The following is a 57,671-nucleotide window of genomic DNA, read 5'->3' on the forward strand; positions in this document are numbered from 1 at the left end:
ACCACGGACATCACGCGGATGGTGCCTATCGGTACACCGAGTGAGGAGCAGAAACGCGATTGCACGCGGGTGCTCAAGGGGGTGATTGCTCTGTCCCGTGCGCAGTTCCCCAAGGGCATTCTTTCACCGTTGCTGGATGCCATTGCCCGCGCGCCGATATGGGCAGAAGGCGTGGACTACGGTCACGGCACAGGCCACGGCGTGGGTTATTTCCTCAACGTACATGAAGGTCCGCAGGTCATTGCCTATCAGGCTGCTGCGGCGCCACAAACGGCGATGCAGCCAGGGATGATTACTTCAATTGAACCGGGTACTTATCGCCCTGGCCGTTGGGGCGTGCGCATTGAGAACCTGGTGTTGAACCGTGAAGCGGGCAAGACCGAGTTTGGCGAATTCCTCAAGTTCGAAACCCTGACCCTGTGCCCAATTGATACCCGCTGCCTGGAGCCGTCGTTGCTCACGGCGGATGAGCGCGAATGGTTCAACGCGTATCACGCCCAGGTGCGTGAGCGTTTGAGCCCGCTGCTCAATGGTGCAGCGCTTGAATGGTTGCAGGTGCGCACTGCGGCGATTTGATCGGTTGCAGCCAAGGCATTGCCGGCTGCAATCAACACCTAGCTGAGGGCTTCACGCACAAAGTCCAGGCGGTCCTGGCCGAAGAACAGCTGGTTTCCTACAAAGAAACTGGGAGCGCCGAACACGCCGCGCTTAATGGCTTGTTCGGTTTTTTCCTTGAGAGCGTCCTTGACGGCTGCATCATTGGACAGGGCCAGTACCTGCTCGGGATCGAACCCCTGTTCGGTGAGCACATTGGCCACGACCTCTGGGTCGCCCAGGTGACGGCCTTCCATCCAGAGTGCGCGGAACAGGCAGTCGATGAAGTCGAGGAAGCGCTCAGGCTGGTGGATTTGAATGCCGGTGACGGCGCGCATCAGCACCAAGGTATTGATGGGAAAGTGCGGGTTGAACCTGAGCGGCACGTTGTAGCGTTTGGCGTAACGCGCCAGGTCATCGAGCATATAGCGCCCCTTGGCGGGCACCATGATCGGCGAGGCATTGCCCGTGGCCTTGAATACACCGCCCAACAGCATCGGTTGATACACCACCTGTGCGCCGGTTTTAGCGCACAGCGCCGGCAACTGGGTATAGGCCAGGTAAGTGGCGGGGCTGCCGAGATCAAAGAAGAACTCCAGGGTTTTACTCATGGTCTGTACTCACTGCTTATTGTTATAGAGGGAGTCACCAGGTTTCATTCCAGGGGCGCAGGTCCAGTTCGAACGTCCAGGCGTCCCGTGGCTGGCGATGCAGGAACCAGTAGTTGTCGGCAATATGGTCAGGGTTGAGGAGGGCGTCCTGATCCTTGAGTGCGTATTTTTGCGGGAAGTTCTCGCGAATGAAGTCGGTATCGATGGCACCGTCCACCACCACATGGGCGACATGGATGTTCATCGGGCCTAACTCCCGCGCCATGCTTTGTGCCAGGGCGCGTATCCCATGCTTGGCGCCGGCGAAGGCGGCAAACCCCGCGCTTCCGCGCAAGCCGGCGGTGGCTCCGGTGAACAGGATAGTGCCGCGGTTACGCGTGACCATCCGCTTGGCGACTTCCCGTGCGTTCAGGAAGCCGGAGAAGCACGCCATCTCCCAGATCTTGAAGTACTTGCGTGCGGTTTCTTCCAGAATGCTGCAAGGCACATTGGCGCCGATGTTGAAGACGAACGCTTCAATAGGTCCCAGCTCGGTTTCGATTTGCTCGACCAGAGCGATCACGTCCTCTTCTTTACGTGCATCACAGGCAAAACCATGGGCTTCACCGCCCGCCAACTGAATGCTGTCTATCAGGGGCTGCAGTTTGTCGGCGCTGCGACGGGTGACGCAGGCGATGTAGCCTTCGCGGGCAAAGCGTTTGGCTATGGCGCCACCGGTCGCGTCACCGGCACCCACTACTAGTACGATTTTCTTGTTGTGCGGCATGGGAACTCCATTGGTTCGATGGTCGAGCAGGAGTTTAGCCTTCGGGCCGCAACTGGCCTGAATTTAAGATGAGCAGTCAGGAAAGACTGCTCGGGCAGCTATTTGCAGATGACGATCATACTGCGGCTGGTATAGCCGGCAGGGTTGAGGCCGAAGGGATAGTCCCCAGGCTCCTCGGAGTTGTCGCCGGATTTGGCTATCACCCGGTAGCCCTTGGCACCGCATGAGTTGGCTGCACTGGTGTAGCACTGGTCCCAAGAGGAGGACAGGCCTGAACAGTTGATATGCAGCCCTTTTTTTCCCCGTTTCACTTCTGTTTTTGTGGTTGCAGCACAGCCAGCGATGCCCACAACCAGCAACAGTATCAAAATTCGTTTCATTCCCATCCTTAATAGCCGCCCTGCAAAAGAACAGAGCCGCTTTACTCGCTCTCGAGCGAAGCGTTCATGCTGTCCGTGTCGAAATTCTCCATGAATGACATTCGGTTACGGCCTAAACATGGCCTAAATGAGCGGCAAATACCAGAGCTGGCTTTAAAGATGATCAGTCGGCAGGCACCAGTGGTTTGGATTCGTTGCGCATCGTCAACGTCGCGCCTACGCTAGCCAGGATAATGCAGGTGATGGCCAGCCATTGGGCCAGGGATAAATGCTCATGCAGAAAGAACAGGCCGGAGAGGGCGCCGAACGCCGGTTCGATACTCATCAACGTGCCGAATGTGCGAGCGGGAAGGCGAGTCAGTGCGACCATCTCCAAGGTGTAGGGCAGGGCGGTGGACAGAATTGCGACGCCAATGGCGACAGGGATCAGGGCGGGCGTCAGCAGCGCGGCGCCCGCATGCACGATGCCGATCGGTGCGACGAACAGGGCCGCAATCATCACGCCGAGTGCAGCGGTCTGAACACCATTGTCGTTCCCAGCCTTTTGGCCGAACAAAATATAGAGGGCCCAGCATCCGCCTGCGCCCAGTGCGTAAGCCGCGCCGACCCAGTCGATACCGCTACTGGCCTCGCCCATCGGAATTAACAGCAGCAGGCCGATGATCGCCAGGGCAATCCACAGGAAGTCGACAGCTCTGCGCGAGGCATAGATAGCGACGGCAAGCGGGCCTGTGAATTCGAGTGCTACTGCAATCCCCAGCGGTACGGTACGAAGGGACATATAGAAGAGGAAGTTCATGCCGCCCAGCGCCATCCCGTAAATGATCACCGTGCGCAAGGACTTGGCCGTCAGCGTGGCGCGCCATGGGCGTAATAGCACCAGCATGATCACACTGGCGAAAATCAAACGCAGAGCAGTGGTGCCTTGTGCGCCAACAATAGGAAACATGCTTTTGGCCAATGACGCACCGGATTGGATGGACGCCATGGCGATCAATAGCAGGCCGATCGGAAACAATGCGGATGCCAGGCTGCGAGGAGGGGTGGTCATTGCGGGAGTTCTTCCGAAGTCATGATCGATAAATACGTGGCGCTATGATGCTTAACAGTCAATGAATGAGCAATATATTGCTCAAATGCTGACTCGTAGCTATCTATATAGTGGAAGCATCGGTTTTTCGAGGTTTTTGATAGAAAAACCGAATAATTGGGTTGACGGCAGATTCTGGAAGCCTATAATTCGCCCCACTTCCGGCGCAGTCGAAACGGAAAACTCCTTGGTAAACAATGAGTTACGCAGTTCTCGACAGCAAGTTGCTTCAGTTCATCGAAGCCAAAAGGAAGTTGAAAAAGAGGTGTTGACAGCAGCGTGTAACGCTGTAGAATTCGCCTCCCGCTTACGAGAGATCGCAAGCGCAAGTGGTTGAAGTTGTTGAAGAAATCTTCGAAAACTTCTGAAAATAACCACTTGACAGCAAATGAGGCTGCTGTAGAATGCGCGCCTCGGTTGAGACGAAAGATCTTAACCAACCGCTCTTTAACAACTGAATCAAGCAATTCGTGTGGGTGCTTGTGGAGTCAGACTGATAGTCAACAAGATTATCAGCATCACAAGTTACTCCGCGAGAAATCAAAGATGTAACCAACGATTGCTGAGCCAAGTTTAGGGTTTCTTAAAAACCCAAAGATGTTTGAACTGAAGAGTTTGATCATGGCTCAGATTGAACGCTGGCGGCAGGCCTAACACATGCAAGTCGAGCGGTAGAGAGAAGCTTGCTTCTCTTGAGAGCGGCGGACGGGTGAGTAATGCCTAGGAATCTGCCTGGTAGTGGGGGATAACGTTCGGAAACGGACGCTAATACCGCATACGTCCTACGGGAGAAAGCAGGGGACCTTCGGGCCTTGCGCTATCAGATGAGCCTAGGTCGGATTAGCTAGTTGGTGAGGTAATGGCTCACCAAGGCGACGATCCGTAACTGGTCTGAGAGGATGATCAGTCACACTGGAACTGAGACACGGTCCAGACTCCTACGGGAGGCAGCAGTGGGGAATATTGGACAATGGGCGAAAGCCTGATCCAGCCATGCCGCGTGTGTGAAGAAGGTCTTCGGATTGTAAAGCACTTTAAGTTGGGAGGAAGGGTTGTAGATTAATACTCTGCAATTTTGACGTTACCGACAGAATAAGCACCGGCTAACTCTGTGCCAGCAGCCGCGGTAATACAGAGGGTGCAAGCGTTAATCGGAATTACTGGGCGTAAAGCGCGCGTAGGTGGTTTGTTAAGTTGGATGTGAAATCCCCGGGCTCAACCTGGGAACTGCATTCAAAACTGACTGACTAGAGTATGGTAGAGGGTGGTGGAATTTCCTGTGTAGCGGTGAAATGCGTAGATATAGGAAGGAACACCAGTGGCGAAGGCGACCACCTGGACTAATACTGACACTGAGGTGCGAAAGCGTGGGGAGCAAACAGGATTAGATACCCTGGTAGTCCACGCCGTAAACGATGTCAACTAGCCGTTGGAAGCCTTGAGCTTTTAGTGGCGCAGCTAACGCATTAAGTTGACCGCCTGGGGAGTACGGCCGCAAGGTTAAAACTCAAATGAATTGACGGGGGCCCGCACAAGCGGTGGAGCATGTGGTTTAATTCGAAGCAACGCGAAGAACCTTACCAGGCCTTGACATCCAATGAACTTTCTAGAGATAGATTGGTGCCTTCGGGAACATTGAGACAGGTGCTGCATGGCTGTCGTCAGCTCGTGTCGTGAGATGTTGGGTTAAGTCCCGTAACGAGCGCAACCCTTGTCCTTAGTTACCAGCACGTTATGGTGGGCACTCTAAGGAGACTGCCGGTGACAAACCGGAGGAAGGTGGGGATGACGTCAAGTCATCATGGCCCTTACGGCCTGGGCTACACACGTGCTACAATGGTCGGTACAGAGGGTTGCCAAGCCGCGAGGTGGAGCTAATCCCATAAAACCGATCGTAGTCCGGATCGCAGTCTGCAACTCGACTGCGTGAAGTCGGAATCGCTAGTAATCGCGAATCAGAATGTCGCGGTGAATACGTTCCCGGGCCTTGTACACACCGCCCGTCACACCATGGGAGTGGGTTGCACCAGAAGTAGCTAGTCTAACCTTCGGGAGGACGGTTACCACGGTGTGATTCATGACTGGGGTGAAGTCGTAACAAGGTAGCCGTAGGGGAACCTGCGGCTGGATCACCTCCTTAATCGACGACATCAGCTGCTCCATAAGTTCCCACACGAATTGCTTGATTCATTGAAGAAGACGAAAGAAGCAGCCCGAAATTGGGTCTGTAGCTCAGTTGGTTAGAGCGCACCCCTGATAAGGGTGAGGTCGGCAGTTCGAATCTGCCCAGACCCACCAATTTTGTGTGGGAAACGCCTGTAGAAATACGGGGCCATAGCTCAGCTGGGAGAGCGCCTGCCTTGCACGCAGGAGGTCAACGGTTCGATCCCGTTTGGCTCCACCACTACTGCTTCTGTTTGTATAAAGCTTAGAAATGAGCATTCCATCGTTGTGATGGTGAATGTTGATTTCTAGTCTTTGGCTAGTTCGTTCTTTAAAAATTTGGGTATGTGATAGAAAGATAGACTGAACGTTACTTTCACTGGTAACGGATCAGGCTAAGGTAAAATTTGTGAGTTCTCTTAATTGAGAAATTCGAATTTTCGGCGAATGTCGTCTTCACAGTATAACCAGATTGCTTGGGGTTATATGGTCAAGTGAAGAAGCGCATACGGTGGATGCCTTGGCAGTCAGAGGCGATGAAAGACGTGGTAGCCTGCGAAAAGCTTCGGGGAGTCGGCAAACAGACTTTGATCCGGAGATGTCTGAATGGGGGAACCCAGCCATCATAAGATGGTTATCTTGTACTGAATACATAGGTGCAAGAGGCGAACCAGGGGAACTGAAACATCTAAGTACCCTGAGGAAAAGAAATCAACCGAGATTCCCTTAGTAGTGGCGAGCGAACGGGGACTAGCCCTTAAGTGGCTTTGAGATTAGCGGAACGCTCTGGAAAGTGCGGCCATAGTGGGTGATAGCCCTGTACGCGAAAATCTCTTAGTCATGAAATCGAGTAGGACGGAGCACGAGAAACTTTGTCTGAATATGGGGGGACCATCCTCCAAGGCTAAATACTACTGACTGACCGATAGTGAACTAGTACCGTGAGGGAAAGGCGAAAAGAACCCCGGAGAGGGGAGTGAAATAGATCCTGAAACCGTATGCGTACAAGCAGTGGGAGCCCACTTTGTTGGGTGACTGCGTACCTTTTGTATAATGGGTCAGCGACTTATTTTCAGTGGCGAGCTTAACCGAATAGGGGAGGCGTAGCGAAAGCGAGTCTTAATAGGGCGTCTAGTCGCTGGGAATAGACCCGAAACCGGGCGATCTATCCATGGGCAGGTTGAAGGTTGGGTAACACTAACTGGAGGACCGAACCGACTACCGTTGAAAAGTTAGCGGATGACCTGTGGATCGGAGTGAAAGGCTAATCAAGCTCGGAGATAGCTGGTTCTCCTCGAAAGCTATTTAGGTAGCGCCTCATGTATCACTGTAGGGGGTAGAGCACTGTTTCGGCTAGGGGGTCATCCCGACTTACCAAACCGATGCAAACTCCGAATACCTACAAGTGCCGAGCATGGGAGACACACGGCGGGTGCTAACGTCCGTCGTGAAAAGGGAAACAACCCAGACCGTCAGCTAAGGTCCCAAAGTTATGGTTAAGTGGGAAACGATGTGGGAAGGCTTAGACAGCTAGGAGGTTGGCTTAGAAGCAGCCACCCTTTAAAGAAAGCGTAATAGCTCACTAGTCGAGTCGGCCTGCGCGGAAGATGTAACGGGGCTCAAACCATACACCGAAGCTACGGGTATCACGTAAGTGATGCGGTAGAGGAGCGTTCTGTAAGCCTGTGAAGGTGAGTTGAGAAGCTTGCTGGAGGTATCAGAAGTGCGAATGCTGACATGAGTAACGATAATGGGTGTGAAAAACACCCACGCCGAAAGACCAAGGTTTCCTGCGCAACGTTAATCGACGCAGGGTTAGTCGGTCCCTAAGGCGAGGCTGAAAAGCGTAGTCGATGGAAAACAGGTTAATATTCCTGTACTTCTGGTTATTGCGATGGAGGGACGGAGAAGGCTAGGCCAGCTTGGCGTTGGTTGTCCAAGTTTAAGGTGGTAGGCTGGAATCTTAGGTAAATCCGGGATTCTAAGGCCGAGAGCTGATGACGAGTTAACTTTTAGTTAACGAAGTGGTTGATGCCATGCTTCCAAGAAAAGCTTCTAAGCTTCAGGTAACCAGGAACCGTACCCCAAACCGACACAGGTGGTTGGGTAGAGAATACCAAGGCGCTTGAGAGAACTCGGGTGAAGGAACTAGGCAAAATGGCACCGTAACTTCGGGAGAAGGTGCGCCGGTGAGGGTGAAGGACTTGCTCCGTAAGCTCATGCCGGTCGAAGATACCAGGCCGCTGCGACTGTTTATTAAAAACACAGCACTCTGCAAACACGAAAGTGGACGTATAGGGTGTGACGCCTGCCCGGTGCCGGAAGGTTAATTGATGGGGTTAGCTAACGCGAAGCTCTTGATCGAAGCCCCGGTAAACGGCGGCCGTAACTATAACGGTCCTAAGGTAGCGAAATTCCTTGTCGGGTAAGTTCCGACCTGCACGAATGGCGTAACGATGGCGGCGCTGTCTCCACCCGAGACTCAGTGAAATTGAAATCGCTGTGAAGATGCAGTGTATCCGCGGCTAGACGGAAAGACCCCGTGAACCTTTACTATAGCTTTGCACTGGACTTTGAATTTGCTTGTGTAGGATAGGTGGGAGGCTTTGAAGCGTGGACGCCAGTCTGCGTGGAGCCATCCTTGAAATACCACCCTGGCAACTTTGAGGTTCTAACTCAGGTCCGTTATCCGGATCGAGGACAGTGTATGGTGGGTAGTTTGACTGGGGCGGTCTCCTCCTAAAGAGTAACGGAGGAGTACGAAGGTGCGCTCAGACCGGTCGGAAATCGGTCGTAGAGTATAAAGGCAAAAGCGCGCTTGACTGCGAGACAGACACGTCGAGCAGGTACGAAAGTAGGTCTTAGTGATCCGGTGGTTCTGTATGGAAGGGCCATCGCTCAACGGATAAAAGGTACTCCGGGGATAACAGGCTGATACCGCCCAAGAGTTCATATCGACGGCGGTGTTTGGCACCTCGATGTCGGCTCATCACATCCTGGGGCTGAAGCCGGTCCCAAGGGTATGGCTGTTCGCCATTTAAAGTGGTACGCGAGCTGGGTTTAGAACGTCGTGAGACAGTTCGGTCCCTATCTGCCGTGGACGTTTGAGATTTGAGAGGGGCTGCTCCTAGTACGAGAGGACCGGAGTGGACGAACCTCTGGTGTTCCGGTTGTCACGCCAGTGGCATTGCCGGGTAGCTATGTTCGGAATAGATAACCGCTGAAAGCATCTAAGCGGGAAACTAGCCTCAAGATGAGATCTCACTGGAACCTTGAGTTCCCTGAAGGGCCGTCGAAGACTACGACGTTGATAGGTTGGGTGTGTAAGCGCTGTGAGGCGTTGAGCTAACCAATACTAATTGCCCGTGAGGCTTGACCATATAACACCCAAGCAATTTGCGAACTCGAGAGAGACCAGATTGCGGTGTGTGAAGACGCAATGAACCGAAAGTTCGACGCTCACAAAACACCGAAAACTATCACATACCCAATTTGCTGAAGCGAGGCCAACTGGTCACGACTCAGTACCCGAATTTCTTGACGACCATAGAGCATTGGAACCACCTGATCCCATCCCGAACTCAGCAGTGAAACGATGCATCGCCGATGGTAGTGTGGGGTTTCCCCATGTGAGAGTAGGTCATCGTCAAGATTAAATTCCGAAACCCCAATTGCGAAAGCAGTTGGGGTTTTGTTTTGGGCGCTCGAAAGTTCCAGCGCTTCTGGCAACATTAAATAAGCTGCCGTTGAGGGAATTCGATACAAAGTGTTTCTGCATTTTTGCTATGGTGCAGCACATTTTCACAAGGATTGATCCTTATCCGCAGGATGCGGCGTCGACCTTTTCCAACGAGATGCTGTAGAAATGCCTGAACCGATACCTATCAAAGATCACGAAAAAGAAAACCGCCTGGTCAACAAGCGCTTGCTCGCCTGTGCGGTGCTGGTGATTGGGATCACCTGTGCGCTGGTAGGGCGCATGTATTTCCTGCAGGTGGTGCAGTACGACTACCACTCCACAATTTCGGAGAACAACCGGGTCCACGTACTGCCTATCACACCGACTCGCGGCTTGATCTATGACCGTAATGGCGTGGTGCTGGCCGACAACCGCCCTAGTTATAACCTGACCATCACCCGTGAGCGCACCGCCGACCTCAAGGGTGAGCTGGACGAAATCGTCAATCTGTTGCACCTGCCTGCCGAAGACCGTGCGGTGTTTGATAAGGCGCTCAAGCAGGCCCGTCACCCGTTTGTTCCCGTCACGTTGTTCTACGAATTGACCGAAGAGCAGATCGCCGTTTTGGCCGTTAACGAGTTCCGTCTACCTGGTGTGGACGTCGAGCCACAATTCGTTCGCCACTACCCCCTGGGCGCGCACTTTGCCCACTCCATCGGCTACGTCGGCCGCATCAACGAAAAAGAATCCAAGACCCTTGATTCGGTGGAGTACCGCGGTACCCAATCCATCGGCAAAACCGGAATCGAGCGCTTTTACGAGTCAGAACTGCATGGCCATGTCGGTTATGAAGAGGTCGAGACCAACGCACAGGGCCGTGTGCTGCGCGTGCTCAAGCACACCGATCCGATCCCTGGCAAAAACATCGTCCTGAGCCTCGACGTCAAGCTACAGGAAGCCGCCGAAGAGGCCTTGGGCGACCGTCGCGGTTCAGTGGTCGCCCTGGACCCGCAAACCGGTGAAGTACTGGCTATGGTCAGTAAACCGAGTTTCGATCCGAACCTGTTCGTCACCGGCATCAGCTTCAAGGAGTACGCCGCGCTGCACGACTCCATTGACCGGCCGCTGTTCAACCGCGTGCTACGCGGGCTCTACGCGCCAGGTTCAACCATCAAGCCGGAAGTGGCCATTGCCGGTCTCGACAGCGGTGTCGTTACCCCACAAACCCGAGTGTTCGACCCGGGTTACTATCAGTTGCCAGACTTTGACCACAAATACCGCAACTGGAACCACAGCGGTGACGGCTGGGTGGACATGGACGCGGCCATCATGCGTTCCAACGACACTTACTTCTACGACCTGGCCCATAAGCTCGGGATCGACCGCCTGCACGACTATCTGGCCGAGTTCGGCCTGGGCCAGAAAGTGTCCCTGGATATGTTCGAAGAGTCTGCCGGCCTGATGCCATCCCAAGCCTGGAAGCGTGCGACCCGTCGCCAGCCGTGGTTCCCAGGCGAAACCGTGATCCTCGGCATTGGCCAAGGCTATATGCAGGTGACGCCACTGCAATTGGCCCAGGCCACAGCATTGATTGCCAACAAAGGTGTATGGAACCGCCCGCACCTGGCCAAGACCATCAATGGCGTGGCGCCTGTAGATGAGCACCCAATGCCCAACGTGGTGCTCAAGGACCCTCGTGACTGGGAGCAGGTCAACCACGGCATGCAATTGGTGATGCACGATCCACGCGGTATCGCCCGAGCGGCAGCACAAGGCGCCCAATACCGTATCGCCGGCAAGAGTGGTACCGCCCAGGTGGTGGCGATCAAACAGGGTGAGCGCTACAACCGCAACAAGACCTTGGAGCGGCATCGCGATAACGCCTTGTTCGTCGGCTTCGCGCCGGCCGAACATCCGAAAATCGTGATTTCAGTCATGATCGAAAACGGTGAGGCCGGCGGCCGTGTAGCCGGGCCTGTGGTGCGCCAGATCATGGATGCCTGGCTGCTCGACCAGGAAGGCCACCTCAAGCCGCAATATGCGGCGCCGGCCAAGGCACCGGGTGATCCACGGGTTTGACTCAAACCCTCCACTCGTCCCAGCGCGCTACGCCGTCATAGGCCAGCCAGGGCACTTCATGGGCCGTCCAGATATGCGAGGTGGGCCTGGCGCCCGGATCATCATCTAGCGTCGCCACCCGCACGATCACGTGGGGCTGATGCCCACGTTCAGCAATTAGATGCGCGCCGCAACGCGAGCAGAAATGCCTGAATTTGCCCGGCGAAGATTCAAAGGACGACAGCAGCTCCTCACCCTGCGTCCAGCGAAAATGCTCACGCATCACCCCGGCCGTGGCAACAAACGCGGCCGCGTGTGCCTTGCGGCAGCTTTCGCAGTGGCAGTGGCTGATGGGCATGTCCAGGCTGTCGACTTGGTAGCGCACACCTTTGCACAAGCAACTTCCATTCAGTGGGTCAGTCATAACCTATGGCCAGGCAAGGAGGGGGTCATCATCATCGCGCACAACGCAAGGTTGCGCATTGGTTGATGTCGCCTAGTGTTCAGTGAAGGAGGTGACTCATGCACGTATTAGATCGCATCGAACGCAAGGTGCTGCTCAGCGCATCACGTAAACAGGTCTGGGAGGCACTCACGCAGGCCGAGCAATTTGGTAACTGGTTCGGTATCGCGCTTAAAGGTAAAACCTTTGTGGCCGGAGAAACCATCGAAGCGCCAATTACCTACCCAGGTTACGAACATGTCGTGTGGAAGGCCAGGATCGAACGCATCCTGCCCCAAACGCTGTTTTCTTTCTGGTGGCATCCTTTTGCAGTGGAAGAGGGCGTCGACTACGACAAGGAAACACCTACGCTGGTGGAGTTCACGATTGAGGATCGCGCTCCAGGCATCCTCTTGCGGGTCGTCGAGTCCGGTTTTGACCAGATCCCCGAAGCGCGGCGCCAGAAAGCCTTCAAGATGAACTCCCGTGGCTGGGACGAACAAATGAGCAATATCGAAAGCTATCTGAATCAAGCCTGACCCGAACGGGCATCATGGTTGATGCCCGGCTTCACGCCAGCGTGCATTCGATTGCTTTAGAAACTCATCTGCCACTGGCCGACCACCGCATGATTGCGGCTATTGCTACCCAGCTCGCCGTTATAACCGACACTCAGGTTCTGCTGCGCAGACAAACCCACCGCCAACCCCACTTCAACCATCAAGCCGTCGCGGTCCAGTGCGCTGCCTTCAATATTGAACGCGTCGCCGCCAATCAAAAAAGCCTGCCGAGTCTTACTGTCGACATTGCCATAGAGGTGCCGCCAGCCGAAGCTGGCCCGCGGGGTCAGGCTGATGCCATTGTCCAGTTGGCTCAGATGAGCCAGGCGCACCCCGAAGGTACTGCTGACATTGTCCTGGGTTTGTGCATCCACCTTGAGTGAAGCATCGCCGCCTTTCTCGCGGTAGTTGTCGCGGTGATAGCGCTGATAGCCGAGGTTGGCGAAGGGTTCGATATTCAATCGGCCGTTACCCAGCATGTAACCCATCTCGGCAAAGGCTTGCTGGCTATTGGCATCGTAATCACCCTTGGGGCGCTCGCTGAAACCTGCGAATTCCACTGTGCGCTTGTTGTTACCCCTGTGCTGGCTGTACGCAGCCCCCAGGCGCAACGCAACTGGGCCATCCTGGCGTACGGCATATGCCCCCGCGTGCCAGCTGCGCAATGAATTATCGACGTTGTGGCTGTCCATATCGGTCTTCGAATAGCCGCCCAGTACACCCAGGCGCCAGAGAGGCGACAAGGACCAGTCAATACCCAGCAGACTGCCTTGTGTGCGTTGCTGTGAAGACGCATTGCCGTGTTGACCATCAAGCTTGCCGTAGCTGCCGATACCTTGCAGCCACACGCGGCCTCGCGCGTTTGGATCATTCAAGTTGCGGGCACTGCTGGGGATGCCACTTATGGCCAGCTCAGGTGTTTGTACTGGATCAAGCCCGACGAGCAAGCTTGAACTGCTGCTCATCTGGCGCATGGCCGACAGCATGGACGTGGCCACCTGGCTGCTGGCCGCCAGTGTGGCACTGGCGAGGTTGGCGTTGCTGCTGCCTGCCAGGGCCTCGAGCGCGGCGCTGGCCGTAGTCTCCGAGGTGGCCAGCAGCGCGTCGTAGAGCGGGTTGGGGTTTCGCATCATGGAGGGCGGGGGGAAACTGCCATCCCAGTTGCTCCAGTGGCGCCACGTGATGGACTCGATGCTGTTGACTGCGTGGGCGGCGTTACGGGTACGGGCGTAATCGATGAACTCGACATCGTTGCGTGTGTAGCTCAGGTTCACCCGGTTATTGTCGTAGCTGAGTGTTGGCGTCAGGAAGGCGTAGTAGCTGCGCAGGTTGGAGTCATCAAAGGTCCCCGTGATGCTGCCTGCTTGCAGGACCGTGTACGTGCTGTGCCAGGGATAGTCCATCGAGTAACCCGGCTGCGGCCACAAATAGGCACCGTTGAGGCTGGCATTGCCGACCACATGGGTTGTCGCAGCACTGCCGTCGGGATAAGTAGCGAACTCGAATGCAGAGCCTGGCTTCATGATCAGGTTGCCGTTGACCTGAGGAGCGCCGACAACGGTATCCGTGATCAATCTCCCGCTGACGGTAAGATTGTTGACTGAGCCTCGGCCCCGGTAAGTCGCGCCTTGGTCGACGATCACGTCACCAGCGATGTTGCCCTGGTTGTTTAAGTGACCATTGGCAGAGAGGCGTGCGCCTTCGCTGAAATCGCCGCGACCATTGAGTACCCAGTAGCCGCGACTCACTTGTAGTACGTCAAAATTGCGCGTCGCCTCGACCGTCCCGTCGGGTTCACGCGTATCTGAAGGATAATATTGGTAGCCCTCCAGAATCATGGTGTTATGCCCTGCGCCGCCGTCAACTAACCCCTCAAAACGGGCGCCGGGGTACAGCGTCAAGGTGTCGTTGCCGCCCCCCATGTCCAGGGCTACACCATTACTCCCGCTGATCAGGGCACCGTTGAATACCCGGTCGTCGAAATTACCGATAAAGCGTGCGCCATAGCCATCAAGCCCACGCAGGTCGACGAAATTTCTCAGCTCCGTTGCGCCGGTTGCCGGCCCATCATGGCCATCACTGACTAAGAGGCCATTGTTGGTACCTGTGATTGAGCCGGTACGTGGAATGCCTGTGGAAGGATCAAACCTGCCGCCGTTGAACAGGTAGCCACCGCCAATCGATACCCCATCGCTGGTGTTGGCTCGGCCATTATTGTCCGCTCCACTGGCGCCCAATGCCCGGATAACGCCAGAGTTTTCGATGTGGGCAATGCCCCCTACGCGTAGGCCATCGCCATCGATATTCTCCAGGCGTCCCTCTCGTCCGCCAGTGATCGTGCCGTCGTTGTAAACCATGGCATCGCCCGTTATCGAAACCCCAGCGCCGTCACGTCCGGTAAGCGTGCCATTATTGCTCAGCAAATTGAGTTGTTCGCCTGAGATTGCATGCCGGGCGCCCGAGATTACCCCGGTGTTGTCGATGCGCACATCGGTCGCAGCGCCCAGGCTGATCGCGTCTAATTTATCGGCACTGATCGAGCCGTCATTTTGAATGAAGACATTGCGTTGCCAATCAGGCAGGTTTTGGCGAACGCTGACGGCGGTCGTAGGGGTGGTGATGCTGCCGGTCTTGGTCACCCACAAACTGGGATTGTAAAAATAGCCACTGCCCACGGTGAGCGGGGTACTGGTTGGGGTATCGATGAATGCTTGAGCAAGGCTGGCAGGAGAAAGCGAGGCGCCGGAAACAATCAACGAAATAGTCAGGGCCAGACGGCGGGGGACGAACGACATGCGCGAAATCCTTTTCTTGAATCGCGCTATCTTCCTATATAGCCATTTGATATTGCCAGCGCATTCTTATCCTAAAAAGCGATGACATCCTTTTTATGATATTGCGCGCTAGGTGTGCGTTTACCCGACGCCTTGGCCCGGATGCCGAGTAGAATCACGCCCTGAACGCGATTCTTGAGGTGCGGTACGGTGGATTTACAGCAGGGGTTTGTCCTGACCCGGCATTGGCGCGATACCCCGGCGGGTACCGAGGTCAGCTTCTGGCTGGCCACCGACCAAGGGCCACGGTGCATTCGCCTACCCGTGCAGACCTCGGTGGTGTTCATCCCGCAAGCCCACCGCAAGCCGCTCGATTGGCTGCTCAAGGGTGAACGTGATCTCGAGTTGCGCCCCTTGCAGCTATGCGACTTTCATCACCGCCCGGTTCTGGGCCTCTATGCGCGCCAGCACCGCCAGTTGATGGATATCGAGAAGCGCCTGCGCGCTGCCGGAGTCGATGTCTACGAAGGTGACGTGCGCCCGCCGGAGCGCTACATGATGGAGCGTTTTATCACCGCTCCCGTCTGGTTCGGGGGCACCGCTGATGCAAGCGGCACCGTGCTCGACGCGCAGATGAAGCCTGCCCCCGACTATCGCCCGCCCTTGAAGCTGGTGTCCCTGGATATCGAGACCACCGCCCAGGGCGATCTCTATTCCATCGCCCTCGAAGGCTGCGGCGAGCGCCAGGTGTACATGCTCGGCCCGCCGAACAAAACCGACGCCGTGGATTTCAAGCTCGACTATTGCGACACCCGTGCTCAACTGCTCGAGCGCCTCAACCAATGGCTGGCCACTTTCGACCCCGACGCGATCATCGGCTGGAATGTGGTGCAGTTCGACCTGCGCGTACTCCACGAACACGCCCAGCGCCTGAACGTGCCGCTGTTGCTGGGGCGTGGCGGTGAAACCATGGCCTGGCGCGAACATGGCAGCCGCAATCACTACTTCGCGGCGGCGGCGGGGCGGTTGATCATCGACGGTATCGAAGCGTTGCGTTCGGCCACTTGGAGTTTTGAATCCTTCAGCCTTGAAAACGTCGCGCAAACCCTGCTTGGCGAAGGCAAGGACATCTCCACGCCGTACCAGCGCATGGACGAAATCAACCGCATGTTCGCCGAGGACAAACCCGCCCTGGCGCGCTACAACCTCAAGGACTGCGAACTGGTCACGCGGATTTTCGAGAAGACCGAGCTGCTCAAGTTCTTGCTCGAACGCGCCAGCGTCACCGGGTTGCCGGCCGACCGTAACGGCGGCTCGGTGGCCGCCTTCACCCACCTGTACATGCCGTTGATGCACCGCCAGGGTTTCGTCGCGCCGAACCTGGGTGACAAACCGCCCCAAGCCAGCCCCGGCGGGTTTGTCATGGACTCGCGCCCGGGCCTCTATGAATCGGTGCTGGTGCTGGACTACAAAAGCCTTTACCCATCGATCATCCGCAGTTTCCTCATCGACCCGGTCGGCTTGATCGAAGGCCTCAAGCATCCTGACGACAGCGACTCGGTGGAAGGCTTTCGCGGCGCACGCTTCTCCCGCACCCGGCATTGCCTGCCGTCCATCGTCACCCGGGTGTCCGAAGGCCGCGAAGAGGCCAAGCGCGAGCGCAATGCGCCGTTGTCCCAGGCACTGAAGATCATCATGAACGCCTTTTACGGTGTGCTCGGCTCCAGCGGCTGCCGGTTCTTCGACACCCGGCTGGCATCCTCGATCACCCTGCGGGGGCACCAGATCATGCGCCAGACCCGCGCGCTGGTTGAGGCCCAAGGGTACGAGGTGATTTACGGTGACACCGACTCCACCTTCGTCTGGCTGGGCAGCGCGCACTCTGCGCAGGACGCCAATCGCATCGGCCTGGCGCTGGTGCAGCACGTCAACGACTGGTGGCGCGTGCACCTGAGCAACGAGTACGGCCTGCAAAGCGCCCTGGAGCTGCAATACGAAACCCACTTCAGCCGCTTCCTGATGCCGACCATTCGTGGCGCCGAGGAGGGCAGCAAAAAGCGCTATGCGGGCCTGGTCGTGCGCGAAGATGGCGGCGAAGAAATGGTCTACAAAGGCCTGGAAACCGTGCGCAGCGACTGGTCGCCCCTGGCCCGGCAATTCCAGCAGGAACTCTACCAACGCATCTTCCATCGCCAACCCCATCAGGACTACATACGCGACTACGTGCGGCGTACCTTGAGCGGCGAATTCGATGAGTTGCTGATCTACCGCAAACGCCTGCGCCGGCCCTTGCACGACTACGAACGCAACGTCCCGCCCCACGTACGCGCCGCGCGCCTGGCGGACGAGTACAACGATCGCCTGGGCCGCCCGCGCCAGTACCAGCGCGGTGGCTGGATCAGCTACGTGATCAGCGTCAACGGCCCGGAACCGCTGGAAGTGCGGCAGGCGCCCATCGACTACGACCACTACGTCACGCGCCAATTGCAGCCCGTGGCTGACGCAATCCTGCCGTTCGTGAATGACGATTTCGGTACCCTGGTAGGCGGGCAGATGGGGCTATTCTAGGTAATCACCACAGGCTCAATATTGCCCATCGCTCAGGAGGAAACGCCCATGTACACCCTTTACGGCACCGACGAATCCGGATCCTGCATGATCGAAATCGCCCTGCAGCGCTGCGCAGTGCCGTGGCATCGCGTGCAGGCCAGTTCCTGGCAGGACGGCGAGGGTAGCGACGCCCTCGCACGTATCAATCCACTCAAGCAGATCCCCACCCTGGTCACTCCAAATGGCCAGGTACTGACCGAAAGCGCCGCGATCCTGATCCACCTGGGCCTGGAGTATCCCAAGGCCGAGTTGCTGGCTGGCGATCGTACGCAGATCCTGCGCGGCTTGCTGTATATCGCCGCCAACTGCTATTCGGCGATCGGCATCATCGACTACCCGCAACGCTGGTTGGGCAATGCCGATGAGGTGCAGCAAGCACAACTGGTCAGCGGCACACGGCGCTACCTGCATCAGGCCTGGGTCGTGTTTGCCGATCAGTTTGCCGGCCAACTGTTTACACCCAGCAACGCGCCGAATGCACTGGGCATCATGGCGGCGGCGGTATCGCGTTGGGACGACGCGCGCGAGGTGCTCGGCAACCTGGCGCCGGGCTTTGCGCAGAGCCTGGAGCGGGTAGACGCCGACCCTGTCGTGGCCCCCGTTTTTACCCGGCATTGGCCGCAGTGGAAGGTCTCGTAACCGGAAGAAACAATGACCAGGCCACTGTCCAAGCCCTTGCGTAGCGGGCTTCCTGACCTACGCTTCTCAAGGTGTTGTAGGAATCATCCTTGAATTTGGCTGTCGCAGACATGAAACTCAAGAACCCTGCATGGAATTCAAAGGAGGTGCGCATGCTCATCCGGTCGCTGACCCTGGCTACCTTGATGGCTTTTACGGGGCCGTTGTTGGCCGCTGATGATAATCCGCTCAAGCAGGAGTTGGGCAAGACGCGCCCCCTGGTGGTCGTGGAGCTTGATGCTGGAAACCCGACACTGGCAACGCTGAAGAAACAACTGGAAGAGGCTGCCACCAAGCAGTCCTTCGAAGAGCGCAGCATGGTGTTCTATACCGTGAAGTTCGGCAGCATTGGCGCTGAAGGAGAGAAGTTCGCCAAGGACCCAAAGGACAGCAAAAAGCTCACGCCGCCTGAAACCAACGCGCTGATCCGCGCCCTCAAGCTCGGCGTCGGCAGCGGCACCAAGGTGATTCTGATCGGCAAGGACGGTGAGAAGAAACTCGAAAAAACCGTGCCACCGGACAGCCTTGACCTGAAGGAGTTCTTCAGCGCCATTGACCAGATGCCTCAGGCGGAAAAGGAGCTTGCCGCACCTGCGGAGCCGGAGCCTGTTCCAGCCGCGCCAGCGGCTGCTGCCAAGGGCACCAAGCCCGCCAAGCCCGGCAACAAAGCCCCCAAGCCGCTGGAAGATTGAACAGGTCCCCTCCCACCGTTCTGGTGGGAACCGGCCTCAGGCTTTCCACGGCTTGAGCCAAAACCCCAACCCCACCAACACCAGCGCGCCGGCCAGGCTACTCAACCCCAACTGCCACCCATCGTTGTGCAAGGGGTGCAGGGCCAGCGCCGCCACACCCAACAGCACCCCGCTCAAGCCCCACTGCAATGGCCAGCCCAGTTGGCCGAGCAGTTGCTGGCGGTGCATCAGCAACAAGTTCGTCACCACGACGCCACCCAACGCCGCCAAGGCGATCCCCGGCAGGCCGATACAATAGGGCAGCACCACCAGCAAGGCGGCGTTGACCAGGCTGCCCAGCAGTTCGCAATTGAGCGGCAGGCGCGTGTCGCCGCTGGCATAGGCATAGCGAGCGAGCATCGCGTTCCAGGCGCCAAACACCAGAGGCGTGGCGAACCAGGCCAGCAGCGCCGGCAGTGGGCCATCGACGCTCTGGGCGGGCATCAGCAGATGGATCAGCGTGGGGCTGGCGCCAATCAGGCCGAAGGCCGCAGGCAGGCTCAGCAGGGTCGCTGCATCCAGGCCGCGACGCAGCAGGGCCAGGCGCTGCTGACCTTGTTCGCCGCTCATCATGCCCAGCAGCACTTGGTTGAGGCTCATCAGGGCGATCAATGGCAGGTTGATCAGCTTGCGTGCGAGGTTAACCCACGTCACCGCGCCTTCCCCCAGGAAACTGGCGATCAATCGCTCCAGTAGCGCCAGGCCCTGGCTGGCCACGTTGCTGGCCAACAACGGGCCGATGCGGCCCAGCAATTCGCGGCCTGCCAGCGGGTCGCCGCTGATCTGCCACGGCCGCCAGCCGAAAGACCAGACCGGCACCAGCAACGGCAGGCACATCAACACACTGCCGGCAAAAAAGCTCATGGCCAGTTCGGCACTGTCGCTGGAGCTGCCACGGATAAACAGGTACAGCACCGGTGGCAGATTGAACAGTAAAGAGCCCAGGCCCGGCAGGACAAAACGTTGGCGTGCCTGTAAGGGAATACTGAACAGCCCATGCATCACCAGGCCCGGCGCACAGGCGGCCAGCCAACGCAAGTTAGCGGCGGCTTCGGCATGGGCCGCCACGTCCAGGCCGGGGCCGATCAGGCGCACCCACAGCGGCGCGCCCAGCGCCAGTACGGCAAACAGCGCCAGGCCCACTCCCAGCAGGCGTGGGGATAGGCTGGCCAGCCAGGCCTGCTGGCGGTGTGGGTCGCGTTGTTGATAGAGGGGCAGGGCAGCCGCCGCAAGCAAGCCGGCGGCCAGGGTCATGCGCAATGCTTCGGGCAAAAACACCGCCACCAGAAACCCGTCGCTGCGACTGCCCGCGCCCCAGGCCGCCACCAGCAGCCATTCGCGGGCGAAACCGGCGACCAGCCCTGCGAGGGTCGCGAGGGTCAGCCAGAGCGTGCTGCCGAACATCAGTGAAACAGGGTGAACAGGCCTTTGCCACCCACCTTGTAGTTCAGATCATGGCAACGTTCGCCCATGATTTTGGCCCCGGAACCGCCAATGATTTTGTAGGGGGCTACTGCCTTGGCCACCACGGTATTGGCGCTGATCACTGAACCATAGCCCAGGTGCGTGCCGTAGCCGATCAACGCCCGGCTGCCGATCCACACGTAGTCGTCGATGTAGATCGGCCCGGAAATCGACCAGAACTCCGGTGCCTGCAAATCATGACTGCCGGCGATGATCAGCACGTGGGAGGCGATCGCCACGTGGTTACCGATCACCAGCCCGGCACGGGCGTCCACCTGGCAATGCCAACCGATTACCGAATCGTCGCCGACCACCAGATTGTGCATGCCCAGCACCTCGGTGTTACGCCACAAGCTGGAGCCCTTGCCGATCTTCGCGCCACCCAGGCGCAGCCAGGCGATGCGTACATGGTGGCTGGGGATCTTGTTGATCAAGATGTTGTAGGCCATGTCCCAGACACTGCGCCACCGGTCTTTGACGGTCGCCCAGTTTTTGCCGTAACGCGGCAGTAGCTGGGCCGCAAGGTCCTGTTTCATCCGGTGGAACAGGCGGCGCGCCACCGGGTGCTCAATCGCGGTTTCCAGATCGATGGAGCTGATCCAGAAGCGCTTGTTGTCGCCTTCGCCTTCTTCAAATACCACGTCGTTGGCCAGGCACCAGTCCAGCGCCTCTTCCAGGTCCGGCAGGCTCACGCCCATTTCAGCGGCCAGCGTGGGGAGGCGGTCACGCAAGTCGGTGGAGTGGATCATCCGGTGCTTCATGGTTGGTTATCCTTTGGCGCAATAGCAGCAACAGGGGCGGTAATGGAGGGGCGCAGACGCACCTGTTGCAGGCTCATGCCCATCAACAGCCAGAACAGCGCGATCAGTACAAAGGTGAAGCTGAAATAATGGTCGAAAATCCCCGTCAGCAGTGCCGCCAACACACCACAGAGGCACCCCAGCCACAGCGCATTGTCGGCGGTGACTTTGCGCACCTGGCCCAGGGGGCGCACTTCGCGCCACCACAACAGGGTGACGGTGATAAACAGCAGCATCCCTGGAATGCCGACTTTGTAGATGAAGTTCAGCCACAGGTTGGAGATCCCCAACAGATTGGAGCCGGGCACGGGCGGGTCGATCTTGAAGCCGATCCCCAGGGGGTAGGTCGCCATGGCGGTGGGGAACCGGGCGTACTCGTCAAAGCGGATTTCGGTACTGGCGTTGGTGGTCGAGAAGATGGTCAGCAAGCGCTCCTGCAACGGCGGATAGAACATCACCAGCGCAACGGCGAACGCCGCCCCGATACCGATAATGCGTCCGCTGTTCGGCACGCGCTTGTAGGCCAGCCAGATCAATACCAGCGCCAGGGCCACGATGGCACCACGGGAAATACTCAGCAGCAGGCCGGCACACCCCAGCACCGCCACCGCCAGGCCCAGGGCCCGACGCCAGCCGCTGCGGGTCCAGCCATAGAACAGCGCCAGGGGAATAAACAGCACCAGCACGCCACCGGTCAGGTTGGGGTGCACCCAGGGCGAGGCCATGCGCGTGTAGTTGGCAGAGAAAATATCCTTCACCGCTTCCGGGTGGGCGTATTTGAGGTCGGTGAGAATATCGATCATCGACATCGCATTGCGCGTCTTCAGGAACATGAAGATCGACAGCAGCAGCATCGCCAGGTTACCCAGCAACAGGGCGACCACCACCTTGTCGCGGTCAGCGTCGGTGCGCAGCAGCAGCGGCACGATAAACAGCATCGACAGGTTCATCAGCCAGCGCACCCAGTTCACCGGCCCGTTGCCTTCGGCATGGATGATCAGCATGCCCCAGATAAACGGAATGGTGCTGAACAGCATCAGCCACATCAGCGCCCGCTCGGTCGGTCGCCACAGCATGAAACCACGGGTCTTGCCGATGAACGATTGCCAGAACACCCCGACCCAGGTCAGGCCCAACACCGCCTCGCTGACGGTGGTACGGATGCCCAGTTGCAAGGTGGTGTAGGGAATACTGGTGGCCAGTACCGCAAAAATCAGCAAGCCCCACAGGGGAAAGCGGATCAGGGTCAAGGCCACGGCCACACCGGCCACCACCAGCATGACCTTGATCGGCGACAGAGCCAACAGCAACCCGCCGAACAGAAGGCCCAGCAGCAGACTGACGAATTTTCCTGGCAGCATTAGCGGTCCAATTCCTTGAGCAAAGTGTCCAGGCGCGCGCGATAGGCCGGTTCGGCAAATTGCCGGGCCCAGGCGCGGTGTGTGTCGCCGTCTTGCGTGGCCTCGGCGCCTGCCAGTTGTTGCATGACCTTGTGCAATTGCTCGGCGTCATGGGGGGCGAAGCGCGGGGCGTCGGGCGGCGCGATTTCATCCAGGGCGCTGCCGCGTGCCACTGCTACCGGCGTGCCGACACTCAAGGCTTCCACCACCGGCAAGCCAAAGCCCTCGGCATAGGACGGCTGCCACAGGCACGCCGCATGACAGTAGAGCGCTTGCAGTTGCCCGTCCGATAAACCGCTGCACCAATGCAGGCCCGGCAGCTCACCGAGTGTCGCCGGTACATCGCTGGGGTGGCCCACCAGAACCAAGTCCGGCACATCAGGGTTCAGCGCACGGCAGGCCTGCCATTGGCGCAGAAAGAACTCCATGTTCTTGCGCGGCTCCCGCGTGCCCACCACCAGCCAGTAACGCGCCGGCAGGTTGGCGGGCAGCGGTTCTGGCGCTGCATTCAATTCGGGCACCAGGTTGTTCAGCACGCGGAACTTGGCCCGTGCCCAGGGGAACAGGCGCGCGGCTTCATTGCAGGAAAACTGCGACGGGCACCACACCCGATCAGCCTGCCACACCGACCAGGCAATCGAGGCCCCGTCGATCAGGCGGTAGGCCAGGGCCTTGAGTTTGGAGCGATGGAAGTTGCGGTGGGTCAACTGAAACAGGTCATGCAGCACCAGTACATAGCGGGTGCCGGCGGGTTTACGGCACAACGGCAAGCCCATATTGGCGGTGGCGATGTACAGGTCGATCTGCTGCTCGTGCAGCGCCCTGGGCAAGAACCCGCGCTCGAACCGCAGGCGCACTTGTGGGCGTTGCAGGCCGTCCAGCGGGCTGGCCCAGGCCGGGCAAACGGCAGTCTGGCGCTGCGGATGCTCCAGGGGCGCTTCGCTGAACAGCACCACCTCGGTGTTGCCCCGCGCGCGCAGGGCGTCTTCCAGGGCCACGACCTGGCGGGCGATGCCCGAAGACGGCGCAACCGTGGCGGGGCGATAGTCCAGGGCTACACGCATGGCTGAGACTCCTTGGCGGTGAGCAAGCTGCGGTAGAGGTGCTCCAGTTCATTAGCCGCCACCGCCCAGTCGTGGTATTGCCGCGCGTAGTCGCGTGCCGCATCGGCCAGTCGCCCGGCCAGCGCCGGTTCATCCAGCAGGCGCACAACGGCGTCGGCCAGGGCCTCAGCGTTTTCGCCGGCCAAGTAATGTACCTGTGGCTGTACCGCCAACCCGGACACGCCCTGGGCCGTGCTCACCAGCGGCAAGCCGGCGGCCATCGCCTCCAACACCTTGAGCTTGGAGCCGCCGCCATGGCGCAACGGGGCGACAAAACCGGCGCAGCGGCGTTGCAAGGCACACAGGTCGGGAACAAACCCCAGCCACTCGATACGTTCATCGGGCCAGCGCTCGCGCCAGTGTTCGGGTAAGCCATAGCCGACCACTGCCAGGCGTGCGCTCGGGCACTGCAACCAGAGCCTGGGGAAGATCTCGTCGAGCAGCCACTGCACGGCGTCCAGGTTCGGTGCGTACTCGTAATTGCCGACGAACAACAGGCGCTGGCTCTGCGCATCGGCGCTGACCTCGGCAAAGGCGCGGCTGTCGACCCCATTGACCACCACGCTTACCGGCGTCGACGACAACGGCCGCATGGCCTGAGCGTCCGCCTCGGTCACGGCGACCACATGAGCGGCGGCATCGAACGCCTTGCGTTCCCATTGCCGGCAGCGCCACTGGTCATACTGTACAAACGGTGTGGCCCACTTGGGGAAACGGTCGTAAGTGGCGCCGCCGAGGCTCGATTCCAGGTTGTGCTCGGTCAGCACAAACTCGCGCCGTTGCTGCTGCAAGGTGCGCAGAAACGGCTGCAGGCTGTAGCTGTGTTCTACCTGAATCACGTCCCAGCGCTCATTCAACAATTGCGCAAACTGGGCCTGCAACGGTGCCGACAGGCCGTTGACCGTGGTCAACAGCGGCCAGGGCGCGAACAGGCCGCCGAGCAGGGTCAGCGGATGTTTCAGCGGCCGGCGTGGAACGACGATCAGGCGTTCGAGTAACGGCTCCAAGGCCGCATGCGCCGCGTCATCGGCCGGCGTTTTCGATTGCGCCAGCAGCGTGATGCGATGCCCGCGCTCACTCAAGGTGCGCAGCAAATGGTACTGCCGCGTCTTGCCGCCGCTGGTGGTCGGCCACGGCAGGTAGGGCACAATCCAGAGGATTCTCATGTACAGCTCTCCATGCCCGGGGCTACCACACCAGTATCTGCAAACTTGGCTTCACCGCTGGGCGAATACCGTTGTCGTCGCTCAGGGTTTGCCGGGCGCCGGTCAGCGGGTCCAGCAGTTCTGCGTGTTTGATGCCGGGCAGGCTGATGCTGCTGCCTTTGGCGCTCCAATACATCAGCAGGTGTTTTCCGTCAGGGCGGGTCCAGGCCACGCTGTAGAAGCTGTCCGGTACATCCTGCAACTGTGGCGTGTTGCCGGGTTCAAGCGTGGGGCCGGTAATCTCCAGGAAGCGGGCGAGGGCGGTGTATACCGGCTTGGGTTCGCCATCAAGGTTCAACAGGCCGTAATGCTGGTCGCGTGGCGAGGCGCGTTGGTCGAGGTCGGACAGCGCGAACAGGAAAATCTTCTGGTAGTCCTGGGACGCCATCAACGCCAGGCGGCGCAAGGTGTAGTCGGCCTGCCCGTCGATACCGATCAGGTCCTGCATCTCCTTGGGGCCGGCGTAGCTGGACCAGCCCCACTCGGTGGCCCATACGTTCTTGATCCCGGCGCCGTGCAGCATTGAGTTGAGTTGATCACCGCGCAGCAGCACTTCGTTCTTGCCCGGCTCATCGGTTTCCGGGGTCATCGAATAAGGGTGATAGGCCGCGACCATGCCCAGGTTTTGCACACCCAGCGCGCCGAGTGCTTCGAACATCAGGGTTTTGCCACGCGGCGGCATTTGGCTGTAGTACGCCATGCCGCCCATGACCTGCAGTTTGCCGGGCGCGGCAAGGTTCAGCGCCTGGTGACTGGCCAATAACAATTGCCCGTACTCCTTGGCGTCGACTTTGGGGCGCCAGTTGTTCGGTAGGTTCTGCTCGTTCCACACCTGCCAGGCATCAATAGTGGGGTAGCGTTTGGCCAGAAGTGCCAGGCGCAACGCATACACTTCCGGATCCCGCGGTCGGTACTGATCCTGGAACTGCGCACCCTTGGGGGCGGTGGTGATAAAGGGCGCCGAGCCCACCAGGTAAAACACCGAGCGGATTTTTTCAGCGGTCAGGGTGCGGTCCAGTTCATCGAAGGTGCTGAGCTGATAACCGTCTTCTTTGGGTTCCAGGCGATCCCAGTGCAGGTCGACCCGCACCCATTGCAATCCAAGCTTTTTATACTGCTTGATCTGCTTGTGGTACTGCTCGGGTGTGAACCACAGAAAGTGTGCGTTTACGCCGAGAAAGTCCTTCCAGACGACGGTGCGCTCCGGGGCCAGGTTCACCGGCTGCGCATCGACTTTTTCACTCAACAGCAGGGCGCTACCGACGGCGATTGACAGCGCCAGCGGCAAGTAGCGCCACAGTGGGCGAACGGATGACAGGTTCATCGCAACGGCTCCTCACAAGCATCCCGAAATAATTCAGCAAACCGCTGGGCCGTGTTGGCCCACTGGCGTTGGTGGCCGATTTCTCCAGCCCGGGCGGCCCATTGCTGCGCCTGTTGCGGGTCAAGGATCAATCGGCTCAAGGCGTTGCTCAAGGACGCTGTATCGCCCTGCTGATAGGTGATGCCATTACCGCCAGCCACCTCTTCGGCAAAGGCGCGGGCGTTGGAGGTGATCACCCCGCGCCCGCATGCATTGGCCCACGACAGCGCGCCACTGGTGCCGCGCATTTGCCCTAGGAAACTGAGTTTTTTCGATTCGCGATAGGGCAGCACCATCACGTGGTGCGCCTGGATCGTAGAAGGGATCTGCGCCGATGGCAGGTTCAGTTGCCAGTCCACCACATCCTCAAGATGCAGGGCGCTGATCTGCTCGCGCAGGCCATCAAGGTAGTTGCCGGCGGGGTCAAAGGTCATTTCCGGCGCGGTGCCACCGGCCAGGGTCAGGCGTACCTGGCTTCGGCATTGCGGGTGGGCGGCCAGTGACTGGGCCAGGGCCTGGAGCAGGTCTTCAATGCCCTTGCCACGGTAGATAAAACCGAAATACAGCAGGCGCAACGGTGCCAGTGGCGGCAACGCCTGGGGCACGATGGGCAGGTTGCCATGGGCAATCACCGCCACCTGTTGCGGGTGCAGGCCCATGCGCTGGCGCAGGCAGTCGCCGCCCAGGCGGGTGAGGGTGATCAGCCGGCGCATACCTTTGGCCAGGCGCCGCTCTTCGTGCAAGGTCAACGGGTCGGCCAGCAGCGCCGCCGCCTGGGGCAGCGGATGGGGCAGGCGTTCAAGTAGGGTCAAGGGGAAAAACAGCTTGGCCCGGCGCCAGATCAGGCGCTCCGGGTCATGCACCGTGGCGGTCAACGGCAGGTGCGGTTGCGCCCGGCGCAGGTACTCCAGCGCCTGGAACTCACCGAAGCGCCCACCCCCCAGTTCGGCATGCACCAGGTCCACGCCGCGCCAGTCAAAGGCCTGCAGGCGCTTCAACTGTTCAGGCAATTCCAGGCAGCCGGCGAGCGGGGTCACCACCTCCAGCCCCTGTTCGGTCAACGCATGGCGCAGATGCGCGGCGTAATCGGCGATCCCGGTCTGCTCCGGTGGCAGCGGCGCCAGCAGTGCGATACGCATCAGGCCGCCCCGCGCCAGCTGTTGAGTCGTGCCAGCACCTTGGCCGGCACTTCGAAGCGACGGCGGTTGAGGATCATGCCGTCGACTTTGCCGAACGCGGTGGTCAGCAACGACACGGCATTTTCGATCGTCGGTACGGTGCTGGTGCGGGCCTCGATCACCAGTACGATCTGGTCAGCGCGGCGCAGCGTCAGGAAGGCCTGCGGGTTGGAGGACAGCGCCGAGGCGTCCAGCAGCAACACCTCACCCGGCGTTGGCGCGCTCGCCCCATCGACCGAGACGCGGTGACCACGTTCCTCCAGCAGACGCTTGAGTTGCGAGGCGATAAAGGTCACACCCTCGCCATGGCGCGCCGAGGTCAGGCCCAGGGCAAAACCTTCGGCGGCAATGCGATCCAGGGGCAGCAGGCTGTACAAGCGGTAGAGGCTGGCGGTGACGGCTGCCGGCGTTGCGTCTTGCACATCGGGAATGCTGCTCCACAGCGGCACATGGAACATCTCCTGCAAGCGCGTGCCATCGTGGATGCGCTGGTCCAGCAGGTACAGCACATAGATGGTCAGCAAGCCCACGGCCACGCCAGCAGGAAGGGCGAACAACAGCATCAGCAGGCTCTTGGGAAACACGCGGGCCGGGTTGAGGGTGGCGTGTTCGATCAGGGCAATGTTACTGATCTGGCTATTGTCCAGTTCGTGGTCGATTCGCGCCTGTTCAAGATTGTCCGAGTACAACGCATAGCTCTTTTCGGCCGTGCGCAGTTGTTGGCTCAGGGTGTTGAGTTGCGGTTCATCGGTCATCGCCTGGTCACGCTGGGCGCGCAGTTCGGCAAGGGTCTTGTCGTAGTTCTCGATTTCCCCGGCCAGTTTGCGCTCTTGCAACTGGGCGTCGATCATTTGCTGTTTAACGTTGATCACCAGGCTGTTGGGCGCGGTGTTCTGCGAGCGTTCCAGGCGTGTAGCTTCCTGGGCGCTGAGGGCTTCCATGTCGCGGATGTTCTGCTCGATCTGATTGACCTGCGGCGTGCCCGGCAGGTAAGTGCGCAGCAGCCGAGCCCGCTCAACTTGCAGCGCATTGAGCTGGCGCTTGAGGTCGAGCTGGGTGGGGTTGAGGCTGGTTTCGCGCATCGTGACCACGTCTGCCGGCTGGCTCTTGATCTGCTGGCTGGCGTTGGCCAGGAGGCTGCGAATCCCCGATATCTGGTTCTGTGCGCTGACCTTGGCATCGGTGACGCGGTCGATCTGGTTGGTCAGGTTCTTCAGGCGTGCATCGACACTGATCGAGTCGATCTGCTTCAAGCGGCCTTGCAACTGATCTTTCAGACTCTGGATGTTCTCTGCCACCTTGGCGCGTTCGGTTTCATAGAAGGTGTGCAGGCTCTTGCGCCCGAGAATCCGCGCGCGTTCTTCGAGGTAGGCATTGACCCATGTCTCGACGATTTTTTGCGCCACCGCCGGATCGTCCCAGGTGAAGGAAATCTCGATCACCGAAGAACCCGGCTCGTGACCGGCGGTGAAGTTCTTCTCCAGTGAGGTCGCCAGGCGTTCCAGCGGGCTTTGTTTCTCGGCAAGGCCGACGAACTGCAGCACACTACGAATGCCATTGATGACTTCGCCCACGCCCTTTTTGATGTAGAACTTGGTGACCTTCCAGAAGCCTTGCGGCGGTTCGGCGGTCATCGCCATATAGCGCTCGGCGACGATATGCACGATGGGCCGGCCCGTGAGCATTTTTTCTTCGTCGACAATCGGGTCGTGCTGGGTGCTCGGGGCAATCAGCGTCTGACGGTTGGCGGCTTCGATCGGCAACGTGGTGTTGTCCCGGCCCGGCTTTACCAGCAAGCGTGCGTCCGACTCGTAGCGAGCCGGCAACAGGAAGGCACCCAGCACGGCAACGACGATCGTGGTGATCACGGCCAGTTTGAATTCGCGGCGGTAGATGAAAAACAGCCGCAGCAGGTCGCGAAGAGAGCGGATTTCGATCACAGGATCACTCCATTGCATATGGGGGTTACGAAAGGCGGGAACGCTTGGTTCGAGTGATACGAAGCCCGCTTCATAATCCTTGGCCTGCGTTGATGGTTGGGTTGTTGTAGATGGTGTTGCCGCTGTTTTTCACGTCGCTCTTGTTCAGGTCGTAATTCAAGCCAATGCCAATCCCTTTGTTGATCGGAAACAGCTTGGTGAAGTACATGTCCACGGCCTCCACCGTCGCGCCGATGCCCGACTGCGGCACAAAGATCAAATCGCCGCGCTGCAACGCCACCCGCGGGTGATTGGGGTTGGTCAGCATGCTTTCCAGGCTGATGAAGTACGTCCTGTACTTGCCATCGGGCCCGGTACGCAGCAAGGCCACGTTGGAGGCATCCGCCGAGGGCAATACACCACCGGAGCTGAGCAGCGCCTGCTCGACGCTGACGTTGCCGGCCAGGTCGAAAAACGCCGGGTTGGACACCGCGCCGCCGATAAACACCTTGTTGCTCGGTGCGCTGGCGATGTTCACCGTCACCGCAGGTTCGCGGTAGATGCGCTTATACTTCTCGGTGATCTCCTTGCCTAGGTCTTCGGGCGTGCGCAAGGCCGCCTTGACCCGGCCAATGTTGGGCACCGAGATCACGCCGTCGGGGCGCACCACGAACACCGTCATGTCATCGGCCGCCGCCGGTTCCTGGGCATCACGCACGATACGCAGCGAGTCGCCGCTCTGGATCAGCACCTGCGGCGGTGGCAGGTCGGCCAGGGTCAGCGCCGCTTGATGGCCGGCCTTGAGCGTAGTGTTGTCAGGAAGCGGCACCCGCGCGGGGGTCGAACAACCGGCCAGCCAGATTGAGGTGCTCAAAAGGCCGAGCAGGGTAAGACGGAAACGTCGGTTGATAGTCTTCATGACGGCTCAAGTCCAGTAGGTGGAAAACATGCCCAGGCGCCGTTTAAGCGCGTTGGGCAGGTGGCGTTCAAGGTGGCCGAGGCGATAGCCCAGCAATTTAAAGGCACTGCGCACCACCACTTCGGGGGCGCGATACAGCGCGTTGGCCTCGCGCAATGCGTGCAGTTCGGCCAGCACATAACGTTTGCCTTCGCCGCCGGCGTCGCCAAACGCCTGGCGAATCCACGGTTCGCGGCCGTAGAACACACCGATATCGAAGTAGCGGCGAAACTCTTCCAGCAAGCGGTAATCGTGGGAGTGATACACCTGCGCGCTCGCGGCATAGCGCACCTGGTAACCGGCCAGCAGCATGCGCGCGGCCACATAGGCGTCTTCACTGCCAATCACATCCCGGGGGAAACCGCCCACCGCGCTCAGGGCGCTGCGTCGGTACACCGAAAACGAGTCAGAGCTGAAGCAGGTCTTGATGCCCAGTTGCGCTGCATCGTCCAGGCGCTTGGTGCGGCTGGCCGCCGGGTAATTGAAGTGCCGCGACTGCGCGCCGAGCACGCCGGCGCCGGGGTGCGGCAGCTGCCGTCCATAGGCCACGCCATTGAGCGGCTCCAGTTGCAGCTCGCTGATCAGGTTGGCGAAGGTCTCGGCGGTGGCGGGAATCGCGTCCTGGGTCATCACGATCAAGGCGTCGCCGCCCACCTGTTCACTGGCCCAGCGCCGGGTGCCGCCGTGGTTGAAGTCGCGGGCATCAATCACCTCCACACGTGCGCCAAACTCGCGAAAGCGCGCCACGGTGTCATCGCTCGATGCGCTGTCGACCACCAGCATCTCGTCCGGTTGCAACGTCTGCATGCGCAGCGCTGGCAACAGGCGGTCCAGGTGACTGGCCGCGTTGCGGGTGGGGATGATCAATGACGTACGCATCAGGGCTTCACTTCAACTGGCGCGCGGCCGTAGATGTCGTCATAACGCACGATGTCGTCTTCACCCAGGTACTCACCGCTCTGTACCTCGATCATCACCAGGTCGATGATGCCGGGGTTGGTCAGGCGGTGCTTGTGCCCGGCGGGAATGTAGGTGGACTCGTTCATGTTGAGCAGGATCTCGCGTTCGCCATTGGTGATCATCGCTGCGCCGCTGACCACTACCCAATGCTCGCTGCGGTGATGGTGCATTTGCAGGGACAGCGAGCCTTTGGGCTTGACCACGATGCGCTTGATTTTGAACCGCGTGCTTTCCTCCAGCACCGTGTAGGTGCCCCAAGGCCGGGTGACAGTGCGGTGCAGGCTGAACGCCGGGTGATTCTGGCGCTTGAGTTCGGCAACGATATGCCGCACGTCCTGGCTGCGATGGGCGTCGGCGATCAGCAGGGCGTCCGGGGTGTCGACGATGATCAGGTCGCGCACGCCCACCGCACCGAGTACCCGCTTGGGCGAATCGATGTAGCAGTTATGTACGTCGTGCAGGATCGCCTCGCCATTGATCTGGTTGCCATTGTCATCACTGGGCGTGAGTTGGCGCAGGGCTTCCCAAGAGCCGATATCGCTCCAGCCAATGTCGCAGGGCACGACCGCAACCTGGGCGGATTTTTCCATCAGCGCCACATCAATGGAGATATCCGGCGCGGTGCCGAAACCTTCAGGGCTCAGTTCGCGCTGGCGACTGCTGCTGTTTTGCAGGCTCTGGCTGTGCTCCAGTGCAGCCTTGGCCGCCTCCAGAACCGCCGGGGCGTGGCTGGCCAATTCTTCCAGCAGGGTGGCTGCCTTGAAGCAGAACATGCCGGCATTCCACAGGTGCTTGCCGCCGTCCAGGTAGCCTTGGGCGGTGGCTTGGTCGGGCTTTTCGACAAAGCGCTGCACCCGAAACCCAGCGCCCAGTGCCGGCCCTTGTTCGATATAGCCAAAGCCGGTTTCTGCTCGGTCAGGCTGGATGCCAAAGGTCACCAGGTAACCGGCCTCGGCCAACGCGCGGGCTTTTTCCACCGCCTGGGCAAAGGCGCCTTCATCGAGGACCAGATGATCGGCCGGCATCACCAGCAACTGCGCGTCTGCGCCGAAATGCTCCTGCACATGCAACGCAGCCACGGCGATGGCGGCGGCGGTGTTGCGGCCAAACGGCTCCAGCAGCAGGTCGAGGCCCAGGCGCTGGGTGTTCACCGCGCGGTAGTCGTCCAGGGTGCGAAACAGCAGGTCGCGGTTGGTCACGGTCAGGATGCTGTCGACGCCCGGCAAGTGACTGGCCCGCAGGAAGGTCTTCTGCAACAGGCTCTGGTCGTCGCGCATGCGCATGAACGGCTTGGGCATGTTCTGCCGCGAAACCGGCCACAGCCGCGTACCCGAACCACCGGAGATGATGCACGGGATCAATCCGTTAAGTGGGTTCATCAATAGACTTCCTTGGTGGAAAGAACGGCCGGGACCGTCATGAAAACGATGTAGAGGTCCAGCCACACGGACCATTTGGCGATGTATTCCAGGTCGTATTCGACCCGTTTCTGAATCTTGAACAGCGTGTCGGTCTCGCCGCGGTAACCATTGATCTGCGCCCAGCCGGTGATGCCAGGCTTGACCCGATGGCGCGAGCTGTATTCGCTGACCGCTTGCTCGAAAGGAATCCCGGCCGCCTTGGTGGCCGTGGCGTGGGGGCGCGGGCCGACCATCGACATATTGCCCAGCAGTACGTTGAACAGCTGGGGCAGCTCATCGATGCTGGTCTTGCGGATGATCCTGCCGACCCGGGTAATGCGCGGGTCCTGGCGCGTGGTCTGGTTTTCGGCGTTGAGGTCGGTCTGTTCGACGTACATTGAGCGGAACTTGAATACCCGGATCAGGTTGTCGTTGTAGCCAAAGCGCTTCTGGCGAAACAGCACCGGGCCCTTGGAATCGAGTTTGATCGCGATGGCGGTCACCAGCATCACCGGCGACAGCAGCAGCAGGCCGATGCTGGCCAGCAGCAGGTCTTCACAACGTTTGATAAAGGGCGACCAGCCCCGCAGTGGCAACTGCGAGGTGTTGAACATCAGGATGCCGCCCACATCGGTGATGCGGTTATGGCCGTAGCGCAGGGCGGCCATATCCGGCACCAGCATGACGTTCACCGACATCTGCCGCAGGCGCTTGACCAACCCATTGATGCGCTGCTCGGCAGCCCAGGGCAGGGTGATCATCACCTGGTTGACCTGTTCGGAGCGGATCAGCTTTTCCAGGTCGCGGGTATTGCCCAGCAACGGCAGGCGGCTCAATTCCTTGGGAATGCGCTCGGTACGGTCGTCGATAAAACCGATCAGGCCGGAGCGGATGTCACTGTTGCGCGACAGGTGTTCAGCCACATGCACGGCCGTGTCGGTAAAGCCCAGGATCACGGTGCGCTGGAGGAATTTGCCGTTATCCATCAGATGGCGGTACAGGCGCAGCATCAATATCCGCTCCACGCCAAACAGCACCAGGCTCATGGAAAACCAGGCCGCCAGGTTGCGTGGGCTCAACTGTGGGAAGAGCAGCAGGATCTGGTACATGAACAGCAGGATGCAAAACGCCGAGACCCAGGCCACCAGCATCACGCGAAAACGCAGGCGGTTGCTGAACAGATCCTCGGAGTACACCCCCAGAGCCTGGAACAGAATGATGGTCAGGAGCGCAAAAAACACCAGCAGGCCCAGGTAGTGGTTGCGCATGTGCTCGGCGACGGGGTCCGGGTAGAACAACAGAATAATGGCCGGCACCACAGCCGTAAGGCCGTGGATCAGTTTCACGAAAACGACAAAAAACTCAACGAAACCGGGACGAGTCAGAAACAGGCTATCGACCGACGATTTACCGCGCATAAATCAGATCCTCAATACACCACCAGAACGTTCCTATTCGTTTGCTCATCCATAAGGCAGCTTTGCTTTACAAGTGGTGCAAATCGAACAACTGCTGTTGCTGGGTAATACGTAATGCCTGTTCAGACGCAGGAATTTACGGAGTGATGGCTAAATAGTGGCTCTCTTGAGGGTCCGTGTCAATGTTTTGGCTTTTTGGCCTTTGCCGTCAATGGCTCTCGTAAGGCCTCCATGATATGACGATTAATTGACATAAGAGGGGACGCTTTCAGAAAAATCGAGAATTGATGCTGGCTTTTTGGAGTGTAGGAACAAACGTAGGGATTTGCCTGGCAGCGAAAAAAAGCTTTCTGACGATGGCAGGAAGGGGAAGTTGTAGGAGCGAGCATGCTCGCTCCTACAGGAGGGGCAGTGCCTAGAAGTTGCCTTTGAGGCTCAGGGTCAGGTTGCGCGGCTCTCCATAGAGATTACCCCAGCCTGAGGTGCCCACGGTCTGGTAGTAATTTTTATCGAACAGGTTGTTGCCATTGAGCGCCACGGTCCAGGTGTCATCCACCTGATACGCCAGGCGTGCATTCCACAACGCATACCCGGCCTGTTCCAGTTTGATGGTTTGCAGCCGGTAGTTGCTGCTTTGGGCGTTGACCCCTGCGCCGACTGTCCATTTCGACAGCGCACCGTCCAACTGGTAGTCGCCCCACAAGCGCAGCATATGCCGTGGCACGTAAGTGTTGGACACCGCGCCTTCGGCTGCGCTGTCGATGTTCTTCAGGTTCTTGGTTTGCGTGTAGGTATAGCCGCCAAACACTTGCAGGCGCTCGATCAATTCGCCGCTCAGCTCGGCCTCGACCCCTTGGGCGCGAACTTTGCCCGTGTCGGTGTAGCAGTAGCCGTCGGAGGAGCTGCCGCAGCGGGTCTCGAAATCGGTTTGGGCGGCGTTTTTTTCGATGGCGCGAAACAGCGCCAGGGAGCTGTTCAGGCGCCCGTCAAACCATTCGCCCTTGATGCCCAACTCATAGTTCTCACCCATTTTCGGCTTGAGGGCCGAACCGCTGACCGTAGCGTAGGAGCTTTGTGGCTGGAAGATATCGGCGTAGCTGGTGTACACCGAAAGGTTGTCAGTGAGGTCGTAGATCAGCGCGGCGAACGGCGTGACCACCCCGGTTTCCTTGGTGCGTGCATCCTGGTCGGTCCACTCGCCCCAGGCCAGGTTCAGGGACTCACGGCGGTTTTCATACCAACTGACGCGACTGCCCAAAACCAGCATCAAAGGTTCGGCCAGACGCAGGCGCAAGGTGGCGTAGGCACCGTATTGAGTGGCGGTTTCCTTGACCGTGCCGCCACGGTACATGTTGGGCCAGAAGGTGTCGTCGGCAGGTTCCGGGAAGTGGTGGTTGGGGTTGAAGACGCTTTGGCGCTGGGGCAGGTTGCGGATCGCATAGACATCGTCCTGGGTGCCACGGCTGCCATTGGCGCCGAGGATCAACTCATGTTGCAGGCCAAAGGCTTCGAATTGACCATCGATGTAGGCGTCCAGGCCGTAGTCTTTGTGATCGTAGTCCAGCAAGGCTGCATAGCTGGTGAGCGTGGGGGCCGGGTTACCATAGTCCACGGTGCTTTCGCTGGCGGCGTATTTGATGTCTTGCAGGTTGCGGCTATGCACGGCGCTGACTTTGAGCTTCCAGTCGTCGTTGAAGTGATGGGTCAGATCGGCGAACAGCGTGGTGCGCTGGCTTTGCCAATCGTTCCAGGCCTGGCCCAGGCAGGTGGAGCGGCTCAGGCCGAGGCTTTTGCCGTCACGATAACGCGGCAGGCCGCTCCAGCACGGCGTGGAGTCGACATCCTCATAGCTGGCCCCGAAGCCCAGGGTGGTATCAGGGCTGACATCCATGTCCAGGGCCGCGTAAAACGCCTGGTCCTGACGCTTGGCAAGGTCCATGTACGAGCCACGATTCTGTTGGCTAACCGCCGCGCGGCCACGCACCGTGCCGCTGTCGTTCAATGGGCCGCCGGTGTCGAATTCGGCGTGATAGTTATCCCAGGTGCCCGCCGAGAGGCCAAGGCTGGTGGTGGGCTTGTCCTGGGGCCGTTTGCGTACGAAGTTCACCGCACCACTGGCGGTGCCGGCGCCCTTGAGCATGCCAGCAGCGCCCTTGAGGACTTCCACCCGATCATAGATCGCCATGTTCGCGCTGAAACTGTCGGCCTGTACGTAGTCCTTGCCGATATCCAGTGGCACGCCGTCGAATTGGTATTGGCCGAGCATCTTGAAGCCCCGGGAGTAAAAATACTTGCCGCCCATGGGTGATTCGTAGCTGGTGATGCCTGGGGTGCGCTCCAGCAATTGGTCGATGGTGGTGATGTTCTGGTCATCCATCAGCTTGCGGGTCATCACACTCACCGATTGCGGCGTGCGTCGCAGGCTGTGTTCGCCCTTGCCGATGGTCACGGCGCCGGTGGTGTAGGAGCCGGTGCCTTCGGTGGTGGCGCCCAAACGATCACCGGTGATGGTGGTGGCGCCCAGGTTCAGCGTCGAGCCGGCTTGCTGCTGGGGTAGCAGTAACCAAGCGTTCTGGCCCTGGCTTTGCGCCTGCAAACCCTGGCCCTGAAGTAACCGGTTCAGGGCCTGTTGGGGGGCCAGGGTGCCGCTCAGCCCCGGGCTGCTTTTGCCTGCCACGCTGCCAGCGTCATACGACAGGCTGATACCGGCCTGCCGCGCAAACTGATCAAGGGCGCCCGCCAGCGGCCCAGGCGCAATATTCCAGGCGCGGGCCTGGCGCTCGCTGCCGGGCTCCTGGGCACTTGCGGTATACGGCAAGGCGCTGGCCGCCACGCACGCGCCAAGGAGGGTGGCATTGAGGGCGTGTCTGAGGGGTGAACGTTTGGAGGGGAACGCTTGCATGACCGCGGGATGCTCCTGAAGGAAGTGGACAACACGGGCCTGTTGATCGGCCTCTCCTTACAGGTCGAATGGCAATGAGAATTCACCTCATTTATTTTGCAAGGTCACACGCGAGCGGAGACGGTCACCCAGTAACGGCTACGGTAGGTCACATCGATTGCCAGCGATTGCGCCACCAACTTGAGCACCTGGTCGGTGTCGTCCAGTTGGTAAGTACCCGACACCCGCAGCCCCGCCACGGCTTCGCTGCAACGCAGCAACCCATTGCGATAGCGGCCCAGCTCGGCCAGGAAGTCCTCCAGACGCATGTTGTGGGCGCTGATCACCCCGTCACTCCAGGCCCAAGGGTCCAGGCCGTTGTTGGGGGACGGGCGGATACCGCTACGGTTGAACACTACCTGTTCGCCAGGCTTGATCACTTGGCGTGCCGTGCCGTCATGGCGGTCGGCAAACACCGCCACCGCACCCTGCTGCACGGCCAGCAGGGTGCCTTGGGGTTCTTCGCGCACCAGCAAGCGTGTGCCCAGGGCGCGTAGGTAACCGTCGCGGGTATGCACCCATAGCGGACGGCGGTCGACGCCGGTATTGATCAATATTTCACCCTGGCGCAGGTTCACCAGCCGTTGTTCGGCGCTGGAGGTAATGTCGACGGCGCTGGCGCTGTTGAGCTGGACTTTGCTGCCATCCTCCAATGCTACCCAGCGCCGCTCGCCAGTGGCGGTGCGGTAGTCCGCCATCAAGGCGGGCAGGGGCGTGTAGTCGCGGCCCAGCCAGGCTAAACCTGCGGCGCCGGCAAACAGCCCGAGCATTTTCAGGCCTTCACGACGGCTGATGTGCCGGCGTGCGCCGTCGAGTGCATGGCGACTGACATGCGCCGGCAAGTGGTTGAAATCGTCATTCAGGGTGGCGACCCGTTGCCAGGCCTGCTGATGCGCCTCGCTGGTCTGCAGCCACTGCTCAAAGGCCGCGGTGCTGGCGTCGTCGGCGGTGTTGTAGCGCAGCTTGATCATCCACTGGATGGCCTGGTCGACCAGGCGCGAGTCAGGAGTCGGCATAGCGCAACCGGTAACAGGCGTGCAGCGCCTTGGACAGGTCGCGCTCCACTGTGGCCTTGGACACGCCCAGGCGCAGGGCGATCTGTGGACAGGTCAGGCCGTCCAATTGGGCCAACAGAAACGCCTCGCGCACCCGTGGCTTGAGCTGGTCGAGCAAACGGTCGATGCGCTCCAGGCTGTCGAGGATCAGCAGCCGTGTTTCCTCGCTCGGCACCTCCATTTGCGCAAAGTGCGCCAGGCTTTCCAGGTAGGCGCGTTCCAGTTCGCGGCGCCGGTATTGGTCGATCATCAAGCTGCGCGCGATGCTGCTCAGGTACGCGCGCGGCTGCTGCAAGGTCTGTTGCTGACGCGCGTTGAGCAGGCGCACGAAGGTGTCCTGCGCGAGGTCGGCGGCGCGCTCATGGCAACCCGTGCGCCGGCTCAACCAGCCCCGCAGCCAGGAATGGTGGGCTTGGTAAAGCTGGCCGATGGCAGCAAGGTCCAGTGGGTGATTGCTCGACATGGTCATCCTGGCGCAGCAGGCTTAATTGATAATGTTTCGCATTCTAGACGTTGGTTGTGGCATTCAGCAATCACTCGGTTCGCTGCGTGAGCAATGTATCCAGCACAATTTTTTGTAGCGCCTGCCAGCGCCGATTAATCTGGATTTTTTCCCAGCGGACGGTTCGACCATGATCAGCCTCGTCACACTTGGTGTTTTTTCCGGCGCTGTGTTGCTGTTGTTGCTGTCACCGGGGCCGAACATGGCATTTGTCATCAGTCAGGGCGTCACCCATGGCTGGCGCGGCGGCGTTGCTTCGGCCCTGGGCATTGGCGTGGCCGACCTGTTGCTGACAGCGTTGACCGCCATGGGGGTGACGGCGTTGGTCGCCAGTTGGCCGCCAGCGTTCGACCTGATCCTTTATGCGGGCGTGATTTACCTGCTGTGGCTGGCCTTCAAAACCTTGCAAAAACGCCCCGGCCTGGACACCGCCCGCGTCGGCCGCGTGGCGTTGGGCCGAGTGTTTCTGCAGGCCATGCTCAACAGTTTGCTCAACCCCAAGGCGTTGTTGTTTTTCATGGTGTTCCTGCCACAGTTTGTGCGGCCCGAGGCGGGGCCCATCGCCTTGCAACTGATGGTGCTGGGCGGCGTGCTGACGTTGATCGCGAGCGTGTTTCACATGCTATTGGGCCTGTTTGGCGGGGCGCTCAGCCGCGTCTTCGCCAAGCGCACCAAAAGCGCCTGGCTGCAGAAGTGGGGCTTGGCAGCGGTGCTGACGGCGTTGGCGGTGCGCTTGGCGGTGATTTCGCGTCCTGCCTGAATGACAGGCGGGAAGCCAAGCAAGTTTCTTTGTGGCGGGGGGCCCGACAGCCGACGCTCATCTACCAGACACCCCGCAATCCAACTGTGGGAGCTGGCTTGCCTGCGATGGCGGCCTGCCAGCCGACGCTTCTCTACCTGACACCCTACGATCCAATTGTGGGAGCTGGTTTGCTCGCGAAGGCGGCCTGCCAGCCGACACCGGGTATCAGACCGAGCACATATCCATTCCTGCGGTAACGGCCACTTATTTGACTGAAGAGATACCTTTGGCCAGCTTTGCCGCGACTACCAGGTCAGTCGAAAGACTGGCTACGACTGGACAGCCGTTGAGCACCGAAAGAATCAAAGGGAGTTTCGTACAGCGGACTAGGACTTACCTCACGTTCAAGCGTTGAAACCGGTTCATTCCCACGGACCTTCCCAGTCGCTGCAAATTCAGCGACCGGACGTGAGAAATCCAACTTCACCCCAGCCGCGCAGCTGCCCGCGCAACAATCTCCCCGCGCACTCTGCGTGACTCCACCGTGCGCTTGTTGGCTTCCTCCAGCACATGCCGGGGCGCCGTCTCCGGGCGGCCTGAGTCAAACGGTGGGGCCGGCGCGTATTCGATCTGCAGTTGTACCAGTTGCGCCGCCGCTTCGCTGTACAACTCCGCGGCCAGAGTCAGGGCAAAGTCGATGCCGGCGGTGATCCCGCCGCCGGTAAACAGGTTGCCGTCACGCACCACACGTTCCTGTACGGGAATAGCACCGAGCGGGGCGAGCAGGTGGCGGTAGGCCCAATGGGTGGTGGCCTTGCGACCGCGCAGTAACCCTGCCGCGCCCAATACCAATGAACCGGTGCACACCGAGGTCATGTAGCGCACTGTCTGTGCCTGGGCCTTGAGAAAATCCAGGGTTTGCGGGTCTTCCATCAAAGGGCCCACACCGGCGCCGCCGGGTACGCAGAGCACATCCAGGTTCGGGCAGTCGGCATAAGTGATGGTCGGCGTGAACACCAAGCCCGTGCTGGAGGTGATCGGCGCGAGGTCTTTCCACACCAGGTGCAGTTTCACGTCTGGCAGCGAACCGAGGACATCATAGGGGCCGGTAAGGTCCAGTTGCTGGATGCCGGGGAACAATAGAAAACCGATCTGCAAGGTCATGGTTCAAGCTCCGAAAAGGAATGGACGTCCTCACTGTAGAAGCCTAGGCTTTGGCGAATACGCCATTGAGCCCACTAATCTCGCCAATCATGCCAAAAATTATTCATGTACTCGCGTTTGAGAATGCCCAGGTGCTCGATGTCACCGGGCCTCTACAAGTGTTCGCATCGGCTAACGATCTCGCGCGCCAACGTGGTTTGCCATTGCCCTACGCGGTCAACGTCATTGCTACTCAGGCTGGGCCGGTAATGACGTCGGCCGGCCTGGCGCTGCTGGCCGAGCCGCTGCCCGCCATTGACCAGCCCTGCGACACGCTGGTGATCGCCGGTGGCTGGGGTGTGTACGGTGTTGCCGAGGACCCGACGCTGGTGCAATGGGTGCGTGATAAATCCCTGCACACCCGGCGCATGGCCTCGGTCTGCACCGGGGCTTTTCTGCTGGCCGCCAGTGGTCTGCTTGATGGTTGCCGCGTGGCCACGCACTGGACGCGCTGTGAAGAACTGGCGCGCAAGTTCCCTGCACTCACGGTGGAGGCCAATCCGATTTTCATCCAGCAGGGCGCGGTGTGGACGTCTGCTGGCGTGACCGCCGGGATCGACCTGTGCCTGGCCCTGGTAGAGGATGACCTGGGGCGTGCGATTGCCCTGGAGGTGGCGCGCCACTTGGTGGTGTTCCTCAAGCGCCCTGGCGGTCAGTCGCAATTCAGCGTGACGTTATCCCTGCAAAAGAGCGACAGCCGTTTTGCCGAGCTGCATGCCTGGATCGCCGATAACCTGACGCTGGATTTGAGCATCGCCACCCTGGCAGCCCAGGCTGGCATGAGCGAGCGCAGCTTTGTACGCCATTACCGCACCGAGACTGGCCAAACACCGGCGCGGGCCGTGGAACTGATTCGCGTCGAAAACGCACGCCGGCAACTGGCAGACAGCACGACCTCCATCAAACGTATCGCCATGCAATGCGGTTTTGGCTGTGAAGAGACTTTGCGCCGCAGCTTTCTGCGGGCCTTGTCAGTGACGCCCCAGGCTTATCGAGAGCGTTTTTCACCGCTCCAGTAGTTCCAGCAGTGCTTCAAGCGTGACCTGCGGCGCTTCCTGGAAAACATTATGACCCACGCCGGGCAACACCTGCCGGCGATAAAAGCCGCTGAAGTGCTCCACATCGTCATCCACAAGCGGCGGCGGGCCCACACCGTCATCGGCCCCACACAACGAAATGCTCGGTACCGATATCGCCGGTTGGGGCACCAGCGCCTGCTCGATGTATTCCAGCGCGGGATCACCCGGCGCATACATAAAGCGATGGCGATAGGAATGAATCACCACCTCGACAAAATCCGGGTTATCAAACGACGGCGCGGTCAGGGCGTAGCGGCTTGGCCCTTCGGCCCAGGACGGTGACCACAGCGTCCAGAGCAATTGGCAGAGTTCACGCCGGTTGGCCGTCAAGCCGTCGACCCCGCGCTGGGTGTGAAAGTAGTACTGATACCAGAGCCGGTGCTCTGTCTCAGGCGGCCGGGGTTTGAGCGACTGGCTGATGGCCTGGATGTTGTAGCCATCGCCGGTCACCAGCCCGCGCACCCGCTGTGGCCATAGCGCCGCGACAATACAGGCGGCGCGCCCACCCCAGTCAAAGCCGGCGAGGGTGGCTTGCGGGATCGACAATGCATCCATGAAGTCGAGCAAATCCTTGGCCAGCGCCGCCTGTTGGCCGGAGCGCATCACTTGCGTGTTGATAAATCGCGTCGGGCCATAACCGCGTAAATACGGGACCAATACCCGATAACCACGTTCAGCCAGCACCGGCGCGATGTCGTCGTAGCCCCGTGGGTCGTAAGGGAAGCCATGCAACAGGATCACCGGTTCGCCATCGATGGGGCCGTGGGTTTCGTAAGCCACATCAAGCAGGGTTGTGCGCACATACAGCAGCGGCGCAGGGGACGTCACGGTTGCCATACGGTTTTCTCCCCGCTGAGTTTGCGGTCCAGGAACGTTGCCGCACTGATCAATGCCAAGTGGCTCAAGGCCTGGGGCGTGTTACCCAAGTGCCGGGCCTGGCTGTCGAACTCTTCGGCGTACAACCCCAGCGGGTTGGCGTAACGCAGCAACTGCTCGAACTCCAGATGAGCTTTTTCGACTTGCCCGGCGCGCGCGAGGCATTCGACGTACCAGAACGAGCAGGCGGCAAACGCGCCTTCGACGCCTTGCAGCCCATCGATCTGGCTGTCGTCATTGCGGTAGCGGTAGACCATGCCGTCGCGCACCAGGCTTTTCTGGATCGCTTCCAGCGTCGCCAGCCAGCGCGGGTCGGTGGCTGCAACGAAGCGCACCAGCGGCATCAACAGCATCGAGCCGTCCAGCGCCGTACTGCCGATATGCTGGACGAAATGCCCGCGTTCTTCGTTCCAGAAGTTGCTCCAGATGTCGGCGTAGATCGCCTGGCGCGTCTGGTCCCAGCGTGCGAACGGGGCCGGCAGCGAACGTTTGGAGGCCAGGCGAATGGCACGGTCCAGGGCCACCCAGCACATCAGGCGTGAATGCAGGAAGTGGTGCTGCTCACCGCGCATTTCCCAGATGCCTACGTCTTTGCGGTTCCAGATCTCACACACTTGGTCGACCACTTCCACCGTGTGTTTCCAGCCTTGGTGGGAGATGGCTTCGCCGTACTTGTTCACCAGATAGACCGCGTCCATCAGTTCGCCATAGATATCCAGCTGGATCTGATCGAACGCCTCATTGCCCACCCGTACCGGTTGGGCGCCGCCGTGGCCGCTCAAGTGGTCGAGGGTGGTTTCCGGCAGTTCCTGGCGACCGTCGATGCCGTACAGGATGTTGATCTTGGTCGGCTGGCCGCAGCAGTCGCTGACCCGACCCCTGAGCCAGCGCATATAGGCGTTGGCTTCCTCGACGAAACCCAGGCGCATGAACGCATAGACGGTGAACGACGCATCGCGGATCCAGGTATAGCGGTAGTCCCAGTTGCGTTCGCCGCCGGGCGTTTCCGGCAGCCCGAACGTGGCCGCGGCGATAATGGCGCCGTGTTTGCGCGAGGTCAGCAGTTTCAGCGCCAGTGCCGAGCGGTTGACCATCTCGCGCCAGCGCCCGCGGTAGTTGGACTGGCTGATCCAACCGCGCCAGAACTTCAAGGTGCGCTCCAGGTAGAGGTCAGTACAGTCGTTGGTGACGCGCGCATCCTCCTGGCCACCGAGGACAAATTCGGCGCCTTCATCCTGGGCGAGGGTAAAGGTGGCGATGGCGGTGTTGTCTTGGAGGGTCAGCGACTGGCTGCCGGTCAGGCGCAGGCCGGGTTGGCCGTTGGCGGTGAACACGACACTGGCAGCCTCGGCCTTCGCCTCGGTAGCGGCCCGGGCATAGTCGTGGCGCACGGCGCAGCTTAAGTGGATAGTCGCCTTGCCACTGACCACCCGTACCCGCCTGATCAGCAAAGGCAGTTCATCGACGTTTTCGCTGACGGTCAGCAGGTCGGTGATCTCCACCACCGCTTCATCGCTCAGCCAGCGGGTCTGCAGCACGTTGGTGTCGGGCAGGTAGATCTGCTCGCGGCGGGCGTTGGGCAGGTCCGGGGTAAGCTGAAATGTGCCGGCCTCGGGCGTGTCGAGCAATGCGCAAAACACCGACGGGCTGTCAAATTCCGGCCAGCAGAAGAAGTCGATGCTGCCGCGGTCGTTCACCAGTGCCGCGCTGCGCATGTCGCCAATGATCCCGTGGGCATCAATGGCGCTTTGAGGTTCGTTCTTGAAATCAACCATTGCCACGAAACTCCGGGTAGAGGCTCATACCGCCATCGATGAACAAGGTGCTGCCAACCACATAATCAGAGGCATCGCTGGCCAGCCACACCACGGCGTTGGCCACGTCTTCGACGTCACCGACACGACCATAGGGAATCAATTTAAGCAGCTCTTGTTCTGCCGCGCCTTCGGTGGCCGCGCGGTTGATCGCCGTGCGAATCGCCCCTGGCGCAATGCCATTGATACGGATGCGCTGTTCGCTGACTTCCTGGGCGAGGGTGCGCATCAGCATCTCCACGCCGCCCTTGGACGCGGCGTAATTCACATGCCCGGCCCAGGGGATGACTTGATGCACCGAACTCATATGGATGATTTTGCCGGCGGCCCGTGACACACCTTCACGAACGCCCTGGCGATTGAAGATACGCACCGCCGCCCTAGCGCACAGGAACTGCCCGGTGAGGTTGACGCCAATCACCGTGTTCCAATCCTCAAGGGTCATGTCGACCAGATTGGCATCTTTTTGCAGGCCGGAGTTGGCCACCAGAATATCCAGATGGCCGAAGGCGTCGAGGGTTTGGGCGAACAGGCGTTCGACATCGGCCTCCTTGGACACATCGCCGCCAATCGCAAGCGCTCGGCCGCCGTTGGCATTGATCTGCGCGGCGAGAGCCTCAGCCGGTGCCGCCTGGGAGTTGTAGTTAAGCACCACCGCGGCGCCTGCTGCGGCCAGGGCTTTGGCCGCGCCCGCGCCAATGCCGGAACTGGCCCCGGTGACCAGGGCCACTTGTTGCTGCAAGGAAATCTGCATCGCCCACCCACCGTTTTATGAGAGTCCTTCTTGCTGACTGGCGGCGGGGAGCGGAAGTTCACCCCCTCGCGTTTACGCCCAGCGCGGGTAAAAGCGCGACTTTATCGTATGATGCTGAAAACAAAGGGCAATACAGGAAGCGATGGAATGCGGGCGCGGGCCGATACCAGATTGATCAAACTGTTAGTCAGCGGCGTCTTGGCCGTTTTATCACTGACTCAAACAGCCCTGTGCCTTGCCGATAACAGCAATGGTAAAACGCTGTATCTACAGCGCTGTGCTGTGTGCCATGGGCCCGATATCAAAGGCACGGGGCCATTGGCTCAAAAAAGCAATCCGCCAACCCCCGACCTGACAACCGCCGCCTTCAAGAAGCGACTCCATGAATATCCTGGCGTTATTGTCTCCTCGGTCATTCTTCGCCCCAATGGCAACCTGATCCCCAAGACGCTGCAGGACAATGGTGTAAAGATCGCGCCACATGCCTGGAGCGTTAAAGACTTTCGCGATTTGCATCAATACATGAGTGAGGTCATTTCAAACAAATAGTGGGTGGGCGATGAGCAGCAATTGCCCCACTTAATAGGAAGCATTACTATTCACGCCCCGCCTCCCCAGTGCTCTCGCGATGATTCCTCAGCCGCCCCGCAGAACAGGCTTTTTCGAGCACTACGAAGAGTTGATCGGCACCTGGACACGCCGCCTGAGAAACCGTCAGCAAGCCGAAGACCTGGCGCACGACACCTTCGTGCGTGTGCTTGAGTCCGCTGCCTGCGAGGTGGCGCAACCGCGCGCCTACCTGCATCAAACCGCGCGCAATATTGCGGTGGACGCCTACCGCCGCGAAGACCGTCGCGAGACGTTGACGCTGCAGGTGGCTGATCACAGTACGCCGCACAGTAGCGACCCGGAACATTACATGCACGCGATCCAATTGGCCGACGCCATCGAGCGGGCGCTGGCCGAGTTGCCGCTCAACTGTCGCAGGGTTTTTATCTGGCAGAAGATCGAAGGGCTCACCCAGCAGGAAATCGCCACACGCCTGGGGCTGTCTAAAAACATGGTGGAAAAGTATATGATCCGCACCTTGCGGCATCTGCGTGATCGTCTGGATGCGAGCGCGCCATGACCGGCTTTGAAACAGGATCTTCCACGATGGATAACCGTGTCCGTGATGAGGCCGCGCAGTGGTTTGTACGCCTGCAAGACGGCCCATTGAGCGCCCAGGAACGTCAACGTTTCGATGCCTGGCGCAGGTCGCAGCCCGCGCATCAGTACGAAATCGATGTGCTGCAAGGGCTATGGAGTGCGACGGATTTGCTGCCCAAGGCCCGCTTGCAGGCGCTGGGCGATGCGCCAACCGAGCGCCTTGGACGGCGTGCGCTGCTGCGTTATGCCGTGGCCGCCAGTGTGGTCGCCGTTGCAGTGGGCCTGGGTGCGTACAGCGGTCTGGGGCAGCCAAAGCCCTACAATGCCGAATTCAGCACGCGGTTAGGCGAGCATCGTCAGGTGACCTTGCCTGACGGTTCCGTGATGGACCTCAACAGCCGCAGCGTGGTCGCGGTTCGCTACGAAAAGAGCCGTCGGGGCGTAGAGCTCAAGCAGGGCGAGGCGATGTTCAGCGTGCAACATGACGCCGAACGCCCGTTTGTGGTCGCAGCCGGGGCAGGGCAGGTGACCGTCACCGGCACGCGCTTTGATGTACGTCGGGAGGCGGACCAGACCCGCGTGGCGGTCGAAGCCGGCACGGTCAAGGTGCAGGGCCGGGCATCCGATCACATCGTCACGCTCACCGCCGGGCGTGGCACCCATGTCGATCCCCAAGGCCAAGTGGCGGCGGCCTACGCGGTGAACCCTGAAGAACTGACCGCGTGGCGCAGCGGTAAACTAGTGTTCAACAACGCCACCCTGGTAGACGTGGCGCGGGAAGTGTCGCGCTACCGCGAGCAACCGCTGCGGGTCAGTACGGCAGCGGTGGGCAACCTGCGCTTGACCAGCGTCTTCAAATCCAGCGACACCGACGCTTTGCTCAAGGCCTTGCCCCACATCCTGCCGGTCGCCTTGCGCACTTTGCCGGACGGTAGCCAGGAAATTATTTCACGCTGACGTTCAGGTTTTTTTCGAGTTCTTCGTCTTCTCGTACAACTGCAACTGGTTTGCATTAACGGCTGCGCATGCTTGCGATCACAGGACTAGGTTCGACGTGAAAAAACTTGCTCTTCACAACAATAAAATTTCCCGCTGGGCGCCCTTGGCCCTGGCCGTTGCCATCAGTACCGCACAGGCTGCCGAGGGCATCCACATTCGTGCCCAATCCCTCGGCGCAGCCTTGAGCCAATTGGGCCAGCAGACCTCGCTGCAAGTGTTCTTCAGCCCCGATATGGTGGCTGGCAAGCAAGCTCCCGCGGTCGATGGCAACCTCTCGCCCGAACAAGCCCTGCGGCAATTACTGCAAGGCAGTGGCCTGGATTACCAGATTGACGCCGGCTCCGTGACCTTGCGTCCGGTGCGCAGCGGCACCGGTGAAGCGGGCTCACCGCTGGAACTGGGGGTCACCGATATCAAAGTGGTGGGCGACTGGCTTGCCGACGCCGATGCCGAAGTGGTGCAGAACCACCCCGGTGCGCGCACGGTTATTCGCCGCGAGGCCATGGTAGAGCAGGGCGCGATGAACGTCGGTGATGTGCTGCGCCGTGTGCCTGGCGTGCAAGTGCAGGAATCCAACGGCACCGGCGGCAGTGATATTTCCCTAAACGTCGGTGTGCGCGGGCTGACGTCACGCCTGTCGCCGCGCTCCACCGTGCTGATCGACGGCGTACCGGCTGCATTCGCTCCCTACGGCCAGCCACAGCTGTCGATGGCGCCGATTTCTGCCGGTAACCTGGAAAGTATCGACGTTGTCCGTGGCGCGGGTTCGGTGCGTTATGGGCCACAGAACGTCGGCGGCGTGATCAACTTCGTAACCCGTGCGATCCCGCAGGACTTCTCCGGGGAAGTCGGCACCACCCTGCAAACGTCTGCCCACGGGGGCTGGAAGCATGTGGAAAACGCCTTTATCGGCGGCACGGCCGACAACGGTATCGGTGCCGCGCTGCTGTACTCCGGAGTCAATGGCAACGGTTACCGCAACAGCAACAACGGCAACGACATCGATGATGTGATCTTCAAGACCCACTGGGCGCCGACCGATCAAGACGATTTCTCGCTGAACTTCCACTATTACGATGCCAGCGCCGATATGCCCGGCGGCCTGACCCAGAAGCAGTTCGATGCCAACCCGTACCAATCGGTGCGTGACTGGGACAACTTCAGCGGGCGCCGCAAGGACATCTCCTTCAAGTACATCCGCCAGATCGACGACCGCACCCAGGCCGAAGTGCTGACTTACTATTCCGACAGTTTCCGTGGCAGCAACATTGCCAACCGCGACCTCAAGACCCTCAGTTCCTACCCGCGCACCTACTACACCTTCGGCATCGAGCCGCGTGTGTCCCATGTGTTTGACCTGGGGCCCAGTACCCAGGAAGTCAGCGTGGGCTATCGCTACCTCAAAGAAGGCATGCACGAGGAGGCCACCAGCCTGAACCTGGTCAACAACGTACCGACGCCGGGCGGGCAGAGCGACGGTCACGTGTATCAGGACCGCACGGGGGGCACTGAAGCCAACGCCTTCTATATCGATAACAAAATCGATATTGGCAAATGGACCATCACCCCGGGCATTCGCTTTGAAGATATCCGTACCGAATGGCATGACCGCCCAGTCGTGGCCCTGAACGGCAAGCGTACAGAGGAAAAACGCCGCGAGGTCCACAACAACGAACCGCTGCCGGCGCTGAGCGTGATGTACCACGTGTCTGACGCCTGGAAACTGTTCGCCAACTACGAAACCTCCTTCGGCAGCCTGCAGTATTTCCAACTGGGCCAGGGCGGTACCGGCGACCAGACGGCCAACGGCCTGAACCCGGAAAAGGCCAAGACCTACGAGGTCGGTACGCGCTACAACGACAGCGTCTGGGGCGGCGAAGTGACGCTGTTCTACATCGACTTCTCGGATGAACTGCAATACGTCAGCAATGACGTGGGCTGGACCAACCTCGGCGCCACCAAGCACAGCGGCATCGAAGCATCGGCCCATTACGACCTGTCCAACCTCGACCCGCGCCTCGACGGCCTGACCGCCAACGCGGGCTTCACCTACACCAAGGCCACCTCCGAAGGTGATGTGCCGTTCAAGGGCCGCGACCTGCCACTGTATTCCCGCCAAGTGGCGACCCTGGGCCTGCGTTACGACGTCAACCACTGGACCCACAACCTGGATGTCTATGCCCAGTCCGGCCAACGGGCGCCAGGCACCGGAACCACCTACATCACCCAAGGCACCGCGGATGGTCAATACGGTGATATCCCAGGGTATGTCTCGGTCAACGTGCGCAGCGGTTATGACTTCGGCGCGCAGTTGTCGAACCTGAAGCTGGGTGTGGGCGTGAAAAACGTCTTCGACCAGCAGCATTACACGCGCTCCAGCGATAACAATGCCGGCTTGTACCTGGGCGAGCCTCGCACCTTCTTTGTACAGGCAAGCGTCGGGTTCTGATCTGTCGTCTCTGGGGAAAATCGCAACCTCAGGGGGGCGATTTTTTTTGCCTGGGCAAAGCGCTCCGCGCACTCATTGCTGCAAGACCACACTCTGTTTCCTACATCACCACAGCACAGATTATGGCTGGATCAGGAACTGATTCCGACGCAAAACCACACATGGGAAAGCTGATGGGCTTCGACACTGCGTTGGAGCGACAAGCTGAAAATCGCCCACTGTATGGAGAAACTTATGTCGGTATCGATGTTGGATACACCCGTCTCTGCTTCATCAACGCCTGACCTTTCACAGGCCAGCGCCAAGGCCGAGGTCAAAAACACGCGCCAGGCTGCACCTTCCTTCAAGGGCCAGAATGCTGCCCATGTGAATTTTCAATCGGGGGACAACAAAGCCGGGCCGGTATTCGGTAACCCCCAGGCACCCACCTCCGCAGCTGACGTGCGTGGACATCACCACAGACCACCGGCGATGCAGAATTTCCTGGGCCAACTCCCGCACTGGATCAGTCATTGGTTCTTCGGACATCGGCCGTCTATGCATCCTGGCTGTGGGCATCCGCCGCCAAAGCCGAACCCAGGTTGCAGCAACCCGCCACCCAGGCCGAACCCCATTGGGAGTAATCCGCCACCGAGGCCGGACCCCACTGCAGGTCGGCCGTATCCGCCCGCCCCCGGCAGGCCTGATCCGCAGTACTCGCTGAAAAATAGAGAAGAGCTGGCGCAGCAGTTGCGCGATAACTTCAATGCCTTCAGAGACCCGAAGAACCCTGGTTCCATTAGCGTTGACAGCATTCTTGCAATGGCAAAAAGAGGGTGGTCGCCCAACCCCGTCATGAACGAGAACATTCGCCTGGCCAATGAACTGCTACGACGTCCGGAACTGATGGCCGCATTGGACCGGCACGGTTCCACGGGCGCTTTGGATGGCCTGATCGACCGGCACAGCCTGAACGCGGTAATCAAAGGAGAAAACTACTTCAAGTACAAGAGCGACAAGGAACTGGCCGGTGAGCTGCTTGAGCATTTCGACGAGTTGAAAAACGGGAGCGGGGGCTCAAGCCTTAAAATCCGCGACCTGAAAAAGTGGGCCTGCCAGCCACTTACCGGCGACGCAGCCAAGGACCATCTGATTCAGTTATCCCAGGAAATAATACGCAAGCGCAGTGATCTGCTGGAGAAAATGGATAACCGCGCCAGTAAAGATGACGACGGGAAAATCAGCCGTACAGGACTGTACTTGTTGTCCCGCTGACCGCTCTTCAGGCGCGGCCTCTCGGGGGCGGCGCCAGTCCAATATGTTTCAAGGAACGAATTACGCCCATTTGCCACAGAGGTGATACTTGCGGTTGTAATTCGACCCGCCGCTTTTCAGATTCTGAATGAGGGAAAACATATGACTTCAGCCTCGTTTAATTCTTCCCCAAACGGTCCCATCGACCTGTTGCGCAGTACCCAACGTACAAGTCCACCAGTATCCAAGGAGCGCGGCCCCTCGCGTAGCTTCCCTTTTGCGTCGACGGAATATGAGGCAGAAGCACGGCGTATGAAGGCTTATGCCGGCGAGCGTAGTTCCAGGCGCCCGTGTCGGACGACTTTTCCCGGGGCATGCTGGCAGACCCGCAGGTCAGGGGGGAGGGCGCCGATTCGTTGAACGACACGGGGTTGATCAATTGCCTGGCAGGCTGGTGGCGTAGGCGCAAGCTGGTTTAACCGCGGCTGACCACGGTTTTACATATTGTCATTGGTAGGTATCGTTGACTCGGAACTGCCGAGTTCCTCCAACCACACATGAGGTGCCTGCCTGGGTAGAGTCCATTCGTTGATTTTGCCCATCAAGGTAAAAATCACCCTGCGGATATGCATCTGAAAAGTGTTGGAGAAAACCCATGACAATCGAGGGTGTATTACCTTCCGGACGGCCTCTGCCCCCCGACAAGCCGGCCGTACACTCAACTACGTCATCAGCGGCCATCCACCCTGAGACTTGGCATCAACCCCCTTCATCGACGTCGGGCGAGGGTTCGCGCAAGCCTTTTCTTTTACGCGGAACATTGTCCGCTCTGCGCCATCGTGACTTGCAGAACTTTCCCCTTGGGCGGGCCAGTGGTACCCCGCCGGGTGCTAGCTCAACGGACAACCAACTGGCGAAGGCCCTGGAAAAATCCTTCGGCCTGCTGCACTCCTTTCTGAATGATGGGCGCTTGACGTGGATGTCTTTGCAGCGGATCGCCGTTCATCCTATGGGTGAAAGCGAGGCGTTGGACGGCGTGATTCAGGTCGTCGGGGAAATGCTCAAGCGCCCGCGGTTAAGTGACGCGATCTTCAGTCGTGACGGCGATATCACCCGTGACAGCCTCCGCGCGGCGGCCCAAGCGTTGCAGGGGAACAGCTCGGCAACCGAGTTCAGTCAGGACCCGTTTCATGCGCAAGGCAATGCGCAGGTGGTGGAGGCGCTACAAAGCCAGTTTCCGCTGTTGAGAGACAAGGCCATGGACCGAACCTACCTGTTTGAACCGCATCAGTATGTTGAAATAGCCAGGCTGCGGGAGGTCATGCAGGACCCGCATGAGGTTGATCAGCAGGGCGCGCCGGTGCTGGATGCGTCCACGGGCATGCCCCAGTCCAAATACAGCGAACTCTGTGTCTACACCGCGAAGAACATTATTGAGCGTCCAGGTTTGCTGCCTTCGTTGGAGCGCGCCAATGGCACACGACTATTTGGCCCGCCTCACAAAGAGGGGTGGCTCAGCAACAAAAGCCTCGAACGGTGGCATGAGCAAGACGCCGCACGCAAGGCACGCTGAAAGGCAAGCTACACCTTTAGGACTTTGCCGCTGATGGCCACCGCCGCCAGCAATACGGCGATCAGGATGAAGGCAGTGCTCAAGCTGCTGCCGTGGGCGATAAAACCAATCACGGCGGGGCCGGCGAGAATGCCGGCGTAGCCCAATGTGGTGATGGCAGGCACTGCAATATGCTCCGGCATTACCGTTTGCTTACCCACGGCGGTGTACAGCACCGGCACGATATTCGAACACCCGGCCCCCACCAGCGCATACCCCAGCAGCGCAGTTTCCCACGCAGGCAATAGCGTCGCGAGGAGCAAGCCGGCACAGGCCAGCGTGCCGCCCATCACGATGACCCGCGTGGGGCCCAGGCGTCGAACAATCGCATCACCGGTCAGGCGTCCAGCGGTCATGGTCAAGGCAAATGCCGCGTAGCCCAGGCCGGCGTAAGCCTCATCCAGGCCGCGCTCGGCACTGAGGAACACAGCGCTCCAATCCAGTACGGCGCCTTCAGCCAGGAACACGATGAAACACAGGCAACCGATAAACAACACCACACCATGGGGCACTGCAAATGCCGGCCCCGAACTTTCACTGCCATAAGGCAGTAAGTGCGGTGCAGCCTTCAACAGCGCCGCCAGTGTAATAACCACCACCACCAGGGTCGCCTGCAATGGCGACAGGCCCAGGCCCAGCAACCCCGCAACCCCCGCAGCGCCGACAATGCCCCCCAGGCTGAACAAACCATGGAAACCCGACATCATGGTTTTGCCACTGGCGCGCTCAACGATCACCGCTTGCAGGTTCACGGTGGAGTCCACGGTGCCCAGGCCTGCGCCAAACAGGAACAACCCGGCAATCAGCAACGGGATGGAACTGACGGTGGCCAGCATCGGCAGGGCCAGGCAGATCATCAGTGTCCCTGCGCTCAGCACGCGTCGGCAACCGTAACGCGAGGCCAGCGCGCCCGCTGCCGGCATTGCGATGATCGACCCCACCCCCAGGCATAACAGCAGCAGGCCAAGGGTGCCTTCATTCAGATTCGCACGCGCCTTGGCGTACGGCACCAGCGGCGCCCAGGCGGCGATACCAAAACCTGCGATAAAAAAAGCGATGCGGGTCGACATCTGCTCCAGTCGCCCGGGAACCACGGGGGCAGGAGTGGGAATGGCAGTCATGGAAAATCCTTGGTTTGGCGTTCAACGAACGATGTCCGGCGCGACATCCTTGCATATCAGGCCCTCTTGAGCGAATCGGGTTCCCTAGGTGTTACGGGGCGTGAGGCATTCTTTTTACAAACACGGAACGCTTTGGTGGCCGGTCACCACGTAGAAATGATCGAGCCTGTAGGAGGTGGGCTGGAAGGTGTGTAATCCCTGCGGGGAGTGGTTGAACCCCAGGTTTCTTGCGGCGGATTACCACCTTCCAGCTCACTTCCCACAGACCGGCTGTTGTGTAATACGCTGCTGTCCCGATAGTAGATAAGTGAACGGACGAACCGATGAAGAATTTCCGGTTGGTGTGGTTATGACCCGATTCTACGACGCGCGCGGCAATATCTATGGGGTGGTCAGCCCCGCCTATTTATGCCGCCAGGGTATTGCCGTGCCCGACACTGCCGGCTTGGCTGCGAGCACGCGTAAGGCGTGGGCCGCATCGGCGATTGCGTCGGAATGTGGTTGGGGTTCGTTGCCGCGTCCTGCTGGTGCCAAGGCGCATCGCTGCGATGGTTTGTTGGTCGGGCCATTTCAGGCCCAGCCACCGTTTGATCTGCTGATCATCAATACCGACGGCTCTCTCGCCGAACGCAGTGGTAATGGGCTGACTATCTTTGCCCAAGCGTTGACCGACCAGGGTTTGCTGGTCCATGGCAGCGAGTTGCGGGTGTATCACGACAAGCCGGATGCGGTATCGCCCGTAATCACCTGTGTCGAGCCGGCTGAGCATGAACAGGTGCCAGGCTTCTGGCTGGCCTTGGGCCGGCCCGAGTTTGGCCCCTTGGCGGTGGGGGCGGTTGGCGTGAGCCCGGTGGCTGTGGGGCGGCATGAACTCAGTCATGTGGCAGCCTTGACGTCGCTCAATCCGCAATGGGGGAGCAGTCAATTTGTCCGGGTTGGCAACCCCCATTGTGTGACGCTGGTTGAGCAGGTTTCGGCATTGCCAGGCTGTGACACGATGCATCAGTCGGTACTTTTCAAGCAGTTGAAGGCCATCGCTTTTGCACCGCCGGCAGGGTGCGGCCAACCCTGTGTCGGTGGGGTCAACCTGCAATGGGCTGCTCGAGACGCTGGCAATCGAATCATCGCACGCGTATTTGAGCGAGGAGAGGGGCCTACGGCGTCCTCGGGGACCAGCGCCAGTGCAGTGGCGTGCGCGGCATGGCGAGCAGGTTGGGTTGAGGGGGGCGACGTAGCGGTGGTAATGCCGGGTGGCACGGCGCCAGTGCGCTTGCAGATCGAATCAGGAAACGTGCTGAGTGTTAGTCTTTTCGGGACAGCGCAATTAAAAGTCTGAACATCGGAAATGACTGATGCCTTAAATAAGCGTCAGCCGTTTCCTTAAAACTCAGTTAAGAGAGTACAAGCCGCAGTCAGAGTTTGCCTCTAATTATTAGATGATTTTTTGGCTGTGTTTATATTCTGTAAAAGACACTTCCATCTTTGCTGTACGAAACTTCTTTATTATTTCTGAAGGGCCGAAAGTCGCCTGAAATCGCTAAGCTTTAGCGCATTCAGGTGCTTTTTCTCAATCCAAATGGCGTTGACGAGGGAAAGCTGTTCAAACGAAAAGTTGAAGACGGGTAACAAAGGATGGTTAACGCGTTTGTTTCGTCACGTTTCAAATTGGTCCTTGCAGGTATAAAGACAGATTTTCAGATAGTGGCATTCAAAGGCAGCGAAGCCCTCGACCAGCCCTACTTTATACAGGTGCAGTTAGTCAGCGAAGACCCCTCCCTTGACCTGGAGGCATTGCTTCATCAACCCGCCTATCTGCACTTGGGCGAAGCAGGTCAGGGCTTGCATGGGCAAATCTTTGCCATCGGTCGGGATGATCCCGGTATGCGGCTCGCCCTTTATCACCTGACACTGGCGCCACGTCTGGCATCCCTTGCCTATCGTTGCGACCAGCGGGTTTTCCAGCAGCGCAGCGTACCGCAGATCATTGTTGCGGTCCTCGAACAGCACGGCATCTTCGCCGACGCCTATGCCTTTGAGCTCGGGCCGGTGGTGTATCCACCACGCGCCTTTTGCGTGCAGTACAGGGAGTCCGACCTGCATTTCATCCAACGGCTGTGTGAAGAGGAGGGCATTCACTATCACTTTCGTCACAGCGCAGAGAATCATCTGCTGGTGTTTGGTGATGACCAGACGGTGTTTCGCCGGTTGCCGGTACAGCGTTATTGTTCCTCGGCTGATCCATCGCTTGGGGCCCCGGTCGTCCAACGTTTCGACCGGCGCCTGGTCACGCGCAGCCGGCGCACCGTACGTCGTGACTATGACTTCGAGCACCCTTCGTTTCGCCTGCATGACCAAGCCGGTGCCGGGCCGGCGGATCCTTTGGAAGACTATGGCTACCCTGCTGGCTTTACGGGCCATGCACGTGGTGCGAAGCTGGCGCGACGCAGCCTGGAGCGTCACCAGCGTGATCGCCATCGAGTGCTGGGCAAGAGCGATCAACCGGCGCTATGCAGTGGCCACTTCCTTGAACTGTGCGATCACCCGGACCCAGCCTGCAACGACTTATGGTTGCTGACCTCGGTGCGTCATGAGGGTTACCAGCCGCAGGTGATGGAGGAGTCGATCGTTGATGCCAATGGGTTCCAAGGCTATCGCAACCGGTTCACCGCAACCCCCTGGCGCGCAGTGCATCGACCTGCCCTCAAGCACCCCAAACCGACGATCAGTGGCAGCCAGACCGCGACGGTAACCGGGCCTGCCGGCGAGGACGTGCACTGCGATGCCTATGGCCGTGTGAAGGTGCGCTTTCATTGGGATCGCGCGGACAAGGGCGACGAGACGAGCAGTTGTTGGCTGCGCGTGGCGTCCGGTTGGGCGGGTGATGGGTTTGGCGCCATGGTCATTCCACGGGTGGGCATGGAAGTGCTGGTGAGCTTTTTGGAGGGCGACCCGGACCAACCCCTTGTCACCAGTTGCCTGCCCAATGCATCGCACTTGCCGGCGTACGCTTTGCCGCAGCACAAGACACGCAGCGTACTGCGTAGCCGCAGCTCGCCGGGCGGCGGAGGCGCCAACGAGTTGCACTTGGAAGACCGGCGCGGCGAAGAACTTATCTACCTGCGTGCCCAGCGTGACCTGGAGCAACGGGTGGGGCATGACAGTCGCCTGGAGGTGGAGGGCGATAGCGTGACTCGCGTTGGCAAGAGCTTGTTGATCGAAGCCGGGCAGCAGGTTCATCTCAAGGCCGGCGCCAGCCTGGTGATAGAGGCCGGCGCACAACTGAGCTTGAAGGCAGGCGGGGAACACCTGGTGATGCAAGCCGGCAGTATTTCCAGCAGCCGGTCCATCACTCTGGGCGGTTCGCCGTCTGCAAGCCGTTCGGTGAACCCATCAGGGGTTGCCGGCACGCAAATCTCTGCTGTGCAAAACGTCATCATGGACTTGGCCAAGCAACTGGGCGCCGACTTTTGCCCTCTGTGCGAAGGCTGCCGCGAAGGCCTGTGCGATATCCCAGGGAGGGCGGCCTGATGGACAGCTTGCTCCATTGTTGGATGGCCCAACAACAGCAGAGCGGACACCCATTGTGCCTGATGCTTGATGGTAACCACGAGGCTCGCCAACGCCTGATGGCAAACCGTGCTCCGTCGCACTATTGCAACCTCTACAGCGAGACCGCTGCGGCGGAGTTGGCGAATACAGGCCCGCTCATACTGTTACTGGAACAACTGAATGAGCCTGCCTTGGCCGACCTGTTGCTACACCCCGAGTCGAACTGGGGCTGGCTCGCCAGCCTGTCGGCCAGCGACCTGGTGGGTGTGGCGCGCCATTGGCGCGAGAG

At 59.7% G+C, this 57,671-nt stretch carries 43 protein-coding genes, 2 tRNA genes and 3 rRNA genes (2 of these 48 only partly in view); 22 read left to right on the forward strand and 26 right to left on the reverse strand.

The genetic code is table 11. The features are described 5' to 3' along the window. Positions 1-576, forward strand: the 3' portion of a protein-coding gene (locus AB9N64_RS27790; protein ID WP_106111808.1) for an aminopeptidase P family protein. The gene continues 1,233 nt to the left of window position 1, outside the view; only the last 576 of its 1,809 coding nucleotides appear in the window; the start codon falls outside the window, past its left edge; the stop codon is at positions 574-576. Between the two features lie 38 nt (positions 577-614). Here the strand turns inward: AB9N64_RS27790 and AB9N64_RS27795 are convergent, their stop codons facing one another. From AB9N64_RS27795 to rhtA, 4 genes are all read right to left on the reverse strand, one after another. Then, positions 615-1,205: a 2-hydroxychromene-2-carboxylate isomerase gene (locus AB9N64_RS27795; protein WP_058410688.1), complete on the reverse strand. Its 591-nt coding sequence runs from the start codon at positions 1,203-1,205 to the stop codon at positions 615-617. 34 nt (positions 1,206-1,239) lie between these two features. Next, entirely contained in the window at positions 1,240-1,971 is a 732-nt protein-coding gene (locus tag AB9N64_RS27800; protein WP_038449643.1) for an SDR family oxidoreductase, read from the reverse strand. A gap of 98 nt (positions 1,972-2,069) precedes the next feature. Continuing rightward, entirely contained in the window at positions 2,070-2,351 is a 282-nt protein-coding gene (locus AB9N64_RS27805; RefSeq protein ID WP_003190182.1) for a hypothetical protein, read from the reverse strand. Between the two features lie 163 nt (positions 2,352-2,514). Then, positions 2,515-3,402, reverse strand: coding sequence for a threonine/homoserine exporter RhtA (rhtA, locus tag AB9N64_RS27810; protein ID WP_014717824.1), 888 nt, complete (start codon positions 3,400-3,402; stop codon positions 2,515-2,517). Positions 3,403-4,044: 642 nt separating this feature from the next. Between rhtA and AB9N64_RS27815 the strand changes: the two genes are divergently transcribed. The 6 genes from AB9N64_RS27815 to mrdA all read left to right on the forward strand — a co-directional run bounded on the left by AB9N64_RS27815 (position 4,045) and on the right by mrdA (position 11,362). After that, positions 4,045-5,581, forward strand: a 16S ribosomal RNA gene (locus tag AB9N64_RS27815). 81 nt (positions 5,582-5,662) lie between these two features. After that, positions 5,663-5,739 (forward strand) — tRNA-Ile (locus AB9N64_RS27820). A 30-nt stretch (positions 5,740-5,769) separates the two neighbouring features. Then, a tRNA-Ala gene (locus AB9N64_RS27825) sits at positions 5,770-5,845 on the forward strand. 247 nt (positions 5,846-6,092) lie between these two features. Then, positions 6,093-8,984, forward strand: a 23S ribosomal RNA gene (locus AB9N64_RS27830). A gap of 156 nt (positions 8,985-9,140) precedes the next feature. Next, positions 9,141-9,256 (forward strand): 5S ribosomal RNA (gene rrf / locus AB9N64_RS27835). Together the 16S, 23S and 5S rRNA genes with 2 tRNA genes alongside form the textbook arrangement of a ribosomal RNA operon. Positions 9,257-9,469: 213 nt before the next feature. Next, positions 9,470-11,362: a penicillin-binding protein 2 gene (gene mrdA, locus AB9N64_RS27840; RefSeq protein WP_014717825.1), complete on the forward strand. Its 1,893-nt coding sequence runs from the start codon at positions 9,470-9,472 to the stop codon at positions 11,360-11,362. A gap of 1 nt (position 11,363) precedes the next feature. Here the strand turns inward: mrdA and AB9N64_RS27845 are convergent, their stop codons facing one another. Continuing rightward, on the reverse strand, positions 11,364-11,765 hold the full coding sequence (locus AB9N64_RS27845; RefSeq protein WP_032873644.1) for a GFA family protein: 402 nt from the start codon (positions 11,763-11,765) through the stop codon (positions 11,364-11,366). Positions 11,766-11,863: 98 nt separating this feature from the next. On the opposite strand from AB9N64_RS27845, the gene AB9N64_RS27850 reads away from it, so the two are divergent. Beyond that, a complete protein-coding gene (locus AB9N64_RS27850; RefSeq protein ID WP_019818740.1) occupies positions 11,864-12,322 on the forward strand; it encodes an SRPBCC family protein in 459 nt (152 codons plus the stop codon). A gap of 56 nt (positions 12,323-12,378) precedes the next feature. On the opposite strand, the gene AB9N64_RS27855 is transcribed toward AB9N64_RS27850, so the two are convergent. Continuing rightward, entirely contained in the window at positions 12,379-15,138 is a 2,760-nt protein-coding gene (locus tag AB9N64_RS27855; protein WP_371359809.1) for an autotransporter domain-containing protein, read from the reverse strand. A gap of 189 nt (positions 15,139-15,327) precedes the next feature. Here AB9N64_RS27855 and AB9N64_RS27860 point away from each other — a divergent pair, with 189 nt between their 5' ends. From AB9N64_RS27860 to AB9N64_RS27870, 3 genes are all read left to right on the forward strand, one after another. Further along, the gene (locus tag AB9N64_RS27860; RefSeq protein WP_038449651.1) at positions 15,328-17,685 is read left to right on the forward strand and encodes a DNA polymerase II; all 2,358 of its coding nucleotides are present in this window, start codon (positions 15,328-15,330) and stop codon (positions 17,683-17,685) included. 48 nt (positions 17,686-17,733) lie between these two features. Beyond that, entirely contained in the window at positions 17,734-18,366 is a 633-nt protein-coding gene (locus AB9N64_RS27865; protein WP_371359810.1) for a glutathione S-transferase N-terminal domain-containing protein, read from the forward strand. A 152-nt stretch (positions 18,367-18,518) separates the two neighbouring features. Next, on the forward strand, positions 18,519-19,097 hold the full coding sequence (locus tag AB9N64_RS27870) for a DUF4174 domain-containing protein (RefSeq protein ID WP_019818734.1): 579 nt from the start codon (positions 18,519-18,521) through the stop codon (positions 19,095-19,097). A 36-nt stretch (positions 19,098-19,133) separates the two neighbouring features. Here the strand turns inward: AB9N64_RS27870 and AB9N64_RS27875 are convergent, their stop codons facing one another. From AB9N64_RS27875 to AB9N64_RS27945, 15 genes are all read right to left on the reverse strand, one after another. Beyond that, a complete protein-coding gene (locus AB9N64_RS27875) occupies positions 19,134-20,540 on the reverse strand; it encodes a lipid II flippase MurJ (RefSeq protein ID WP_014717830.1) in 1,407 nt (468 codons plus the stop codon). Further along, entirely contained in the window at positions 20,540-21,361 is an 822-nt protein-coding gene (locus AB9N64_RS27880) for an acyltransferase (RefSeq protein WP_014717831.1), read from the reverse strand. The genes AB9N64_RS27875 and AB9N64_RS27880 overlap by 1 nt, the downstream gene beginning before the upstream one ends. Next, on the reverse strand, positions 21,358-22,761 hold the full coding sequence (locus AB9N64_RS27885; RefSeq protein WP_014717832.1) for an O-antigen ligase: 1,404 nt from the start codon (positions 22,759-22,761) through the stop codon (positions 21,358-21,360). The genes AB9N64_RS27880 and AB9N64_RS27885 overlap by 4 nt, the downstream gene beginning before the upstream one ends. Then, entirely contained in the window at positions 22,761-23,864 is a 1,104-nt protein-coding gene (locus tag AB9N64_RS27890) for a glycosyltransferase family 1 protein (protein ID WP_014717833.1), read from the reverse strand. Before AB9N64_RS27890 ends, AB9N64_RS27885 begins: the two co-directional genes overlap by 1 nt. Continuing rightward, the gene (locus tag AB9N64_RS27895; protein ID WP_191949181.1) at positions 23,855-25,069 is read right to left on the reverse strand and encodes a glycosyltransferase family 4 protein; all 1,215 of its coding nucleotides are present in this window, start codon (positions 25,067-25,069) and stop codon (positions 23,855-23,857) included. Before AB9N64_RS27895 ends, AB9N64_RS27890 begins: the two co-directional genes overlap by 10 nt. Positions 25,070-25,091: 22 nt before the next feature. Continuing rightward, positions 25,092-26,432 carry a beta-galactosidase gene (locus AB9N64_RS27900; RefSeq protein ID WP_014717835.1) on the reverse strand — a complete coding sequence of 447 codons (1,341 nt, stop codon included), beginning with the start codon at positions 26,430-26,432 and terminating at the stop codon, positions 25,092-25,094. Further along, entirely contained in the window at positions 26,429-27,610 is a 1,182-nt protein-coding gene (locus AB9N64_RS27905) for a glycosyltransferase (protein ID WP_371359811.1), read from the reverse strand. Before AB9N64_RS27905 ends, AB9N64_RS27900 begins: the two co-directional genes overlap by 4 nt. Continuing rightward, a complete protein-coding gene (locus tag AB9N64_RS27910; protein ID WP_371359812.1) occupies positions 27,610-29,589 on the reverse strand; it encodes a GumC family protein in 1,980 nt (659 codons plus the stop codon). The genes AB9N64_RS27905 and AB9N64_RS27910 overlap by 1 nt, the downstream gene beginning before the upstream one ends. Positions 29,590-29,659: 70 nt before the next feature. Further along, positions 29,660-30,487, reverse strand: coding sequence for a polysaccharide biosynthesis/export family protein (locus tag AB9N64_RS27915; protein WP_014717838.1), 828 nt, complete (start codon positions 30,485-30,487; stop codon positions 29,660-29,662). 6 nt (positions 30,488-30,493) lie between these two features. After that, a complete protein-coding gene (locus AB9N64_RS27920; protein WP_014717839.1) occupies positions 30,494-31,405 on the reverse strand; it encodes a glycosyltransferase family 2 protein in 912 nt (303 codons plus the stop codon). Then, positions 31,405-32,865, reverse strand: a complete 1,461-nt coding sequence (locus tag AB9N64_RS27925) for a mannose-1-phosphate guanylyltransferase/mannose-6-phosphate isomerase (protein WP_014717840.1) — start codon at positions 32,863-32,865, stop codon at positions 31,405-31,407. The genes AB9N64_RS27920 and AB9N64_RS27925 overlap by 1 nt, the downstream gene beginning before the upstream one ends. Next, the gene (locus AB9N64_RS27930; protein WP_014717841.1) at positions 32,865-34,304 is read right to left on the reverse strand and encodes an undecaprenyl-phosphate glucose phosphotransferase; all 1,440 of its coding nucleotides are present in this window, start codon (positions 34,302-34,304) and stop codon (positions 32,865-32,867) included. Before AB9N64_RS27930 ends, AB9N64_RS27925 begins: the two co-directional genes overlap by 1 nt. 415 nt (positions 34,305-34,719) lie before the next feature. After that, positions 34,720-37,206 carry a TonB-dependent siderophore receptor gene (locus AB9N64_RS27935; protein ID WP_014717842.1) on the reverse strand — a complete coding sequence of 829 codons (2,487 nt, stop codon included), beginning with the start codon at positions 37,204-37,206 and terminating at the stop codon, positions 34,720-34,722. 104 nt (positions 37,207-37,310) lie between these two features. Then, positions 37,311-38,261: a FecR domain-containing protein gene (locus AB9N64_RS27940; protein ID WP_014717843.1), complete on the reverse strand. Its 951-nt coding sequence runs from the start codon at positions 38,259-38,261 to the stop codon at positions 37,311-37,313. Beyond that, on the reverse strand, positions 38,248-38,763 hold the full coding sequence (locus tag AB9N64_RS27945; protein WP_014717844.1) for a sigma-70 family RNA polymerase sigma factor: 516 nt from the start codon (positions 38,761-38,763) through the stop codon (positions 38,248-38,250). Before AB9N64_RS27945 ends, AB9N64_RS27940 begins: the two co-directional genes overlap by 14 nt. Positions 38,764-38,932: 169 nt before the next feature. Here AB9N64_RS27945 and AB9N64_RS27950 point away from each other — a divergent pair, with 169 nt between their 5' ends. Further along, positions 38,933-39,562 carry a LysE family translocator gene (locus AB9N64_RS27950; protein WP_371359813.1) on the forward strand — a complete coding sequence of 210 codons (630 nt, stop codon included), beginning with the start codon at positions 38,933-38,935 and terminating at the stop codon, positions 39,560-39,562. Positions 39,563-40,027: 465 nt separating this feature from the next. On the opposite strand, the gene AB9N64_RS27955 is transcribed toward AB9N64_RS27950, so the two are convergent. Then, positions 40,028-40,708 carry a DJ-1/PfpI family protein gene (locus AB9N64_RS27955; RefSeq protein WP_371359814.1) on the reverse strand — a complete coding sequence of 227 codons (681 nt, stop codon included), beginning with the start codon at positions 40,706-40,708 and terminating at the stop codon, positions 40,028-40,030. 89 nt (positions 40,709-40,797) lie between these two features. Here AB9N64_RS27955 and AB9N64_RS27960 point away from each other — a divergent pair, with 89 nt between their 5' ends. Further along, positions 40,798-41,766 (forward strand): GlxA family transcriptional regulator, encoded by a 969-nt coding sequence (locus AB9N64_RS27960; RefSeq protein WP_014717847.1) that lies wholly within the window; start codon positions 40,798-40,800, stop codon positions 41,764-41,766. Here the strand turns inward: AB9N64_RS27960 and AB9N64_RS27965 are convergent. Genes AB9N64_RS27965 through AB9N64_RS27975 form a run of 3 tightly spaced genes read right to left on the reverse strand, consistent with a single transcriptional unit; the run spans position 41,752 to position 45,270 of the window. Then, positions 41,752-42,663 carry an alpha/beta fold hydrolase gene (locus tag AB9N64_RS27965; protein ID WP_014717848.1) on the reverse strand — a complete coding sequence of 304 codons (912 nt, stop codon included), beginning with the start codon at positions 42,661-42,663 and terminating at the stop codon, positions 41,752-41,754. The genes AB9N64_RS27960 and AB9N64_RS27965 overlap by 15 nt on opposite strands. Then, positions 42,651-44,477, reverse strand: a complete 1,827-nt coding sequence (locus AB9N64_RS27970) for a glycoside hydrolase family 15 protein (RefSeq protein ID WP_019818710.1) — start codon at positions 44,475-44,477, stop codon at positions 42,651-42,653. Before AB9N64_RS27970 ends, AB9N64_RS27965 begins: the two co-directional genes overlap by 13 nt. Continuing rightward, on the reverse strand, positions 44,470-45,270 hold the full coding sequence (locus AB9N64_RS27975) for a glucose 1-dehydrogenase (protein WP_019818709.1): 801 nt from the start codon (positions 45,268-45,270) through the stop codon (positions 44,470-44,472). Before AB9N64_RS27975 ends, AB9N64_RS27970 begins: the two co-directional genes overlap by 8 nt. Positions 45,271-45,417: 147 nt before the next feature. On the opposite strand from AB9N64_RS27975, the gene AB9N64_RS27980 reads away from it, so the two are divergent. From AB9N64_RS27980 to AB9N64_RS28005, 6 genes are all read left to right on the forward strand, one after another. Next, positions 45,418-45,819, forward strand: a complete 402-nt coding sequence (locus AB9N64_RS27980) for a cytochrome c (RefSeq protein ID WP_236466226.1) — start codon at positions 45,418-45,420, stop codon at positions 45,817-45,819. A gap of 79 nt (positions 45,820-45,898) precedes the next feature. Then, positions 45,899-46,399, forward strand: coding sequence for a sigma-70 family RNA polymerase sigma factor (locus tag AB9N64_RS27985; RefSeq protein ID WP_236466224.1), 501 nt, complete (start codon positions 45,899-45,901; stop codon positions 46,397-46,399). A 26-nt stretch (positions 46,400-46,425) separates the two neighbouring features. After that, on the forward strand, positions 46,426-47,376 hold the full coding sequence (locus AB9N64_RS27990) for a FecR family protein (RefSeq protein ID WP_019818704.1): 951 nt from the start codon (positions 46,426-46,428) through the stop codon (positions 47,374-47,376). A gap of 97 nt (positions 47,377-47,473) precedes the next feature. Further along, the gene (locus AB9N64_RS27995; protein WP_019818702.1) at positions 47,474-49,867 is read left to right on the forward strand and encodes a TonB-dependent receptor; all 2,394 of its coding nucleotides are present in this window, start codon (positions 47,474-47,476) and stop codon (positions 49,865-49,867) included. A 234-nt stretch (positions 49,868-50,101) separates the two neighbouring features. Then, a complete protein-coding gene (locus AB9N64_RS28000; protein WP_172832669.1) occupies positions 50,102-51,121 on the forward strand; it encodes a type III secretion effector protein in 1,020 nt (339 codons plus the stop codon). Positions 51,122-51,755: 634 nt separating this feature from the next. After that, positions 51,756-52,673: a type III secretion protein gene (locus tag AB9N64_RS28005; RefSeq protein WP_233086167.1), complete on the forward strand. Its 918-nt coding sequence runs from the start codon at positions 51,756-51,758 to the stop codon at positions 52,671-52,673. A gap of 8 nt (positions 52,674-52,681) precedes the next feature. Here AB9N64_RS28005 and AB9N64_RS28010 read toward each other — a convergent pair whose 3' ends face one another. Then, a complete protein-coding gene (locus AB9N64_RS28010; protein ID WP_014717858.1) occupies positions 52,682-53,833 on the reverse strand; it encodes an MFS transporter in 1,152 nt (383 codons plus the stop codon). A gap of 349 nt (positions 53,834-54,182) precedes the next feature. Between AB9N64_RS28010 and AB9N64_RS28015 the strand changes: the two genes are divergently transcribed. The 3 genes from AB9N64_RS28015 to AB9N64_RS28025 all read left to right on the forward strand — a co-directional run. Next, the gene (locus AB9N64_RS28015) at positions 54,183-55,169 is read left to right on the forward strand and encodes a diaminopimelate epimerase (RefSeq protein ID WP_019818690.1); all 987 of its coding nucleotides are present in this window, start codon (positions 54,183-54,185) and stop codon (positions 55,167-55,169) included. A 296-nt stretch (positions 55,170-55,465) separates the two neighbouring features. After that, positions 55,466-57,361 carry a type VI secretion system tip protein TssI/VgrG gene (tssI, locus tag AB9N64_RS28020; protein WP_122301564.1) on the forward strand — a complete coding sequence of 632 codons (1,896 nt, stop codon included), beginning with the start codon at positions 55,466-55,468 and terminating at the stop codon, positions 57,359-57,361. Next, positions 57,361-57,671, forward strand: partial view of a DUF4123 domain-containing protein gene (locus AB9N64_RS28025; RefSeq protein ID WP_060767125.1) — the beginning only. The gene runs 526 nt beyond the window's last position; only the first 311 of its 837 coding nucleotides appear in the window; the start codon lies at positions 57,361-57,363; the stop codon falls past the right edge of the window. Before tssI ends, AB9N64_RS28025 begins: the two co-directional genes overlap by 1 nt.

It is taken from the genome of Pseudomonas sp. KT_2_4 (assembly GCF_041410225.1).
Lineage (GTDB): Bacteria > Pseudomonadota > Gammaproteobacteria > Pseudomonadales > Pseudomonadaceae > Aquipseudomonas > Aquipseudomonas paracarnis.

Excerpts from the sequence above, each read along its gene's own strand:
- AB9N64_RS27905 (WP_371359811.1), bottom strand. The coding sequence starts at position 27,610 with ATGCGTATCGCACTGCTGGCGCCGCTGCCACCGGAGCAGACCGGGATC.
- AB9N64_RS27960 (WP_014717847.1), top strand. The coding sequence starts at position 40,798 with ATGCCAAAAATTATTCATGTACTCGCGTTTGAGAATGCCCAGGTGCTC.
- AB9N64_RS27880 (WP_014717831.1), bottom strand. The coding sequence starts at position 21,361 with ATGAAGCACCGGATGATCCACTCCACCGACTTGCGTGACCGCCTCCCC.
- AB9N64_RS27795 (WP_058410688.1), bottom strand. The coding sequence starts at position 1,205 with ATGAGTAAAACCCTGGAGTTCTTCTTTGATCTCGGCAGCCCCGCCACT.
- rhtA (WP_014717824.1), bottom strand. The coding sequence starts at position 3,402 with ATGACCACCCCTCCTCGCAGCCTGGCATCCGCATTGTTTCCGATCGGC.
- AB9N64_RS27970 (WP_019818710.1), bottom strand. The coding sequence starts at position 44,477 with ATGGTTGATTTCAAGAACGAACCTCAAAGCGCCATTGATGCCCACGGG.
- AB9N64_RS27895 (WP_191949181.1), bottom strand. The coding sequence starts at position 25,069 with ATGAGAATCCTCTGGATTGTGCCCTACCTGCCGTGGCCGACCACCAGC.
- AB9N64_RS27975 (WP_019818709.1), bottom strand. The coding sequence starts at position 45,270 with ATGCAGATTTCCTTGCAGCAACAAGTGGCCCTGGTCACCGGGGCCAGT.
- AB9N64_RS27990 (WP_019818704.1), top strand. The coding sequence starts at position 46,426 with ATGGATAACCGTGTCCGTGATGAGGCCGCGCAGTGGTTTGTACGCCTG.
- AB9N64_RS27865 (WP_371359810.1), top strand. The coding sequence starts at position 17,734 with ATGTACACCCTTTACGGCACCGACGAATCCGGATCCTGCATGATCGAA.
- AB9N64_RS27985 (WP_236466224.1), top strand. The coding sequence starts at position 45,899 with ATGATTCCTCAGCCGCCCCGCAGAACAGGCTTTTTCGAGCACTACGAA.
- mrdA (WP_014717825.1), top strand. The coding sequence starts at position 9,470 with ATGCCTGAACCGATACCTATCAAAGATCACGAAAAAGAAAACCGCCTG.
- AB9N64_RS27900 (WP_014717835.1), bottom strand. The coding sequence starts at position 26,432 with ATGAACCTGTCATCCGTTCGCCCACTGTGGCGCTACTTGCCGCTGGCG.
- AB9N64_RS28015 (WP_019818690.1), top strand. The coding sequence starts at position 54,183 with ATGACCCGATTCTACGACGCGCGCGGCAATATCTATGGGGTGGTCAGC.
- AB9N64_RS27800 (WP_038449643.1), bottom strand. The coding sequence starts at position 1,971 with ATGCCGCACAACAAGAAAATCGTACTAGTAGTGGGTGCCGGTGACGCG.
- AB9N64_RS27950 (WP_371359813.1), top strand. The coding sequence starts at position 38,933 with ATGATCAGCCTCGTCACACTTGGTGTTTTTTCCGGCGCTGTGTTGCTG.
- AB9N64_RS27965 (WP_014717848.1), bottom strand. The coding sequence starts at position 42,663 with ATGGCAACCGTGACGTCCCCTGCGCCGCTGCTGTATGTGCGCACAACC.
- AB9N64_RS27890 (WP_014717833.1), bottom strand. The coding sequence starts at position 23,864 with ATGCGTGTAGCCCTGGACTATCGCCCCGCCACGGTTGCGCCGTCTTCG.
- AB9N64_RS27915 (WP_014717838.1), bottom strand. The coding sequence starts at position 30,487 with ATGAAGACTATCAACCGACGTTTCCGTCTTACCCTGCTCGGCCTTTTG.
- AB9N64_RS27885 (WP_014717832.1), bottom strand. The coding sequence starts at position 22,761 with ATGCTGCCAGGAAAATTCGTCAGTCTGCTGCTGGGCCTTCTGTTCGGC.
- AB9N64_RS27845 (WP_032873644.1), bottom strand. The coding sequence starts at position 11,765 with ATGACTGACCCACTGAATGGAAGTTGCTTGTGCAAAGGTGTGCGCTAC.
- AB9N64_RS27980 (WP_236466226.1), top strand. The coding sequence starts at position 45,418 with ATGCGGGCGCGGGCCGATACCAGATTGATCAAACTGTTAGTCAGCGGC.
- AB9N64_RS27870 (WP_019818734.1), top strand. The coding sequence starts at position 18,519 with ATGCTCATCCGGTCGCTGACCCTGGCTACCTTGATGGCTTTTACGGGG.
- AB9N64_RS28005 (WP_233086167.1), top strand. The coding sequence starts at position 51,756 with ATGACAATCGAGGGTGTATTACCTTCCGGACGGCCTCTGCCCCCCGAC.
- AB9N64_RS27955 (WP_371359814.1), bottom strand. The coding sequence starts at position 40,708 with ATGACCTTGCAGATCGGTTTTCTATTGTTCCCCGGCATCCAGCAACTG.
- AB9N64_RS28010 (WP_014717858.1), bottom strand. The coding sequence starts at position 53,833 with ATGACTGCCATTCCCACTCCTGCCCCCGTGGTTCCCGGGCGACTGGAG.
- AB9N64_RS28000 (WP_172832669.1), top strand. The coding sequence starts at position 50,102 with ATGTCGGTATCGATGTTGGATACACCCGTCTCTGCTTCATCAACGCCT.
- AB9N64_RS27850 (WP_019818740.1), top strand. The coding sequence starts at position 11,864 with ATGCACGTATTAGATCGCATCGAACGCAAGGTGCTGCTCAGCGCATCA.
- AB9N64_RS27940 (WP_014717843.1), bottom strand. The coding sequence starts at position 38,261 with ATGCCGACTCCTGACTCGCGCCTGGTCGACCAGGCCATCCAGTGGATG.
- AB9N64_RS27805 (WP_003190182.1), bottom strand. The coding sequence starts at position 2,351 with ATGAAACGAATTTTGATACTGTTGCTGGTTGTGGGCATCGCTGGCTGT.
- AB9N64_RS27935 (WP_014717842.1), bottom strand. The coding sequence starts at position 37,206 with ATGCAAGCGTTCCCCTCCAAACGTTCACCCCTCAGACACGCCCTCAAT.
- AB9N64_RS27930 (WP_014717841.1), bottom strand. The coding sequence starts at position 34,304 with ATGCGCGGTAAATCGTCGGTCGATAGCCTGTTTCTGACTCGTCCCGGT.
- AB9N64_RS27855 (WP_371359809.1), bottom strand. The coding sequence starts at position 15,138 with ATGTCGTTCGTCCCCCGCCGTCTGGCCCTGACTATTTCGTTGATTGTT.
- AB9N64_RS27875 (WP_014717830.1), bottom strand. The coding sequence starts at position 20,540 with ATGTTCGGCAGCACGCTCTGGCTGACCCTCGCGACCCTCGCAGGGCTG.
- AB9N64_RS27945 (WP_014717844.1), bottom strand. The coding sequence starts at position 38,763 with ATGTCGAGCAATCACCCACTGGACCTTGCTGCCATCGGCCAGCTTTAC.
- AB9N64_RS27920 (WP_014717839.1), bottom strand. The coding sequence starts at position 31,405 with ATGCGTACGTCATTGATCATCCCCACCCGCAACGCGGCCAGTCACCTG.
- tssI (WP_122301564.1), top strand. The coding sequence starts at position 55,466 with ATGGTTAACGCGTTTGTTTCGTCACGTTTCAAATTGGTCCTTGCAGGT.
- AB9N64_RS27925 (WP_014717840.1), bottom strand. The coding sequence starts at position 32,865 with ATGAACCCACTTAACGGATTGATCCCGTGCATCATCTCCGGTGGTTCG.